General features: G+C 59.0%; 49 protein-coding genes (1 of these 49 running past the window's edge). 33 read left to right on the top strand and 16 right to left on the bottom strand.

Annotation, left to right across the window (positions count from 1 at the left end):
* On the top strand, positions 1-439 hold the 3' portion of the coding sequence (locus GR183_RS19985; protein ID WP_160777433.1) for a maleate cis-trans isomerase family protein. It extends 314 nt beyond the left edge of the window; the window shows 439 of its 753 coding nt (coding positions 315-753); its start codon lies off the left edge, out of view; it ends in the stop codon at positions 437-439.
* A gap of 15 nt (positions 440-454) precedes the next feature.
* On the opposite strand, the gene speB is transcribed toward GR183_RS19985, so the two are convergent.
* From speB to rfbC, 5 genes are all read right to left on the bottom strand, one after another.
* Positions 455-1,405 carry an agmatinase gene (gene speB, locus GR183_RS19980; protein WP_160777432.1) on the bottom strand — a complete coding sequence of 317 codons (951 nt, stop codon included), beginning with the start codon at positions 1,403-1,405 and terminating at the stop codon, positions 455-457.
* Positions 1,406-1,492: 87 nt separating this feature from the next.
* The gene (gene rfbA / locus GR183_RS19975) at positions 1,493-2,371 is read right to left on the bottom strand and encodes a glucose-1-phosphate thymidylyltransferase RfbA (protein ID WP_160777431.1); all 879 of its coding nucleotides are present in this window, start codon (positions 2,369-2,371) and stop codon (positions 1,493-1,495) included.
* A 25-nt stretch (positions 2,372-2,396) separates the two neighbouring features.
* On the bottom strand, positions 2,397-3,293 hold the full coding sequence (rfbD, locus tag GR183_RS19970; RefSeq protein ID WP_160777430.1) for a dTDP-4-dehydrorhamnose reductase: 897 nt from the start codon (positions 3,291-3,293) through the stop codon (positions 2,397-2,399).
* Positions 3,294-3,295: 2 nt separating this feature from the next.
* Positions 3,296-4,378: a dTDP-glucose 4,6-dehydratase gene (rfbB, locus tag GR183_RS19965; protein ID WP_160777429.1), complete on the bottom strand. Its 1,083-nt coding sequence runs from the start codon at positions 4,376-4,378 to the stop codon at positions 3,296-3,298.
* Positions 4,375-4,953 carry a dTDP-4-dehydrorhamnose 3,5-epimerase gene (gene rfbC / locus GR183_RS19960; protein WP_160777428.1) on the bottom strand — a complete coding sequence of 193 codons (579 nt, stop codon included), beginning with the start codon at positions 4,951-4,953 and terminating at the stop codon, positions 4,375-4,377. The genes rfbB and rfbC overlap by 4 nt, the downstream gene beginning before the upstream one ends.
* A 752-nt stretch (positions 4,954-5,705) precedes the next feature.
* Between rfbC and GR183_RS19955 the strand changes: the two genes are divergently transcribed.
* From GR183_RS19955 to GR183_RS19925, 7 genes are all read left to right on the top strand, one after another.
* A complete protein-coding gene (locus GR183_RS19955) occupies positions 5,706-8,057 on the top strand; it encodes a glycosyltransferase family 2 protein (protein WP_160777427.1) in 2,352 nt (783 codons plus the stop codon).
* Positions 8,054-9,199: a hypothetical protein gene (locus GR183_RS19950; RefSeq protein ID WP_160777426.1), complete on the top strand. Its 1,146-nt coding sequence runs from the start codon at positions 8,054-8,056 to the stop codon at positions 9,197-9,199. The genes GR183_RS19955 and GR183_RS19950 overlap by 4 nt, the downstream gene beginning before the upstream one ends.
* Positions 9,200-9,269: 70 nt before the next feature.
* The gene (locus tag GR183_RS19945) at positions 9,270-10,262 is read left to right on the top strand and encodes a glycosyltransferase family 2 protein (RefSeq protein WP_160777425.1); all 993 of its coding nucleotides are present in this window, start codon (positions 9,270-9,272) and stop codon (positions 10,260-10,262) included.
* Between the two features lie 41 nt (positions 10,263-10,303).
* The gene (locus GR183_RS19940; protein ID WP_160777424.1) at positions 10,304-10,993 is read left to right on the top strand and encodes an acylneuraminate cytidylyltransferase family protein; all 690 of its coding nucleotides are present in this window, start codon (positions 10,304-10,306) and stop codon (positions 10,991-10,993) included.
* Positions 10,990-11,967: a phosphoglycerate dehydrogenase gene (locus tag GR183_RS19935; RefSeq protein WP_160777423.1), complete on the top strand. Its 978-nt coding sequence runs from the start codon at positions 10,990-10,992 to the stop codon at positions 11,965-11,967. Before GR183_RS19940 ends, GR183_RS19935 begins: the two co-directional genes overlap by 4 nt.
* A 26-nt stretch (positions 11,968-11,993) precedes the next feature.
* On the top strand, positions 11,994-16,199 hold the full coding sequence (locus tag GR183_RS19930) for a glycosyltransferase (protein ID WP_160777422.1): 4,206 nt from the start codon (positions 11,994-11,996) through the stop codon (positions 16,197-16,199).
* Positions 16,196-17,008, top strand: coding sequence for a sulfotransferase domain-containing protein (locus GR183_RS19925; RefSeq protein WP_160777421.1), 813 nt, complete (start codon positions 16,196-16,198; stop codon positions 17,006-17,008). The genes GR183_RS19930 and GR183_RS19925 overlap by 4 nt, the downstream gene beginning before the upstream one ends.
* Before the next feature lie 145 nt (positions 17,009-17,153).
* Here GR183_RS19925 and GR183_RS19920 read toward each other — a convergent pair whose 3' ends face one another.
* From GR183_RS19920 to GR183_RS19890, 7 genes are all read right to left on the bottom strand, one after another.
* A complete protein-coding gene (locus GR183_RS19920; RefSeq protein WP_160777420.1) occupies positions 17,154-18,134 on the bottom strand; it encodes a capsular polysaccharide export protein, LipB/KpsS family in 981 nt (326 codons plus the stop codon).
* A 371-nt stretch (positions 18,135-18,505) separates the two neighbouring features.
* Positions 18,506-19,894: a KpsE/RkpR family capsule polysaccharide export protein gene (locus GR183_RS19915; RefSeq protein ID WP_160777419.1), complete on the bottom strand. Its 1,389-nt coding sequence runs from the start codon at positions 19,892-19,894 to the stop codon at positions 18,506-18,508.
* Positions 19,839-20,507, bottom strand: coding sequence for an ABC transporter ATP-binding protein (locus GR183_RS19910; RefSeq protein WP_160777418.1), 669 nt, complete (start codon positions 20,505-20,507; stop codon positions 19,839-19,841). The genes GR183_RS19915 and GR183_RS19910 overlap by 56 nt, the downstream gene beginning before the upstream one ends.
* Complete coding sequence (locus GR183_RS19905) at positions 20,507-21,280, bottom strand: ABC transporter permease (RefSeq protein WP_160777417.1); 774 nt, start codon at positions 21,278-21,280, stop codon at positions 20,507-20,509. Before GR183_RS19905 ends, GR183_RS19910 begins: the two co-directional genes overlap by 1 nt.
* Positions 21,281-21,391: 111 nt before the next feature.
* Positions 21,392-21,709 (bottom strand): hypothetical protein, encoded by a 318-nt coding sequence (locus GR183_RS19900; protein ID WP_160777416.1) that lies wholly within the window; start codon positions 21,707-21,709, stop codon positions 21,392-21,394.
* Between the two features lie 51 nt (positions 21,710-21,760).
* Positions 21,761-22,456 carry a L,D-transpeptidase gene (locus tag GR183_RS19895; protein WP_160777497.1) on the bottom strand — a complete coding sequence of 232 codons (696 nt, stop codon included), beginning with the start codon at positions 22,454-22,456 and terminating at the stop codon, positions 21,761-21,763.
* Between the two features lie 11 nt (positions 22,457-22,467).
* Positions 22,468-23,430: an ABC transporter substrate-binding protein gene (locus GR183_RS19890; RefSeq protein ID WP_160777415.1), complete on the bottom strand. Its 963-nt coding sequence runs from the start codon at positions 23,428-23,430 to the stop codon at positions 22,468-22,470.
* A gap of 300 nt (positions 23,431-23,730) precedes the next feature.
* On the opposite strand from GR183_RS19890, the gene GR183_RS19885 reads away from it, so the two are divergent.
* From GR183_RS19885 to GR183_RS19875, 3 genes are all read left to right on the top strand, one after another.
* Positions 23,731-25,317, top strand: a complete 1,587-nt coding sequence (locus tag GR183_RS19885; protein WP_160777414.1) for an ABC transporter substrate-binding protein — start codon at positions 23,731-23,733, stop codon at positions 25,315-25,317.
* Positions 25,318-25,332: 15 nt separating this feature from the next.
* A complete protein-coding gene (locus GR183_RS19880) occupies positions 25,333-27,795 on the top strand; it encodes an adenylate/guanylate cyclase domain-containing protein (RefSeq protein ID WP_160777413.1) in 2,463 nt (820 codons plus the stop codon).
* 187 nt (positions 27,796-27,982) lie between these two features.
* A complete protein-coding gene (locus tag GR183_RS19875) occupies positions 27,983-28,279 on the top strand; it encodes a PilZ domain-containing protein (protein ID WP_160777412.1) in 297 nt (98 codons plus the stop codon).
* A gap of 54 nt (positions 28,280-28,333) precedes the next feature.
* Here GR183_RS19875 and GR183_RS19870 read toward each other — a convergent pair whose 3' ends face one another.
* Positions 28,334-29,455, bottom strand: coding sequence for a 5-methyltetrahydropteroyltriglutamate--homocysteine S-methyltransferase (locus GR183_RS19870; RefSeq protein WP_160777411.1), 1,122 nt, complete (start codon positions 29,453-29,455; stop codon positions 28,334-28,336).
* Between the two features lie 182 nt (positions 29,456-29,637).
* Here GR183_RS19870 and GR183_RS19865 point away from each other — a divergent pair, with 182 nt between their 5' ends.
* The 8 genes from GR183_RS19865 (at position 29,638) to GR183_RS19830 (ending at position 41,420) form a co-directional block, all read left to right on the top strand.
* Positions 29,638-30,684 carry an aromatic ring-hydroxylating dioxygenase subunit alpha gene (locus GR183_RS19865; protein ID WP_160777410.1) on the top strand — a complete coding sequence of 349 codons (1,047 nt, stop codon included), beginning with the start codon at positions 29,638-29,640 and terminating at the stop codon, positions 30,682-30,684.
* Positions 30,685-30,693: 9 nt separating this feature from the next.
* Positions 30,694-31,437 (top strand): GntR family transcriptional regulator, encoded by a 744-nt coding sequence (locus GR183_RS19860; protein ID WP_160777409.1) that lies wholly within the window; start codon positions 30,694-30,696, stop codon positions 31,435-31,437.
* Between the two features lie 24 nt (positions 31,438-31,461).
* Positions 31,462-32,433, top strand: a complete 972-nt coding sequence (locus GR183_RS19855; RefSeq protein ID WP_160777408.1) for a PDR/VanB family oxidoreductase — start codon at positions 31,462-31,464, stop codon at positions 32,431-32,433.
* Between the two features lie 44 nt (positions 32,434-32,477).
* Entirely contained in the window at positions 32,478-33,509 is a 1,032-nt protein-coding gene (locus GR183_RS19850; protein WP_160777407.1) for a TRAP transporter substrate-binding protein, read from the top strand.
* A gap of 127 nt (positions 33,510-33,636) precedes the next feature.
* Positions 33,637-36,816 carry a reductive dehalogenase gene (locus GR183_RS19845; protein WP_244313817.1) on the top strand — a complete coding sequence of 1,060 codons (3,180 nt, stop codon included), beginning with the start codon at positions 33,637-33,639 and terminating at the stop codon, positions 36,814-36,816.
* Positions 36,817-37,236: 420 nt separating this feature from the next.
* Complete coding sequence (locus GR183_RS19840; protein WP_160777405.1) at positions 37,237-38,646, top strand: mannose-1-phosphate guanylyltransferase/mannose-6-phosphate isomerase; 1,410 nt, start codon at positions 37,237-37,239, stop codon at positions 38,644-38,646.
* A 74-nt stretch (positions 38,647-38,720) separates the two neighbouring features.
* Positions 38,721-40,220, top strand: a complete 1,500-nt coding sequence (locus tag GR183_RS19835) for a phosphomannomutase/phosphoglucomutase (protein WP_160777404.1) — start codon at positions 38,721-38,723, stop codon at positions 40,218-40,220.
* A 6-nt stretch (positions 40,221-40,226) separates the two neighbouring features.
* Positions 40,227-41,420: an AGE family epimerase/isomerase gene (locus tag GR183_RS19830; protein WP_160777403.1), complete on the top strand. Its 1,194-nt coding sequence runs from the start codon at positions 40,227-40,229 to the stop codon at positions 41,418-41,420.
* Positions 41,421-41,568: 148 nt separating this feature from the next.
* Here the strand turns inward: GR183_RS19830 and galE are convergent, their stop codons facing one another.
* The 3 genes from galE to GR183_RS19815 all read right to left on the bottom strand — a co-directional run bounded on the left by galE (position 41,569) and on the right by GR183_RS19815 (position 44,824).
* The gene (galE, locus tag GR183_RS19825) at positions 41,569-42,561 is read right to left on the bottom strand and encodes a UDP-glucose 4-epimerase GalE (protein ID WP_160777402.1); all 993 of its coding nucleotides are present in this window, start codon (positions 42,559-42,561) and stop codon (positions 41,569-41,571) included.
* Between the two features lie 39 nt (positions 42,562-42,600).
* Complete coding sequence (gene glmU / locus GR183_RS19820) at positions 42,601-43,977, bottom strand: bifunctional UDP-N-acetylglucosamine diphosphorylase/glucosamine-1-phosphate N-acetyltransferase GlmU (protein ID WP_160777401.1); 1,377 nt, start codon at positions 43,975-43,977, stop codon at positions 42,601-42,603.
* Between the two features lie 289 nt (positions 43,978-44,266).
* Positions 44,267-44,824: a hypothetical protein gene (locus GR183_RS19815; RefSeq protein WP_160777400.1), complete on the bottom strand. Its 558-nt coding sequence runs from the start codon at positions 44,822-44,824 to the stop codon at positions 44,267-44,269.
* Between the two features lie 645 nt (positions 44,825-45,469).
* On the opposite strand from GR183_RS19815, the gene GR183_RS19810 reads away from it, so the two are divergent.
* The 14 genes from GR183_RS19810 to GR183_RS19745 all read left to right on the top strand — a co-directional run bounded on the left by GR183_RS19810 (position 45,470) and on the right by GR183_RS19745 (position 57,644).
* Positions 45,470-45,733, top strand: coding sequence for a DUF1488 family protein (locus GR183_RS19810; RefSeq protein WP_160777399.1), 264 nt, complete (start codon positions 45,470-45,472; stop codon positions 45,731-45,733).
* A 16-nt stretch (positions 45,734-45,749) separates the two neighbouring features.
* A complete protein-coding gene (locus tag GR183_RS19805) occupies positions 45,750-46,559 on the top strand; it encodes a transglutaminase-like domain-containing protein (RefSeq protein ID WP_160777398.1) in 810 nt (269 codons plus the stop codon).
* The gene (locus GR183_RS19800) at positions 46,552-46,689 is read left to right on the top strand and encodes a toxin-antitoxin system HicB family antitoxin (RefSeq protein ID WP_312846861.1); all 138 of its coding nucleotides are present in this window, start codon (positions 46,552-46,554) and stop codon (positions 46,687-46,689) included. Before GR183_RS19805 ends, GR183_RS19800 begins: the two co-directional genes overlap by 8 nt.
* Before the next feature lie 114 nt (positions 46,690-46,803).
* Positions 46,804-46,941, top strand: coding sequence for a hypothetical protein (locus GR183_RS19795; RefSeq protein ID WP_160777396.1), 138 nt, complete (start codon positions 46,804-46,806; stop codon positions 46,939-46,941).
* Positions 46,938-47,534 (top strand): alpha/beta fold hydrolase, encoded by a 597-nt coding sequence (locus GR183_RS19790; RefSeq protein ID WP_160777395.1) that lies wholly within the window; start codon positions 46,938-46,940, stop codon positions 47,532-47,534. The genes GR183_RS19795 and GR183_RS19790 overlap by 4 nt, the downstream gene beginning before the upstream one ends.
* Positions 47,535-47,536: 2 nt before the next feature.
* Positions 47,537-47,800, top strand: a complete 264-nt coding sequence (locus tag GR183_RS19785; protein ID WP_160777394.1) for an alpha/beta fold hydrolase — start codon at positions 47,537-47,539, stop codon at positions 47,798-47,800.
* Positions 47,801-48,056: 256 nt separating this feature from the next.
* Complete coding sequence (locus GR183_RS19780; protein WP_160777393.1) at positions 48,057-49,205, top strand: iron-containing alcohol dehydrogenase; 1,149 nt, start codon at positions 48,057-48,059, stop codon at positions 49,203-49,205.
* Between the two features lie 208 nt (positions 49,206-49,413).
* Entirely contained in the window at positions 49,414-50,334 is a 921-nt protein-coding gene (locus GR183_RS19775) for a LysR substrate-binding domain-containing protein (RefSeq protein WP_160777392.1), read from the top strand.
* Positions 50,335-50,360: 26 nt separating this feature from the next.
* Positions 50,361-51,203, top strand: a complete 843-nt coding sequence (locus GR183_RS19770) for a GNAT family N-acetyltransferase (protein ID WP_202396204.1) — start codon at positions 50,361-50,363, stop codon at positions 51,201-51,203.
* Positions 51,204-51,216: 13 nt separating this feature from the next.
* Positions 51,217-52,404, top strand: a complete 1,188-nt coding sequence (locus GR183_RS19765; protein WP_160777390.1) for an amidase — start codon at positions 51,217-51,219, stop codon at positions 52,402-52,404.
* A gap of 107 nt (positions 52,405-52,511) precedes the next feature.
* On the top strand, positions 52,512-53,771 hold the full coding sequence (locus GR183_RS19760) for a sarcosine oxidase subunit beta family protein (RefSeq protein ID WP_160777389.1): 1,260 nt from the start codon (positions 52,512-52,514) through the stop codon (positions 53,769-53,771).
* 24 nt (positions 53,772-53,795) lie between these two features.
* Positions 53,796-54,086: a sarcosine oxidase subunit delta gene (locus GR183_RS19755; protein WP_160777388.1), complete on the top strand. Its 291-nt coding sequence runs from the start codon at positions 53,796-53,798 to the stop codon at positions 54,084-54,086.
* Entirely contained in the window at positions 54,083-57,055 is a 2,973-nt protein-coding gene (locus GR183_RS19750) for a sarcosine oxidase subunit alpha family protein (RefSeq protein ID WP_160777387.1), read from the top strand. Before GR183_RS19755 ends, GR183_RS19750 begins: the two co-directional genes overlap by 4 nt.
* Positions 57,048-57,644: a sarcosine oxidase subunit gamma gene (locus GR183_RS19745; protein WP_160777386.1), complete on the top strand. Its 597-nt coding sequence runs from the start codon at positions 57,048-57,050 to the stop codon at positions 57,642-57,644. Before GR183_RS19750 ends, GR183_RS19745 begins: the two co-directional genes overlap by 8 nt.
* The last annotated feature ends 27 nt before the right edge of the window (positions 57,645-57,671 follow it).

Genomic DNA, 57,671 nt, shown 5'->3' with positions numbered 1-57,671 from the left:
CCGGCCGGGTGCTGCGGTGAGCGACCCGGTGACGGCGGTGCGTGACGCCTGCCGCGCGCTCTCCATCACGCGGCTTGGTTTCGTCACGCCCTATGTGGCGGAGGTTTCCGCCGCGATCCGCGCGAAACTGGAGGTGGAGGGAGTGTCTATCGCCGGCTTCGGCTCTTTCGAGCAGAGCGAGGAGGGGATCGTGGCGCGCATCAAGCCGCCCTCCACGCTGCGGGCGATCCTGGCAGTTGCCGAACTGGAGCCCTGCGACGCGGTGTTCGTATCCTGCACGAACCTGCGCGTCGCCGGCATCCTCGAGGAAGCGGAGGCACTTACGGGAAAGCCCGTGATCTCATCCAATCAGGCGCTTGCCTGGCACATGCTGCGCAAGGCGGGGATCGCGGACGCGCGGGACGGCTTCGGCGAATTGTTCCGCCGGCAGCTTCGGTAAGGCGCGAGAGACGCTTCAGCGGTAATGCAGGATGCGGCCGATGACGTTCATCAGAAGCTGGGCGGCGAGCGTCGTCGTCGAGCCGGTCGGGTCGTAATCGGGCGCGACCTCCACAAGGTCCAGCCCGACGATCTTGCCGCGTTTCGCAAGCCCGTCCAGGAACTCCAGCATCTCGTAATAGTAAAAGCCGCCGTGGCTCGGCGTGCCGGTGCCGGGCGCGATCGACGGATCGAAACCATCGATATCGATGGTCACGTAGTAGCGCGCGCCTTCGGGAACGCGCGCAAGCGTGCCATCGACACCCAACTTGCGGAACTGGCGCACCGACAGGATATCGGAGCCGTAGCGCCGCGCATCGTCGTAACCCTCCTTCGCGGTCGACGAGACATTGCGGATACCGAGTTGCGTGAGGCCAGTGACATAAGGCTTTTCCGCAGCGCGGCGCATCGGATTGCCATGGCCGTAGCGCACGCCGTGACGCTCATCCACGAAATCGAGATGAGCATCGATCTGCACGATGTGGATCGGCTCCACGCCGTCAAAGGCGTTGATGCAGGGAATGTTGACCGAATGATCGCCGCCGAGCACGACGGGCAGTGCATTTGCCGCCAGGATCTTGCGCACGCCATACTCGATGTTGGCGTGGCTTTTCATCGTGTCGGTGTGGACGATGTCGGCATCGCCAAGGTCGACGATGCGTGTCGTTTCCGCCGGCAGATAGGTGACGTCGTCCTCATGGTCGTAGGCGCCGGCATGACCGAAGGAAAAGAGTGTCGATGCTTCGCGGATGCCGCGCGGGCCGAAGCGCGCACCGGACCGCCACTGCGTGCCAAGGTCGAACGGCGCGCCGAGCACCGCGACATCGGCATCGATCTTGTCCCAATCCTCGACGTAAGGATTCTTGCCGAAGGTGCAGATGCCGACGAAGGGAAGGTTCAGACGTCCGCTTTCATGCTGATGTGCCATGCGCGGTCTCCGTTCGCGAAACGAAAGTGATTGAAATCCAAGCCTACCAACAGGGAGGCCGGTCAAGGGAGAAAAGATTTCAAATCGCTAATGATCCAGGGATTCCCGGGCAAGCATCAGCAGATACTGTCCGTATCCGTTCTTTCCAAGGGTTTCCCCCATTCGCTCAAGATCATCCTGCGAAACCCAACCATTCAGGAAGGCGATCTCTTCGGGCACGGCGATGCGATATCCCTGCCGTTTTTCGACGGTCTGAACGAATGACGCGGCTTCCACGAGGCTGTCGTGAGTGCCGGTGTCGAACCATGCATAGCCGCGACCGAGCAGTTCGACGTTCAGGCCGCCGCATTCGAGGTATCGGGCGTTGATGTCGGAGATTTCCAGTTCGCCGCGCGAACTGGGGCGGATTTCCCGAGCGATGTCGACCACGTCGCGATCGTAAAAATAGATTCCCGTGACCGCCCAGGGCGATCTCGGTTTTCGCGGCTTTTCCTCAATCGAGACGGGGCGTCCGGCCTCATCCATTTCCACGATACCGAAACGCTGCGGGTCGACGACCTTGTAGCCGAATATGGTCGCGCCTTCGCTGCGCGAGGCCGCTGCCTTCAACTTATCCGTCAGGCCGTGGCCGTAGAAGATATTGTCGCCGAGCACCATGGCGCAGGCATCGCCCGCGATGAAGTTCCGGCCGATCAAAAACGCCTGGGCCAAGCCTGCCGGGCTTGGTTGCTCGGCATAGGCAAGGTGGATGCCCCATTGGCTGCCGTCGCCCAGGAGATGGCGGAACGCTTGTGAATCCTGCGGTGTGGTGATGACGAGAATATCGCGGATACCCGCCAGCATGAGCGTGCTCAGCGGATAATAGATCATCGGCTTATCGTAGACGGGCAGAAGCTGTTTGGAGACCGAATAGGTGATGGGATAAAGCCGCGTGCCGGACCCGCCCGCGAGGATGATGCCTTTCATTCGCACGCCCCTTCACCTTTGCGATCTATGACGTGTTCCGGTCTCGGGAGAATGTGTCGAGCATTCCGGCGAGCGACGATCTCCAGGGCCGCGCGCGAAGGCCATAGGCGGCCTCGATCTTCGAGCATTCGAGAGCGGAGTTTTGCGGCCGGGGAGCCTTTGCCGGAAAATCCGTTGTAGCAATCGCCTCCAACCGGGGCGCCTTCATGCCGAAGGCATTCGACAGTCGAAAGATTTCCCGCGCGAATTCGTACCAACTCGTTTGCCCCGCGCCTGCATAGTGGAAGAGACCGAACCCATCCTGGGGAGGGTTTCCGTCTACATGGCGGCGGCAAATGGACAATATCGCGGCGGCAAGGTCGCCCGTATATGTCGGGCAGCCGGTCTGGTCGGAGACGATGCGCAGGACATCGCGCTCCTTTCCAAGGCGTAGCATCGTCTTGACGAAATTCCCGCCGTGAAGCCCGTAAAGCCAGGATGTGCGGAGGATCACGTGGCGCGCGCAAGTCGATTGCACCGCCGTTTCGCCGGCAAGCTTGCTTTCGCCATAGACGTTGATCGGGGACGTTTCGTCCGTTTCGGCGTAGGGCAATGATTTCGAACCATCGAAAACATAGTCCGTGGAAATGTGAACGAGCGTTGCGCCGGTTTTTTCGGCGGCTTCGGCGAGATTGGCGGGGCCATCGCTGTTAACCGCGAATGCGGTTTGCCGGTCGGCTTCGGCGTCATCGACGGCGGTATAGGCGGCAGCGTTTATGATGACCCTGGGACGAACCGCAGAGACGGCGTCAAGAACGGCTTCCCGTTCGCTCACGTCAAGTTCGTGATGGGCGAGGGCAGTCAGTTCAAGAGCGCTATCTCCAGCTTGCCGGGCGATCTCCACGCCCAACTGCCCGCCGGCTCCGGTGAGCAAGATATCCATCGTCAGCGGCCCGCGGCGGCTTCGCGCGGCATTGTTCCGGCGGAAAGTCCCAAACGCGCGCCCGAATAACGGCCGGAGCGGATCGACTTCCACCAGTCGCGGTTATCGAGATACCAGGTAACCGTCTTCTCAAGCCCTTCCTCAAAACTATGGCGGGGGCTCCATCCAAGCTTCGCGCCAATCCTGGAGATATCCATCGCGTAGCGAGCGTCATGGCCCGGACGATCGGCTACGAAGGCGATCAGTTCGCGGCGTGGGCGGGCAGTCGGAATGGATTGGTCGAGCAGTTCGCAAATCTCGCGAACCACATCGATGTTGGTGCGTTCGGCTTCGCCGCCGATATTATAAACCTCGCCCGGCTGTCCCTTGTTGAGGACCTGCCACAAGGCATCCGCATGATCCTCGACGAACAGCCAGTCACGCACGTTTTCGCCCTTGCCATAGACGGGCAGCGGCTTTCCCTCCAGCCCGTTCAGGACCATGAGGGGAATGAGCTTTTCCGGAAACTGACGCGGGCCGTAGTTGTTGGAGCAGTTGGTGATAAGCGTCGGCAGGCCATAGGTGTGGTGCCAGGCACGGACCAGATGATCCGCTGCCGCTTTGGAGGCCGAATAGGGCGAGTTTGGAGCATAAGGCGTGGTTTCGCGGAATGCGCCGTCAGGCCCGAGAGAACCGTAGACCTCATCCGTCGAGACGTGATGAAAGCGGAATGCGCCCTTGCGTGACGCCGGCAATCCGCTCCAGTAGTGGCGTGCGGCTTCAAGCAGGCAGCTGGTGCCGACGATATTGGTATCGACGAAGGCTTTCGGGCCGTCGATAGAGCGGTCCACATGGCTTTCGGCGGCCAGATGGATCACGGCATCCGGCATCTCGGCCTCGAAGAGATCCGCCATCGCCTCGCCGTCGCGGATATCGGCATGAACGAACAAATGACGGGGATGATTCATCACCGGGGCGAGGGACGAAAGGTTTGCGGCATAGGTCAGGCTGTCCACGGTGACGACGTCGACACCTTCCTCAAGAACCAGCTTGAGTACGAGCGCGGATCCGATGAAGCCTGCCCCGCCGGTGACGATGACCTTCATGGGGCTTCGGCTCCTTCGTAGCGAAAGACCCCGGGCAGATCTTTCAGCCGTGGTTGGCGGCGGTCCTTTTCGGAAACCATCGCGGTGTGCTCGTCGATCCTCCAGTCGATGCCGAGATCGGGGTCGTTCCATAGGACGCCTTTGTCGTGCTCGGGCGAAAAATAGTCGGACACCTTGTAGAGAACCTCCGTATCCGGCTCCAGCGTCAAAAGCCCGTGCGCAAAGCCGATTGGCACAAGGATCTGGTTCCAATCCTTGGCCGAGATAACGGCGGAGACGTGACGGCCGAATGTGGGCGAGCCGACGCGAAGGTCTACGGCGACATCGAGGATCGATCCGCGCACGACCCGCACGAGCTTGGCCTGGGAAAAGGGCGGTATCTGGAAATGGAGGCCGCGAATGGTGCCTTTTTCCGATGAAAAGGCGTGGTTGTCCTGCACGAAATCGATATCGATACCGCAATCGTGAAGCGCGCGCTTGTTGTAGGTTTCGGAAAAGAAACCTCGATCGTCACCGTGCCTCGCGGGCCGGACGATCTTCACGGAAGGTATTTCCAGCGAAAGTAGATCGAGCATATGCACGCTCTTTTCGGATCGCTTCACAGGCCGGGTTCGCTCGGCAAATCCAAAGTGCCGGCACGGTCTTTTATCGATGCATGGATTATGAAATACAAGGTAAAAACCAAATATATATTTATATTACTATAATATTTCGAAAGTTGAAATTTCAAGCGATGACCAATTCCAAAATAATATTTTCATCAAGCTTCGAAGCGGGGGATTTGCGCGATGCTTCAAGACCGGGTGCATCGTTATCGTGGCGCCGGACGAACCAAGGCTGAAAGACTGCCCTTGCGGCAGTTATAGGCAGGTCTGCGAGCGGATAACCATCCCTGCAAAAAGCGGGGACGTATAAGCGGACCCTTTCGGGTATTGAGATAGCAAAAGGTTGTGAATTGCCATTCGCGAACGGGCGGCCGCACGATGAACGCCGGGGTGCGATATGCTAGGGAAGAATGGCCTTTGGGGGTGTCGTCAATTGTTCCGTGGATTTCCCGCGACCGCGAAGGGGCTTCTCCTTTCAGGGAAGGGGTGTCGCCTTCAATTGGGGCCGGATAAAAATTCCGTCTCCTTCGTTCGTAAAGATTGTAAGCAGGGTCTGTGCGGCTGAGTATCCCGACACATGTGGCGTCGAACGCCGAAAGCCAACAGATATAGGGTAATTTTTGATCGAAGTTCAGAACGCGATGTTGTCTCGATACAAGAAAGTAATATTCGTCCTTCCGGAGATTGCCTCAGTCGAGAACATCGAAGACGATTTCTACAGAATGCTGTACTTTGCCGGCGCGGCGGATGGGCCCGACACGGGCTACGTTCTGTTTTCCGACGTATTCCGGGAGATTCCAGAGCTCGATTGCTCTTCATATCTGGACCGACAGGTCATCCAGGTGCGACGGAAGCTGGAAAAGCGAGTTCACATATTCAAGACGGGCCAGATAGCCGAAACGGTTAAGGGTTTCGGTGGCGAAAAGGTGCTCTGGTTCTGGGATGAGAAGTCCAGGCTCGACGAGTACCGAAGCCTGGCAACCGAACGCGACACACTGTCCGTTCGGGCCGATCATCGTGCGGTGCAGCACGCCGCCAGCCTGTGCCTGAAATTTTCATCCAATGACGGAAAAGGGACGGCGGAGCAGCTGAAGCTTTCGAGGGAGCGTTTCGAGAAGCTCCGCGCTTCGATCGATACCGACGACATCTACATATTCGGCACCGGGGCATCCCTGAGCTCGGTCGATTTCGACCTGTTGGAAGAAGGCGAGTTCATCGCCACCAACAGCATGATCAGGAACCGCGAGGTGCTCGAGAAGATGGCGCCGCGCATAATCGTCGCCTCGGATCCGATTTTTCACGCAGGACCGTCCACCTATGCCGCCAGGTTTCGGCAGGATCTGATCGATGCGATGCGCACCTACGGCTCCTGTTACGTATTCCCCATGCGAGACTATGGCGCGTATCTCACGTATCTGCCGGAGGATCTCCACGAAAAGCTCATCCCCGTGCCGATCAGCAATTCGCACGGGATGAACCTTCGCTTTCCGGAAGACTTCTGCGTTGGCGCCACTTCGAACGTGATGACGTTGTTTCTGCTGCCGCTCGCGGCTTCGCTTGGAAAGCGGATCACGCTTGCCGGCTTCGATGGCCGCCCGATTGGAAACAACGAATATTTCTGGTCCCATTCAAAGGACTTCCAGTACGATGCGGAGATGGACGAAATACAGGATGCCCATCCTGCGTTTTTCAGCATCGACTATGACGAATACTACGAGGTGCATTGCCAAACCCTGAAGGCATACCTCCGCGAAATCGAGAATGCCGGCATCGAGGTTTCGAGCATTGCCGATTCCTTCATTCCGGCGATCAAGGGGCGCTATGTCGCGCGCGCTGGCGAGGTGGCACCCTCATCCGCAAGGCCGCTGGTGAGCATCATAATGCCGGCCTTCAACGTTGAAGAGGGTGTCCGGTCCACGATCGAGACGATACGCTCTCAATCGCTGAAGGACTTCGAGATTATTTGCATCGACGATGGTTCGACAGACCGTACCCTTGAGATCATCAGGGAATTGTCGAGGAAGGATGCAAGAATAAAGGTTGTCGAGGGGCCGCGTCAGGGGGTGTCGGGCGCCCGCAATGCCGGACTGGAGCGGGCCAGAGGCAAGTATATCTGCTTTGCGGATGCCGACGACCCCATGCCGGCGGAATCCCTGTCCGTCCGGGTCGCCGGTCTCGAGCAGGCCGAGGTCGGCAGCATCTGCTTCGGCCGAACCGAAATCATCGGCGACGACGGCCGGGAACTGGGTATCCAGTTCGGCGCACGCTCCGAGATCGGTTTCGAGGGGATGTTCGACAGCCGCTTTCACCTGAATTCCGTGATCGGCCCCGCCCACATCATGAAGATGGAGCGTTTTCCGGCCGGTGTGCAATATGGCGAAGACTGGCTCTATCTGGCCAGGCTGATGCGGCATGGCGTCAAGGCGGTGCCTGTCGAGCAGGTCGTTGCGGCCTATCGCTGGCATTTCAACTCGGCGACGGGCTCGGCGTTCAGGCGGCACTCGATGGGTCTTCTGGAGGTTCTCGACATGCTCGGCAAGGACGAGCCGTCGAATATCCACCTGCCCTTGAAGTACCGCGTCGGGATCTCCAGCGAGCGTATCTCGGCCGAGAAGCTGCGGCGCCTATGCCTTCTGGCGGTCTACGAAGCGTTCAAGGGGAGGGAGGTGCCGGACCCGAGGCTGGTGGATCAGATCCGGCTTTATTCCAGCCGCGTGACGAAGGTCGAGTTTTCGGTTCGCAGCCTCGAGGCGATCGCGGCTCGCGTATTCCTTCTGCCGGTCGGCACGCGCGAATTGAATTCGGCGATACATGGCCGGCGAGAAGCCTTGATGCGCGTGCAGGATGAACTCTCATCAACCGCCATTTTGGCGACCTTCAGGACCGAAATCTTCAGGCTGCTGGGGCTCGAGATGAAGGCAAACGCACAAAGCAGGGCCAACAGAACAAAAAAAACGCTTGGGAAGACAATGCATCGCTGCTTGTTGCATTTACATCGTGCGACGCGCGACAAGCCGCTCGTATCCGGAATATCGAACGAACTCGCGCGGCTTTATGACCGCCATTTGGCATGAACTCCATCCAACCGACAGATACGGGTTCCGGACCGTGGGAACCGGGCGCGGAGGCCGGCAACCAGCCGTTCCGCAACCTGTCGGTCGTGGTGCCGATAGGATTTGTCTATCGTCCTGCGGGAATTTTGAGACGGCTGCGGCGGCTGATCGATTCGAGGCTGTTTGACGGGGCGGAGCTCATAGTGTCGGTCGCGGTGAGGAACAGGTTCGGAGATCGGCTGTTCAGCTCGTTGGCCCGGCGAATTTCCAAAGCCTGCCGCGTCATCTTCGTGGAAGAAAGCGGAGCCGAAATCTCCATCGCGCGGCTCAGACACGAGGGGGCCAGAGCCGCTTCGCGAGACCTGCTCCTGTTTTACGATGTCGACCTGATCTGTTCTCAATCTGTCGTTGAAAAAGCGATCACGTATCTGAAAGGGAACCGCAACCCGTTCGTCATAATTCCCTCAATCTATACCAGAAAAAAGGCACTATCGGCCGGAGTGTCGGCGGGCGACGGGCCTGTGGATCAAGTTTGGAAGGGGCTTCTCGCAAAGCGCAGATACGATTTGATCTATCATGTCGCCATGTACACTTCGACGATATTGATAGAGCGAAGCAAATATTTTCAATCGGGCGGGTTCGATCCAAATTTTTCTTCTCATGGACTTGAAGACCTGGAATATATATGCCGGCTTTGCATTCGGGAAAAAGTGTTTGAGTTGAGTGATGTTGAAGAATTTCTCAAAGACGGAAAGGCTGTCTCTCCATTATTTACCGAAGGTTTTCGAAAATATTTAAATATTATTACAATTCCGGTTTGGCTTGAGGGTATTTTTACTGTTCATTTGTGGCATTCTCGCCCGAAACGGACGCGTTATTTCAAGGAAAGAAAGCGGAATTACGGTATTTTCTCTTCTAACATAAAGGAAGAGTATTATAAAAACTTATCAAGAGAAGAAAAATATCAATTTAAACGAGAATATCTTGAATCATATTATGAATCTCCGCTAGCGGAAATAGAAAAAATTCTCAATTCCTACGGGGAAAAACTTGCAAATCAGGGAGTATTATTTCTTGACAATCCGGCAGATTTATATCGAAACCGAATTGAGAGATTTGTCATTGACGTATTGCGCCGATTGGACAAGAAAGTCTCTGATTGAGTCCTGTCAATAGTCAGGTGACCGCATCGTTGCGTCAGGTCTTGAAGCGAAAGTGGCAGACATTTCAGAAATGAGCCAACCCCCTAAAGTTTCAGTCATAATTCGTAGCCTCAACGAGGAATTGCACATCGGCAAGCTGCTGATCGGGCTGGAGCAGCAGGATTTTCGCGACTTCGAAGTGATTCTGGTGGATTCCGGGTCGAGCGACCGGACGGTCGAAATCGCCGAGAAATTCGGTGTCAGGATCGTGGAGATCGCAAAATCCGAATTTTCCTTCGGCCGTTCGCTCAACCTGGGCTGCGCTGCTGCCCGAGGCGAGATTTTGCTCGCCGCAAGCGCTCATGTCTATCCAACGCGCCGGGACTGGATCTCCAGGATCATCGAACCGTTTTCCGATCCGCATGTTGTGCTGAGCTATGGACGGCAGGTCGGCAACGATGCGACCAAATTTTCCGAGCACCAGATATTCAAGGCGTGGTTCGGCGAGGAATCCACGAACAGGCAGCGCTCTCACTTTTGCAACAACGCCAACTGTGCGGTCCGGCGGTCCGCCTGGCTCCAGCACAGGTATGACGAGACCCTGACGGGCCTTGAAGATCTCGCGTGGGCCAAGGAAATGCAGAAGACAGGCGGCCGGCTTGCATATGTTGCGGACGCCGAAATCGTTCATGTGCATGACGAAACGTATGCCGGCATTCGCAACCGATATCGCCGCGAGGCGATAGCGATGAAGCATATAGAGCCGACGATCCGTTTTGGCGCAGGCGAACTCGTCACCGCCTCAGTGAGAAATATTGCCTCCGACGCGATTGAGGCCTTCCGGCAGGGCCGGCTTTCGCGAGAAGCGGCAAGCATCCTGCTTTTCCGGCTCAACCAATTCTGGGGAACATATGTCGGTCACCGCCAGGGCGGTGAAGTGAGCGAAGCCCTGAAGGAGCGGTTTTACTACCCCGCAGCACAATCGAATTCCTCGAAAGAGGCATCCGATGACGGTGCCGGGGAAGACCGCGCACTCGAAATCGACTATGCGGCACTGCTTGGCGCCCAGGGCGGCTCGAAGTAGGTGGCCAAGTCAAGATCAGACAAACATGTGAGGAACAATCGATGGTTCATCGCCTCGTGGCGCTAATGCCTATGCGGCACTCTTCCGAACGGGTGAAGGGCAAGAACTTCCGCCCATTCGGCGACGGGCGACCACTATATCAGCACGTTCTGGACGTTTTGAAGCAGTGCGAGCTGATCGACAAGGTGGTCATCGATACCGATTCGCAGGTCATTCGGGATCAATGCGCCGAGCACTATCCGGATGTGGTGCTTCTGGAGCGGCCGGAACACCTGCGTGCGGGCGAGACGCCCATGAATGAGGTTCTCCTGCATGATATTGCGCAGGTGCCGTCGGAGTTCTATCTCCAGACGCATTCGACGAACCCTTTGATAACCGCGCAAACGGTGAATAAGGCGATCGAGACCTTCTTCCGCAATTACCCGACGTATGACAGCCTGTTTTCGGTAACCCGATACCAGACCAGGCTGTGGGATCAGCTTGCAAGGCCGATCAACCACAATCCGGATATACTGCTGCGCACGCAGGACCTGCCGCCGCTCTACGAAGAAAATTCCTGCATCTACATCTTCAGCGGCAAGACGCTGGAGGAGAAGAAGAACCGCCTGTCTTCGCGGCCTTACATGTATGAAATGTCGCCCTGGGAGGCGATCGACATAGACGAGGAAATCAATTTCCGTATCGCAGAAGTTGTCTACCGGGAACGCGCCGAAGGACGCCTCGCCGAATGAGCAAGGTTCTGGTTACCTGCGGTCATCTGATACGGCATTTCGCCAGGTTTGCCTCGGTATTCGAAGCGCATGGCGTGTCTGTCACCATTCCCGAAATCAAGGGACAGCAGCTCGCCGCCGAGGAGATGCTCGTCGCGATCCGGGGCCACTCGGTGGTCATCGCGGGCGACGACTTTATCGACCGTGCGACGCTTGAGGCCGGCAAGGCCGATGGCCTGAAGGCGGTGGTGAAGTGGGGAATCGGCACCGACAGCATCGACAAGGCAGCGGCAAAGGAACTCGGCATCCCGGTCTACAACACACCGGGGGTTTTTTCCGACGAGGTCGCGGATCTCGCCATGGGGTATGTGATCGCCCTGGCGCGTGATTTCCTGCGCATTCACGAGTCGGTCAAGGCAGGTGGCTGGCTCAAGGTGGAAGGAACCACGCTTAGCGGCAAGACCGCGGGCGTCATCGGGCTTGGCGGTATCGGCCGCGCGGTCTGCCGCCGCCTGAATGCCTGTGGGATGCGCGTGATCGGCTCGGATCCGGCGAAGATCGGCGATGACGATATGCAGGACGCATGCGCGACACAGGTGAGCCTTCCGGAGCTCCTCGAACGGTCGCATTTTATCGTCGTTACCTGCGCCTTGACCGAGAGCAGCCATCATCTTCTGAATGCAGATGCGTTCGGAGCGATGAAGGAGGGCGTGAGGCTCGTAAACGTAGCGCGAGGGCCGATCATCGATGAAGCCGCGCTCGTTCCGGCGCTGCGCAGCGGACGCGTATCTTCCGCCGCACTCGATGTTTTCGAGGATGAGCCGCTTTCGCCGGGCAATCCGCTTCGCGAATTCGAAAACGTCATCTTTGGCTCACACAACGGCTCCAACACGGCGGATGCGGTTCACAAGGTGAATTCCCTGACCGTCAATCTTGCGCTGGATATTCTGGGACTAAGTGGGCAAACGCCACGAATTGAGCCGCTGGTCAGTTGAATAACAAGTATAAATAGAGAAAATTTATGTACCCGAGCGTTTCCATTGTAGTGCCGTGTTATAATTCTGAGCAGTATTTGGAAAGTACGTTTGAAAGTATCTTAAGGCAAACATATGAAAACATTGAAATAATCGCAGTCAACGATGGTTCGACGGACGCTACCGCTGGTATTATAAGTAAATATGCGCGTAAAGATAAAAGAATAAAAGTTGTAAATCATCGAGCGAATTCAGGTTTATCCGCTGCGCGCAACTCGGGCGTTAGGGCTGCAAGCAGCGAGTTCATCTGCTTTCTGGATTCTGATGATTTGTTGATGGCTGACTCGATAGAAGATCGCGTCACGCATTTGCATCGATCGGCCGAAGATGTGGCAGGCGTGTACGCTGGAAGCGTTACGATTGGCGAGAGCGTACTCGAAGCGCCGTCTTCATCGGAATTCAGCGGCAGTGTAGTGGATTTTCTATCTTCCTCCGGCCAATGTCCGTTTAACGCAAATCAACCAATGCTGAAAAGGACAATATTCAATAAAATTGGTGGGTTTGATGAATCCCTGAAGCAAGCCGAAGATTTTGATCTGTGGCTACGGATACTTCGGGCCGGCTACATGTTCTTGCCTACGAAACGGAAAACGATAACGTATCGGGCGAGAGCAAACAGCATGATTCGCAATGGTCCGGAAAAGCACCTGGACGTCAGTTTGCAGTTGATCAAAAGCAGCTATGAAGACTGGACGTCGGTTCCCCGGACGTATCCAAGATCAAGCGCTTGGCAAAAACTTCATTATCAGATCAAGTCGGTAAACAGAATTCTTGAATTCAACGGCATGCTGGCTGCGACCGAAGCCGAGGTGAGTGAGGTCGTCGATAATCTCAGACGGCAGCTTCCGGATATTACTACATTCATCAGCAAGCATCGCGATATTGGCAAGGGCCTGTGGCGCGGGGTCGAGCGATATTATGCGGGAAGTCTCGTCCGCGAGTCTCAGAATTGGCGTGCGTTGTCGGAAAAGATCGCGGCGATAGAAACGGCCGTCAGAATGCCATGCGCGGAGAGCTTCGGGAGCTTGGAGGCGCCTGGAAAGAAATGCAAGGTCAATGAGGATGTTTTCGAACGTCTGATCGGTAGACTTACTTGGGACTACAACCGCCAGAGACAAGTGCGCGTAGCGTTTTTCCCACATAAAGATTATCACGTGTGGACGTATGCACTAATAAAGGAAGAACTGGAGCGTAGAAATATCAGTTCGATACTTGTTGATTTTTCTGCGTATTATCGTGACGAACGTGTTCGTTCAAAGGCGAAAGAGCTCGGCCTGGAATTGGTTTCATTCAGCAATTTCGTGCTGTCGGAGATACGCCCTGAAATTGCAGTCTGTTTCAATGACTGGGACCCGATACTGAGAAGCGTTTTGCTTGCCGCGAATGAGGCGAATATTTCGACGGTGGGTATTGTCGAAGGTATTCAAGATTATTGGGATGAAGACGTCGGCCGGGAAAGGCATGCTTACCGGACTGTGTCCAATGTTATTCTGCCTGGCAAATTCGACGCAAAATATTTCAAGGATAGCGAGCAGACGATTTTTATTGGCGGGATACCGCGCATCGAGGCCTTGGCTAACGAGGGCTCCGGAAAAAAAGCGGGTGATGTTCGTAAAAAATGTCTGATCAATTCTAATTTTTCTTATGGGGTTCTTGTCGAGCATCGCGATGATTGGCTGGAGTCTGCTGTAGATGCAGTGAAACGAGCAGGATTTGAACCGATTGTTTCGCGTCATCCTGCCGATCTCGGAAAAAGCTGTAGTGAATTCGTATCCGATAAGAGTTTTTATGAGCTATTGGATGAAGTAGACGTCACCGTACAAAAATTTGCCTCGGGCATTCTTGAGGCCTTGGCAAAAAATGTACCGGTAATTTATTATAATCCACATTCGGAGAAAGTAGATAAATTTAAAGATCCAAAAGAAGCTTATTTATATTGTGAAGACCAAGAAAGATTAACGGAAATATTGAGAAAGAGAGAATATTTCTGCAGCCAAGAAAAATCTCGGGAGTTTTTGTCAGAGCATTGTAATTTGGGAGCTGCAGATTCCGCAATTAATATTGCCGATGCGCTGGAGAATATTTTACAAAACAGGAATAAACCTGTTGATGGCGATAGATTTGATTCTTGTATTCGTCAAATTGACCTGGAGACGAATTGCTTTTCGCGATTGCCCAATCTTGAAAAATACCGAGCCACTTATGCACGGAGGTCGCCGGCGGCGGGCAGGAGTGACAGCCCTTTCACTTCCGTGAAGGAGACGAACTGGAACGGTGACCGACAAGCCAATACGAAGCAGCCGGAGGGAGCAGGGGAACTGCTCGGGAATATTCCAAATACTGACGTAAAGCCTGCGGGGAATTCAGGTAAAGAGGTTCCCGGTAGCGTGAATGATTCCATGGATGCAAAGAAGAAGGACGATACTCAAGCGATGAGCGGCACGAAGGTGGGAACTTTCGAGCGACGGTTCCCGACTTTTTCATTGATTGTCGATACTGTTTATTTCGGGTGTTTGTGGCTCTCCAAACGTATTCTTGGTTGGGGCGGGGTCTGGCTCTTAACCCTTGCCGGGCTCGTCGCCGGCTATTTCATGTATCCGGAATTGCGCTCTCCCTGGCTTGCGGTTGCGGTATCCGTCTTTGCCGGGTGGAGCGTGCTGTTCCTGACCGTGGCGCATGGCCAATATCTCGGGAACCGTAACCGGCGGGAAAGGCGCGTTGCCATTAACGACCTCCGTGGAACGGTGAAGAAGCAGCAGCGGGATATCGATCGCCTTTCGCGGGCGTTGGAAGCGGCCAAGACGGAAATCGCGCATTTGGCCAAAGGGGATGATGCCAGGAAAGTTGCTGCGGATTTGGGGCGGCAAATCGAGCTTTCTAGGTCGGATGCCGAGGAATTCGCCAGGAAACGGATCGATGCCGCCGTTGATGAGTTGAAAAGGCGGATCGCGGATATCGAAGGGCGCCACCTCGAAGGCGATATGGAAAAGATCGCGGCGGAGTTGCGTGAGCGGATTGAAGGTGCGGAAGAGCGATTCGCGGAAACTGCTGAGGATCTGCGTGAGCGGATGTCAGCCTCCAGTGCGCAAGGCATCGAATCCGTAAGAATGCTGAACGATGCTTTCGAGCGGCTCGATGCCGTGGTGAAACGCGAAGTGGAATATCTGAATCGTGCAATTCAGCTCGGTTCCGGCAATGGAGGTGGAGAAAAATCGGCCGATCCGGCTCTCGGGCCGGATGGATGGGTGAAGCGTGCGATCGATAAAGCCGACGCGGACCTGAACAAGGTGACCAAACGCTTCGACGCGCAGATTGCTGCGGTGGCCAAGGACATCAAGAGTAATGCCGATGTTCAAAACAAGAGATTCTCTCTCCTGTCCGGGGCCAATTCCGCCGGCGCGAACGGGCATTTGAGATATCTGAACGATACCGATATCAAGCGGATTCTGGAGTTCTGGATTCCGACCTTCGGGCTTCCGCGAAACCGGAAGGCGCTCAGCTACATTGCCAACAAGATCTGCAATGTCGAACAGATCTGCGATGGACGCCTTGCTACTACCATCCAGGCTGCGATGCTGCGTACGCTTGCGTTGCGCTCCCTAGGCAAGGAAACCATCGAAGTTCTGGAAATAGGTACACTGTTCGGGATCGGTGCTGCGGCCCTTTACAAGACAGCCGATTTCGGGACGCGTGTTTCCCTCACGCTGATAGACCCGCTAGATGGCTATTACAACGCTGGCGCAGATTCTGCCACAGGCATGCCAGTGAACCGGGATGTGCTTGAGGGCAATCTGTCGGCGCTTTCAATTCCCGAAAGCGACTACAGGATCATCCAGCACTATAGCGATAGCGAAGAAGCCTTAGGGATGGCCGGCGACAGATTGTACGACTTCGTCCTTATCGACGGCGATCACAGCCTTGCGGGTGTGACGAGAGACTTCGAGCTTTACGGGGATATGGTGAGGCCTGGCGGCTTGCTCGTATTCGACGACTACGACACGACCGACTGGCCGGCAATCAAGCCTTTCGTGGACGATGTCGTGCGCGCGGACGGACGCTGGCAGTGGATCGGCGGCGAGTGGCGGACCGGTATTCTTCGACGTGTTTCTTCCTCTCAGGACCTGGCAGCCGAGTCCAGGATTGCCGATGGTTCTCCTGCCGAGCGGGCCGGGAACTCCGGAGAGGCGAAATGAAAGCGGCAGCGCCGGCCTCTTCCGGTCATGGGGCAAAGGCAGCGGAGTCTATCTCAGTTCCCGATCATGCAAGCGTGCCGAACTGTATCGTTTTCTTTGGGCACCACAAATGCGCGTCCCGCCTGTTCAGAAGCGAAATTTTCAAGCGCATTGCGAAAAAACTCGATGCGCGCGTAAGAAGCTACAAGATCAAGGAAGCTCCATTCAGGTTTGGTTTGAATTTGGATGACCTGGACCTTCAGAATATCGACCTTGCGAATATAGGCCGCGACGGTCGCGATGTCGTACTGTTCTCGAATTCCACCGAGAGATCCCTCGACCGGATCAAGTCTGAAACCGACAATTGGAAGGGGGTCAGAATAATCCGCGATCCGCGGCAGGTGCTGGTGTCGGATTATTTTCATCATAGGGAAGGCCATGTTACAGAATTCAATGGTTGGATCTGGGAGCAACTGAAGCGGGATAGGCCTGTTTTGCTCAGTGCTTCCAAGGAAGACGGCATCCTGCACGAACTCGACAACATAAGCCGAGCGGTCATTGAGGATCAGGTGCTTGGAAATTTTGACGATGAACGGATCCTGACCATCAAGCTTGAAGATTTCTCGCGCGATCCGCAGGAATATCTGCAGCGTATTTTTGAATTTCTCGGGATTGCGGAAGTGGAGGGTATCGATCTTTCCAGGACCTTCGCCAACCCGGAAAGTGGGCCGTGGCAGGAGCATTTCACGGACAGAATTCGCGAAGTCTTCAAGGCGCGTTATGGCCAGGCGCTGATCGACCTTGGCTATGAGACCGACCTGAATTGGTGAGCCGCGGAGAAGTTTGAGAGCATATCTATACCAGAGCAAGTTGCTGCTTCGGGAACCCGGCGAGTGCGGCTTTACGCAAACGACGTTGCAATCGGCATGGTGGCCGGTCGCACGCCCACCCCGAACATGATCCGGAAGTTGAAGGTCAAGCCGGTGATTGGCGGCTTAGTCGGTGGACCGTCTCCCAGAACGTCGTGGGTTCGCCAGACGGAGTGCAATATAGCGGATATTCAATGAGCGCAGAGTGGGCAAGTGCCTCAAGCGTCGCCCTTCCACGGCGCGTGGGTGGGCTTTGATCGTCTTCCGTCAAACCCCACCCTGCATAAAAAGGCATGCCGAATGTGTGCACCGGCTTTCCCCATAGGAGGGCCTCAAAGCCAAGCTGGGACGTGACCGTGTAGATCGCGTCCGCTTCCGCGATGAGGCGAGCCGGATGAACGGCTTCTGCGAAAAGGCGGACTCTGGGCGAAATTTTCGCGACGTCTGCGTCAAAGTAGCCGGCCTTCCTGCCCGCCATGACATCCGGATGAGTTTTTACGAGGATTGTATGGCCGGGATAATCGCGGATCGCACTTTTCAGCATTCGTTCGAATGAACTCCCATCGCCTGCGCCGAAGCGGATTGAATGGTCGTTGAGCGTCTGATCGACGACGAGGACGAAATTCTCGGGAAGCGATCCGGCATAATCGGGCTGAAAGTTATACTTCGAGACCCGTGAATTCCGCCATGCACGAATGATTTCAACAGCTTGCGCAGACTGTTCAGGGGCAAGCGGGGAACTCAAGAGCCGCTCCAGACGGGATGGCCTATGGCAATCGTAGTAAATCCCGACATCGTCCACGACAAGCGAAAGCGGCGGGTCGACATGACCAAGGTTCCATGATCGCAGGAACCCGTCCTCCAACCGCCATACGGCCTGTCCGGCTCGCATACCAATGCGCTCCGCGCGAAGGCCACTCGCCTTGCGCCCCCAGCCAATTCGTACGGCATTTTTTGCACGTAGCGGAGCGAAGTCCCTGACGACAGGCCCGCCCAGAAAGGCCTCGAGCAGCTTTTTCTGACGCCAGAGCCCGCGGTCGGCTACAGAAACGGCGAACACATTGGATTGACTAACCGGAAGGGGCATAAATTCTTCTTGGTGGGTTTTGTGGGCGGACCTTGAACACGTCTAAGCACATCGAACCCTGACCGCTTCCAGAGTGCTTTCCACGAAAACGGAACCGCTTTCGTGATTAGAGTTCGCTACAGATTCAATATCTTGAGCATTTCCTTATCGCGAAATCCTGTTCGGATCATGCGGGATATGCTCTAGAGCATGTCCCCCAAAAGTGGGAACCGGTTTTGGGGCAAGGACATGCACAATATCAAATAGATAGAGCGCGTCCGGTGATTCCGATTAAACAAGACGCGCTCTAGCTGGCAGATTCCCCGACGGCGACATATGCCCGCGTACTCCTCCGGTTGGAGAGGCGGTAATATGCCCGACCGTCGGGACCGTTATCTCCGATCCCTGAAATTGTAGAATGTGAGGACGCACACCAGCCAAACTCCAAACAGCAAGAGAAATACCGTCAGCGAGGAGAGCAGGCGATAAGGATATTGCGCGTCTTCCGAAAGGGACGGATGCAGCGAAACTGCGAGATAAATTTGCTTGGAATCCGCTTCCGCCCGGGCATTTTCAAGACCGGCAAGTGCCGCAGTATAAGCCTTTTGCGCAAACTCGCGTTCCACTTCCAGCTCTTCGTAACTTGCCAGTCGGTTGGAAATCGAACGCCTGGCGACATCCGATGTGCCGTTTCCGGCACCTAACCTTTGCCGTTCCGAACTGATCTGTTCTTCCAGGCTCAGTATCTGGCGTTCAAGAATCCGGATCTGCGGAGACTGTGGGTCCAGATATTGTTTGAGGGTCTTGAGTTCCGCCTGGTTCTTCGTGAGTTCCTGTTCAAGGGATGCGATCAGCTCGACCGTGATCCTGGCATTTTCCAGTGGGCTTATTTCCTGAGTTTCTTCCCGGTACTGGAGGAGTTCCTTGCGGTAGATTTTCAGCCGCGCCTCGGCGCGTGCCACTTCCTGTTTGGCGAAACGAATAGACTCGCGATGCGCCTTGTCGGCGAGCCGGTTTACCAGCCGTTCGCTGATTTCGACCAGGGCGTCGGCAATGGCGGTCGCGTCTTCAGGTGCGAACGCGCGCGTTTCGATGGTTATCAGGCCTGAAGTTGCGTCGTAATTAACGTCAACCATCGTATTCCAGTATTCGACCTTGTCTTCGATCGGAAGGTCTTCGCCCATGGCGAAATACCAGTCCGAATTCGACCGATTGAAGATTGCCTCCAGGTCCAGCGTCTTGGAAATATCCTCAACCACAGCCTGGCTTTGCAGATAATCGCTGATGATATAGCTATCCGATGTCGTTGAAGCGCCGCCGCCCTGGACCACAAGCCCGAGTAGTTCCGTCGCTCCGGCATTTTCGATTGTGCGTACGGCGAAAGCGGTGCGGCTATGGTACTGATCCGCCGCAATGAAGACCATGTAGACCGTTACCACGATCGCTGGAAGCAACACGCCGAAAACGAAACCCAGGACCATCCAGCGATGCCGGAGCGGGATTTTGACCTGGCCTTCTTCAGCCGCCGATCTCGCTCGAACCAGTTGCATCGGATCGAGGCCGGCGTGCCTGAGGCGCGCTGACACCGCATTGCCTGCAACCACAGCCAGTTTTCTCGACGCGTTCGCTTTCCCGGCAATTTCCGAACTTCGGCGGTTCCCATTTTCCGCGAGGCCGGAAACCTTTCCCACGTTTGAGGCTTCAGGTTCGTTTATAGCCATAGACTCAAATCCTGGTCCTCTCCGCCATATTTGACTGATGAATTTGCAAGGCTTCTTCAATGTCCTCGTAAAAGGTCAATTTTCCGTCTTCGAGCAAAATGCCGGAATTGCAAAATTGGCGAAGCGTACCCGCGGAATGGGAAACCATGACGATATCTGATTCTTTCAGTCTTTCATGGAACACCATTGAGCATTTTTTCTTGAAATTCGTATCGCCCACCGCCGTGACTTCATCAATGAGGTAATAGTCAAACGCGATGCCCATGCTCACGCCGAAAGCCAGTCGAGCCTTCATGCCGGACGAATATGATCCGACAGGCCTGCGGAAGTGCTGGCCAAGTTCGGCGAAATCCTCCACATAAGAAACAAGTGCTTCCGTATCCTTGCCATAGATGCGGGCAACAAACCTTACATTCTGTTCTCCCGTGAGAGCGGTATGGAAGCTTCCCGCGAACCCGAGCGGCCAGGACACGCTGGCGGTCTTGATGATTTGTCCGCGATCGGGAGCGGCTATTCCAGCTATGAGCCGCAAAAGCGTCGATTTTCCAGCGCCGTTGCGGCCGATGAGCCCAACACTGCGCCCGCGCGGGATGGTGAAGGATACATCCCGGACGACGTGGTGGGTCTTGCCTTTGAACTTGAACGATTTCGAAACCTGCTCGAGGCGTATCATCACGCTTCCCTGACTTTCGCACCGAACACTGCCAAGAGGCTCAAGCCGGCCACAACGAAGCTGGCCGACAAGGCCAGGACATAGGATATATCGATGTAATGTGCCCGGTAGGTTGGATAGAATCCTTGGCGAAATAGGGAAACGATATGGGCGATAGGGTTCCAGAGTAAGTATTCGCGGTAAGGGTGTGGAATGGAATCCGGTAAAAAGAAAATACCGGAAATGAAAAAAAGAGGTCGACTGACGATTTGAAAGATTTTCTCATATAGACCGCTGAAATGAAAAAGAACGCAATTTGTAATGCCAATGCCCATGCCAAGGCTTATCGCAAGAAAAAAGGCGGCAAGCACCGGAGCCGGGCTTATTGAAGAAAAATGTTCGATCAAAAGGAAAATTCCGGAAAATATCGCCACGCAAACAACGAACTGCGTGACGATTTGCAGCGTTGTGCGCGCAAGTATCGTGTCGAGCGGCGAGACCACCGGATAGGTTAGCAGTGCTTTATTTACCTGGACCGACTTGCTGACCTGGTCCGCCATGGTCCGGTATATCCAGAATGCAAGATAGCCCGTCGCATAAAACAGCATGAAACTTCGCCCCAGCGGGGGCGTGCGGGCGATCGCGGAAAAAATCAAGGATAACGTGGCGATAAAGGCTACAGGCTCTATGATGGCCCAGGCGTAACCGCCAATCCTCGTACCATAGCGGGTGGTAATCTCGCGGATGACGAGCGCGGCAATGATTCGGAAACGTTGTCGTAAAGCGGCAATCATACGGCTTCTGTATCAAATGCGAGTAACATTCGCCCTTGATACACATTTCCTCCGGCCGGAAAAAGAGCGCGGCCGCAACAATCAAGCCCTAATTTCCGGCGCTTAGAACCCTCAGGCCCGTTCCAGCGAAGTCACGACGCCATCTTCGCCGATGGCGCAGGTCGCCTGTTGTCCGTCCATGGAAAGGTCGACAAGGTAGCCGCCGTCGTCGCCCTGCCTTGAAGAGACGGGCAATATCTTGTCACTGGAAACTGCGAAGCGGGTGGCGGCTTCCGAAGCGCAGGTGAGCTGCAATGCAGCCGGCGCGGTTGCTTCCGACGTGCGAACAACCGGGCTTGTCGGTGAGGAACTGCTGGTGGAGCAGCCGGCAAGGGCAAACGGAATTCCAATCGCCATGAAGAAGGCGGAACGGGGCTTGAACGAGTTCATCTGGCCAGGATCCTTCGCTGGTTGATTGGTTTGTTTTATGGAAATCCGGTGTCAAACCCCGCGGTAGAGGGCTGCTCCCTGCATCAGCACGATCACCTTCGCGCCGATCTCGACGCGGCTGTAGAGGTCGGTCACGTCGTCGTTGTTCATGCGAATGCAGCCCGACGAGATATTGAGGCCGATCGACCAGGGCTGGTTCGTACCGTGGATGCGGTAGATCGTATCCTGATTGCCCTCGTAGAGATAAAGCGCCCTGGCACCCAGCGGATTTTCCGGGCCGCCGGGCATGCCGTCCTTGTACTGGGCGGCCTTGGGATCGCGCTCGACCATTTCGGCCGGCGGCGTCCACGTCGGCCATTCCTGCATGCGTCCGACCTTGACGATGCCGGCCCAGCCGAAGCCTTCCTTCCCGACGCCGATGCCGTATCGGATCGCCTGGAAATTCGGCAGCACGAAATAGAGGAAGTGCTTGTCGCCATCGATGATGATGGTGCCGGGTTTTTCCGCCGTCTTGAAATCCACGATCCTGCGCTGAAATTCCTCAGGCGTTTGTCCATGCGCGCGGTAATATTTGACCGCCTGGCGCGGATCATAGGTGACCCATGTGCGGGTCGCCGGATCGAAGATTTGCGTTTCCAGCGCCTGTGCGAGCGCCGCACAAGCACAAAAGATGACGAGCAACGCCGCGATGGCGGGCCGAAACGGCACGTTCCGCCGGATGGAAGGGCTGTTCAGCCTCGACGCGATACCTAAAGCACTCACTTCATCCACTCCCCGATACGATCGCCGTTTGCCTCGATCCACGATTTCGCGACGTCCTGAGGTGACTTGCCCTCGACCACGACCGCGTAGCTCATGGCGGTGGTATCCGAAGGGTCAAACGATATCCGGTTCAGGAATTCGGCGACCTGAGGCATGTCCTTTTCCAGGCGTGTTGCATAGCCAATGTGAAAGTGCGAGCGGTCCCAGGCGGTGTCCGCCGTGGATTTCTCCAGCCATTGCGGATCGTCCGCGCGCTTGACGATCGTCCAGTGCGAGGCGTCGTAGGGCGGTTCCTCCAGCGTCACGATGTCATGAAGCTCGAAGACGTGATGCGGTCCGTAGCAATAGAAAACGATCGGCTGGCTGATTGCGACCGCGGCATCGACCGCAGCCATTGCCACGTCTTCCGGCATTTCCAGCAGGTTCATGGTCTTGTCGTAGCCGTAACTGTGCGCCCGGATCCTTTCGATCTCGGTCGAGGACCACGTCTTCGCACCGATCCAGATTTCGCCCTTGCCGTCGCCGTCGCTGTCGAACTGCTCGGCGATTTCCGGCCTTGTGAGGTCGCTGACGGCCTTGATGCCCGTCGAAGCCGCCGTTCCTCGCGTGACGCAGATATTCTGCGTTGCGTCCACGCCGATCTGGCTGAGGCGCAATGGGCCTTCATCCTTGCTCATCCGCTCGACCATCTGCGAAAGGTTGGGCAGCCAGATTTCCGGGTGAACGTCGATATCGCCGCTGCCGATTTCACCCAGGATCGTCAGCGTTCCGCGCTCCTGAAGGTCCGTTTCGACGCCAAGCCGATCCTTGACCGACATTGCGATGATGTTGGCGGTAACCTGTGCGGAGGGCCATGCCGGAACGCCGATAACCAGTTTGTCGGCTTGCGCGGACGAGGAAAACGCCAGAAGGCAAGAAATTATCGCTGCCTGTACTGTCACGCTGAAAGTTGCTTTCATCGCTTCCGGGGCCTTTTCTAACGTTGGCTGGAAAATGATCGCGGATGAATATCGGAATAACGCTGCGGCAGATATTAGCGGGTGTATTTTGAATTATTAATGCGGATCATGGCGAAAATAGTCATAGATTGTTCACGCTGCGGTGGCTTGCCCGACAAGTGGTACTCTTATCGAAAATCATAAGAAGGTGGTCGACTGAGTGCTACGGCATGTGCCGGTTCCAAAAAAGAAACCCAAAAACAGGTGACGACAGTGGGGGAGGTTCATTCAACGGTCGCGAACGAGTGGAGGTCGATTGGCATGGCCATTGCGGCCCTGCTCCTGATGTTCTTCATCACGCCTGCCGCCAACGCCGTGGAAAACGACGCGCAAATCCTGCGTCTGGGCATCGACGCCGCCGACCTTGGCACGGGCGATCCACACCGCGCGGCTTCGCGAAACGACCGGGCGGTCGTGGACATGATCTTCAACGGCCTTTTGCGCTACAAACCCGGCGAGGCGCCGCAAATCGAGCCGGATATCGCAACCTCCATTCCGGTTCCGAAGATCGCCGACGGCAAGCAGGTCTGGCGTTTCGAATTGCGCCGGGATGTCATGTGCCATCCCGGTCCGCGTACGGAAGGCTACCAACTCACCGCCGATGACGTCGTGTTTTCGCTCATGCGCGCCGCCGATCCCGATGTCTCGTCCTATGCGGGTGACTATGAAGGGATGACGGCAAGCAAGGTCGATGACTTTACGGTCGACATCGCCTTCGATACTCCGCTCTCTTCCATACTGTTTTTTCCGAAAGTTGCCGACTACGCCGGCGGCTTCATCGTCTGCAAGAAAGCGGTCGAATCCCTTGGCGACGAGGATTTCGGGGCCCATCCCGTCGGAACCGGGCCGTTCGTGTTCAAAGATCGGGTCGCGGGCGAGCGCATACGCCTTGCCGCGAACGAGGCTTACTTTCGCGGTCGGCCCCAGCTTGACGGCGTGGAGGTCCGTTATCTCCCCGATTTCGAGAAACGCGACGCGCTTTTGCGGGACGAAGAACTTGACGTGATCTTCGGCTCCGAGAAGCCGGAATGGTTCGACGCGATCTCGGGCGATGAGTCCATCAACGTCGACGTATTCGGTGTCGGGCAGGTGATCACCATGCATTTCAATACCGCCCGGCCTCCGCTTGACGATATCCGCGTGCGCAAGGCGCTGGCCTACGCGGTGGACCGTGATGTCTTCCGTTCGCTCTTCGCGCAAGGCGTTGTCGAGAACGTCTATTCGCCGGTGCCGGCGGAATTCCTGCCCGGCGGGCTCTCGCGCGAAGAGGCGGCCCGCCTGCAGCTCGACTACCCTTACGATCCGGCAAAAGCGCGGGAACTGCTTGCTGAAGCCGGATATGAAGACGGCTTCAAGCTGAAGCTCGTGACGTCTGAACGCGGCCACTACCTCTCCAACTACGAAAGTCTGCGCGATCAATTGGCGAAGGTCGGCATCGAGATCGAACTGGAGGTCGTGGAGCACCGCGAGATGCACAGGCGCATCCGGGAGGATGAGAACGCCATCGTGATCTATGTGGCATGGCGTCCGAATGCGGATGTGTTCCTCACGAGGTTCTTCCATTCGGATTCCACGGTGGTGACCGGCAAAAGCCCCGATACGAATTTTTCGCATTACGACGGGATCGACAAGCTGATCGAAATCGCGCGCAGCGCCCGCGATCCGGCCGATCAGGTCCGCATCTGGAAGCAGGCGCAGGTCAAACTCCTGTCCGATGCCGCAGCGCTCCCGCTTCACTACGTGAACCTTGTCTATGCGCGGCGCAAGAATGTCGACTACGGCCATCCGCTGACGGCAGCGATGGCGCTTTATCCGCAGTTCACCGAAACGACCCGGTTCAAGGACTGACAGCGCGAGGGGCCCATGAAAATCTCCAGCAAGATTTTATGGGCCACCTTGCCTCTGCTGCTTGCCGCCTTTGCCGCAGCCAGCGGCATCACCTATTTCCTCTCCCGCGAGGCGCTGCGTGAAATCGCCGAACAATGGCTGGAGACCCGGGGGCAGGAAGCCCTGCAGGCAGCGCAAAACCAGGCCGAATTCCTGAAAGCCTATTCGCTCGATACGGTAGAAGCCAGCGTCCGCCAGGCCCAAAGCGACGCAGCGGCGATCATGGCGACGATCGAGATCGGCCAGGAAGGTTTCGTCCTGGTTATCGACGGGAGCGGGCGTATCGCCCATGCGCCCGATCCGGGGCTGGTCGGCGCGGATGTGGGAAAGGAGCCCTGGTTTGCGGAAATGACGTCGGGGCAGGACGGGCAAATCAGCTACCGTTTCGGCGGGCAGAAGTATCTGGGCAGCGTCCACTATTTCGAGCCCTGGCAGTGGTATGTCGTCGCGACCGATCCGGAAAGCGAGGTCTATGGCGCGGTAAACCGGCTCGGCACCTATGTCCTGATACTCGGTCTGGCGGGGTCCGTACTGATCGCCATCGTCCTGATGACGCTGACCCGGCGCCTGACCGCGCCGCTTGCCGAACTGGTGCAGGGGGCGGAGCGTGTCGGCCGGGGTGAGCTGGACACTACGATCCCCGTTCGCACCCAGGATGAAGTCGGTATGCTGGCACGCTCCTTCAACGATATGACGGATGAGCTGCGCGTGCTTTACGGCCGGTTGGAAGAGCGACTCACCACCGTGGTGTCGAATGCCCCGATCATCCTTTTCGCGCTCGATGGGAATGGGGCAATAACGCTTCTGGAGGGAAAGGGCCTCGATACGCTCGGGCTCGATCCGGAAGGGGCGATCGGTCGTCCATTGTCGGGCGTATTCGCAAGCTCGCCCGAAATCCTGTCAGCGGCGGAAACCGCGCGGCGCGGCGAGACGGCAAGCTCGGTCGCCGCGTTGCACGATCAGATCTTCGAGGTCTGGTGCGCGCCTCATGCCGGTTCATCGGGCGATGCGAGCGGCGTGATCGGCGTTGCGACCGATGTGACAGAGCGGGTGCTGGCGCAAGAGAAACTGCGGCGGCAGGCGGACTATCTGACGGCTCTCAACGAAACGACGCTCGGCATCATCAGCCGGCTCGACCTTGACGAACTGTTGCAGGCGATCGTCACGCGCGCGGGCGAAATGCTGGATGCCGCCCATGGGTACATCTATCTGGCCGATGAGGCCGACGCAGCCATCCGCCGGAGGATCGGCGTTGGCGTCTACGCGGAATCGGTTGGCTACGAACTGCAGCCGGGGCAGGGGGTGGCCGGTAAGGTCTGGATGTCGGGCGATCCGGTCGTGGTCAATGATTATGCCAACTGGCCGGACCGGGTTCCCAATCCGCGGCACGACGGTTTCATTCGCGCGGTGATCGGAGTGCCGCTGAAGTCCGGTACGCAGGTGATCGGCGTGCTCGGCATGGCCTACGACGAGAGGTCGGAGCGCAATTTCGGCGAAGAGGAAGCCTCGGTCCTGTCCCGTTTTGCGGAACTGGCCTCCATCTCGCTGGACAATGCCCGCCTTTATGCCTCTGCCCAGGCGGCGTTACGCAAGGCGGAAGAGGCGAATGAACGCGTTCTGGAGCAGAACCGGATGCTTGAATCGCTTTCCACGAAACTATCCAAATACCTTTCGCCGCAGGTCTATTCCTCGATCTTCACCGGCAGCCAGAGTGTAGAGATCTCCGCCAAGCGCAAGAAGCTGACGGTTTTCTTCTCCGATATCGCGGGCTTCACGGAAACGGCCGACAAGATGGAATCGGAGGATCTGACCCAGCTTCTGAACCATTATCTCACGGAGATGTCGCGGATTGCGCTGGCCCATGGCGCGACGATCGACAAATACGTGGGCGACGCCATCGTGATTTTCTTCGGCGATCCTGAAACGCGCGGCGTACGCGAGGATGCTCTTGCCTGCGTGAAAATGGCGATCGCCATGCGAAAACGCATGCGCGAACTGGCCGGGCTCTGGCGCGCCTCGGGTATAGAGAACCCGCTGCGCTGCCGGATCGGGATCAACACCGGCTATTGCACGGTCGGCAATTTCGGCAGTGAAGACCGGATGGACTACACCATTATCGGCGGCGGCGTGAACCTTGCCTCTCGTCTCGAGACCAGCGCCGAACCGGGCGAAATCCTGATCTCCTACGAGACTTTCGCGCACGTGAAGAATGAAATTCACTGCGAGGAACGCGGGCACATAACGGTCAAGGGGCTCGCCTATCCGGTCATGACGTATCGCGTGGTCGATAGCTACGAAGCGCTCGGGACGTCGGGGCGGCAATTGCGCGAGGAAATGCCGAACATGCGGCTCGATCTCGATGCGGGTTTGATGTCGCCAGATCAGCGTGCCCAGGCAACGGCAATCCTCAAAAAAGCGCTGGACGAGTTGTCAAACTGATCCTTCCGGCTACGTCGGCGCGAAACGGAATTCGGACGTCGGCGCTGTTCCTTGTTCCGGTCTATTTCGTTTGTATTCGAATTGCTTTTTCAAGGGGGGGTCTTTGAAATTTTCAATTTAACCTCACGTAGAGAAATTATTGTAACTGTAAATAATATTGGTTTTTTAATCATAGAGGTGCAAGGCCATGGCCGAAGGAGCGAATGCCGGGCTCGAGTCTCGCAAGATTCCCCGTGCCGATTGCGAAATTTCGGGCAGGATCATTGACGGTGACCGGGAAATCGAATGCGTGATCGAAAATCTGAGCGTTACCGGTTGCGGAATCCGCACCGACGGGCCGCTTGAAATTTCGGGAACGTTTTCGCTGTCGATCCCCCAGTCCGATACGCAGCTTTACTCCGTCATAGTCTGGTCGGACGGATGCAGATACGGGCTGAGGTTCCTGCATCCGAAGTCCCAGCACCGGATCGAATTCGTCGAATAAGAAACAAGGGCGCAAGATGGCTGCGCCCTTGCCGGTTCGTATCAACTTCGGCGATCAGGCGGCTACCCCGCCCCAGATCGCTTCCGCCGTCCTGACGACGAGTTCCAGCTTGCGACGCTGGTCGTCATAGGTGACGAGGTTGCCTTCCTCCGTTGAGGCGAAGCCGCATTGCGGCGCTATGCCGAGCTGGTCGATATCGGCGTATTTCGAGGCCTCCTCGAAGTGCCGCTTCAGGTCGTCCAGATCTTCAAGATCGCCGGTCTTCGTGGTGATGAAGCCCGGCAACACGCGTTGCTTGCCCTTGGAGAGAAGGCGCAAGGGCTCAAGCCCCCCGGAGCGGTCCGTGTCGTATTCCATGAAGAAGATGTCGACGCCCGTCTTGTTGAAGACGGCGTCCGCCGCCGGGTCGTAGCCGCCTTCCGCGGCATAGGTCGAGCGAAAGTTGCCGCGGCACATGTGCATTCCGATCAGCATGTCGTCCGGCCTGTCCTTGATCGCCTCATGCATCATCCAGGCGTAGCGGTCGATCAGCCAGTCGGGGTCGAAGCCCTGCTCCTTCTTGTCCGCGCGGTGCTTGGGGTCGCAGAGATAGGCGAAGAAGATGTCGTCCATCTGCAGGTAACGGCAGCCAGCGTCATAAAAGGTCTGCACCGCCTTCTTGTATGTTGCGGCGATGTCGGCGGTCAGCACCTCGACGTCCTTGTATTCCGCCGGGGCGATGTCGGCCGGCAGCGTGCGGAAGTGGCATACGCTCGGGCCAGGTATCGAGATCTTTGGCGTTACCTTCGTCACGCCCGCAAGGAACCTGAAATGCTCCACATGCGGATGGTCGGCGGGAAAGTCGAGCTTGCCCTTGATCGTCGGGTAGATCGGGCGCAGTTTCTGCCCGTGGAATTGAACGCCTTCCTCGCGCTCCTCCAGTTCGTAACCGGTCAGTGCGCCAAGAAAATCGTAATGCCACCAGGAGCGGCGGTATTCGCCGTCGGTAACGGCCAGCAGGCCTATGTCCTCCTGCATTTTCACGACGTCGCGGATGGCGTCGTCCTCGATGGCGCGAAGCTCTTCCGCCGACATTTGCTTGTCTTCGAAGCGCTTCTTGCGCGCGGCCTTCACGCTTTCCGGCCGCAGCAGGCTGCCGACATGGTCTGCACGATAGGGCGGCTTTGGAACGGTCATGTCTCTCTCCTCCCGATTGATTTGATTGTGTATCGCAGGCAAGCGCCGGGCAGGACGACTCCTTGCGCCATTTGGGCGGCAGTTTCGCCGATCTGGCGAAGCCTTGCAATTGGGTGGTACAAATTGTATACAGTCCGTATCTTGCCAAGGCAATCGGCTGGGGAAATTCGGGAGGGCCGATCATGGAAGAGCACAGCTTCCCCTTGAACGCATGGTATGCTGCTGCCTGGGATGTCGAGGTCGGGCGCAGCCTTCTGGCGCGAAAAATTTGCGGAAAACCGGTCGTTATGTATCGAAGGCAGGATGGGGCGGCCGTCGCGCTGGCCGATGCCTGCTGGCATCGTCTGCTCCCGCTTTCAAAGGGCGAGCTTCACGGTGACAACGTCATTTGTGGATATCACGGCCTGGAGTTCGATGATACGGGCCGGTGTGTATACATGCCGTCGCAGGACACCATCAATCCATCCGCATGCGTGACCAGCTTTCCGGTCGTCGAGCGGCATCGCTTCATCTGGATCTGGCCGGGCGATCCCGCTCTCGCCGATCCGGACCTCGTGCCGGACCTGCATTGGAACGACGATCCGAAGTGGGCGGCGGACGGCAAGGTCATTCACGTCATGTGCAACTACCGGCTGGTCATCGACAACCTGATGGACCTGACGCATGAAACCTATGTGCACGGCTCTTCCATCGGTAACCGAGCCGTGGCCGAAGCGCCGTTTACGGTAAGCCATGGCGAGGGACGCGCGACCGTCACGCGCTGGATGGCGGACATCGATCCTCCCCCGTTCTGGCGGGCGCAGCTTGGCAAACCCGGCAATGTCGATCGCTGGCAGATCATCAATTTCGAGGCGCCGGCAACGATCGCGATCGATGTGGGCGTGGCGCCGGTGGGAACGGGCGCGCCGGACGGCGACCGCTCGCAAGGGGTGAACGGTTTCGTTCTCAACACCATTACGCCGGAAACGGAGTCTACCTGCCATTACTTCTGGGCATTCGCGCGCAATTATCGCCTGAGCGAGCAGGCGCGCACGCATGAGCTCAGGGAAGGGGTGGCAACGATCTTCCGCGAAGACGAACTGATCCTTGAAGCCCAGCAGAAGGCAATCGAGGAAAATCCCGACCATATCTTCTACAACCTCAATATCGATGCGGGCTCCATGTGGGCGCGCAAACTCATCGACAAGATGATCCTTGAGGAAAATTCCGCAAAGGCCGCGGCCGAATAGGAGAGGACGATGGCGCAGCGCAAGGCGAGCGAAAAGGCGTCCTCGCAGACGCTGAAGGCCGTGCTCGGGATCCGCGAGCTGGTCTTTTCCGGCGAGGTATCGCCGGGCGAACGCCTGTCGGAGGTCAACCTTTCGGCGCGCCTCGGCCTGTCGCGTACGCCTATCCGCGCCGGGCTTGCGCGCCTGGAACAGGAAGGCATCCTGGAGCTCATACCCTCCGGCGGCTATACCGTGCGCTCCTTCAGCGAGGCGGATATCGTCGACGCCATCGAACTTCGCGGCGTGCTTGAGGGTACGGCGGCGCGCCTTGCCGCGGAACGCGGAATATCGCCGTCGCGGCTTGTATCGATGAAGGCGATACTTGCGGAGATCGACAAGGTTGTGAGCGGACCCGGCGATGCATTCGATTTTCCGCGCTATGCGGAAATGAACGCGGAGTTCCACGATCTCCTGAAGGTGCTTTCCGGCAGTGAAATCGTCGCCCGCGAAATCGACAGGGTCATGCGCCTTCCGTTTGCGGGCCCGAGCGCCTTCCTGAATGCGCAGCCTGATATTCCCGCCTTCCGCACTTCGCTCGTCGTGGGCCAAGCTCAACACAGGGCGATCGCCCACGCGATCGAGATGCGCGAAGGCGCGCGTGCGGAAGCGGTTGCGAGAGAGCATTCGCGCCTTGCCCGGCAGAACCTCGACTTCGTCATGGACGATCACAAGCTGATGGCGCGGGTTCCGGGCCTCATGCTTGTTTCGGGATAAGAGGCAAAAAGGAGGAACGCGGCGATGAAGGGCAGGCAGGAGTGGCGCGGTGCCGTCGTCACGCGCGCCCAGTCGATAGCGGACGGGATAAGGCTGATCGAATTCGCGGTTGAAGGCGGGCTGCCGCCCTTTGAGCCAGGCTCGCATGTCTCCGTCGAGGTCATGATCGAGGGCGCTCCCGCCATCCGCTCCTACACATGCGTTTCAAGTGATGCCGGCCATATCCGGCTTGCGGTAAAGCGGCATGAAAACAGCCGCGGCGGGTCGCGCTTCATGTGGACCCTTGTAGAGGGCGCCAGGCTGCGCATCACGTTGCCGGAAAACCGCTTTGCGCTGTCGTGGCGCGCCTCGTCCTATCTGCTGCTGGCAGGCGGCATCGGGATTACGCCGATCTACGGCATGGCCAAGGCCTTGAGCGTACGGGCAAGGCCGGTTCGTCTCGCCTATGCGGCTTCCACGCGCGGCGAACTCGCGTTTGCCGGTGAGCTTTCGGAACTGATGGGCACCGACGCCGAGTTCTTCGTATCCGAAGAAGGGCGGCGTATCGACCTTGCAGCCGAATTCGCCGAACTGCCGCCGGATGGCGAGGCCTATATCTGCGGTCCGCTCGGCATGCTGAATGCCGCGAAGGCCGCCTGGGCTGCGACCGGCAGGCCGTCGAGCCGTCTGCGCTTTGAGGTTTTCGGCGATTCGGGCGAGAGGCCGGAGGTGCCTTTCAGTGTCGAAATCGCGGGAATCGGCAAGCGTGTGGATGTCGCCTCCGACCAGTCTCTGCTTGATGCGCTCAATGCCGCGGGTGTGGATATGATCTGGGACTGCCTTCGCGGAGAATGCGGACTTTGCGCGGTAGATATTGTCGAGCTTAACGGAGAGCTTGACCATCGCGACGTATTCTTCTCCGATGAGGAGAAGCGCGAACAACGCAGGATGTGCACCTGTGTCTCGCGCCTTGCAGGTGGGAGCGCGATAATCGACACCGGCTACAGGAAATCCTGACCGGCAAGGTTACGAACGAAAAAGACCCGATGGGAGGAAAAGCCATGAAGAAACTGACACTCATGCTTGCGGCTGCTGCCGCCGGCATTGCCATTTCGGCAAATGCCTATGCGCAGGACGTGACCCTGCGCCTGCACCAGATGCTGCCGCCGCAGGCGACCATTCCCGCCAAGGCGCTTGAGCCCTGGGCGGCAAAGGTGATGGAAGAATCGAACGGCCGCATCAAGGTCGAGCATTATCCGTCCATGCAGCTCGGCGGCAAGCCGCCGTCGCTTTACGATCAGGCGCGCGATGGCGTCGTCGATCTCATCTGGACGGTGATCGGCTACACGCCGGGCCGCTTCCCTTCCACGGAAGTCTTCGAGCTTCCCTTCATGGTCACGAACGCGGAGGCGACTTCCAAGGCGTTCCACGAATACTGCGAGGAGCACTGCCAGGACGAGTTCCAGGGTGTGAAGGTGATTGCCTGGCACACCCATGGCCCGGGCCTCATTCACTCCAAGCAGCCGGTCCAGAAGCTTGAGGACCTGAACGGGCTCAAGCTGCGCGGCGCAACGCGCGTCATCAACCAGATGCTTGAGGAACTTGGTGCAACGCCAGTCGGCATGCCGGTTCCCGCCGTACCGGAATCGCTCTCAAAGGGCGTTATCGACGGTGCGACAATCCCCTGGGAGGTGACGGTGCCGCTCAAAATCTCCGAGCTTGTCGACAATCATACGGGATTTGCCGGCGAGCACGGGCTTTATGCAGCCACTTTCGTCTTCGCCATGAACCAGTCGTCCTACGACAATCTCCCGGACGACCTGAAGAAGGTGATCGACGACAACTCGGGCATCGAGACCGCGGGCCTGTTCGGCAAGGCGATGGACGAGGGCGACGTTACCGGCCTGGAGATCGCCAAGAAAGCCGGCGACAACATCTACATGCTCGACGGTGAGGAGAGGCAGCGCTGGGTTGACACCGCGACGCCGCTGATCGATGCCTGGGCGGCGGAAATGGACAAGGCCGGCAAGGACGGCAAGGCGCTGGTCGATCAGGCGCGTTCGCTGATCGACAAATACAGCGGCGGTTCGTAGGTATCTGATTTGCAGAAATTACGAGGCGGCGGAGGAAACTTCGCCGCCTTCATTCTTTGTTGAGCGGCTGATCGCGAGCGGCAAAATGGGATTTCGATTTTTTTCAGACAAGCACAGGCCGGTGCATATGGGTCCGTTCCCAATGGAGCGCCTGCGCCGACACGAAACGCCTGCCGATCTTGGCAAGGTGCCGCCATTCGAACCCGTTTCGTTCGAGCGCGCTGACGCGCCGTCCTCGATCGTCAACGCCATGCGCGACTATCAGGCGATGCTGGACGCGATCCGCGACGGGCTGGTCAACAAGGTGAGGGCCGAGTGTCCCGATGACCCTCAGGAGCGTTCCGATCACCTGAAGGCGTTCGGATACTTCTCGGATGCGTCGATGGTCGGCGTTTGTGAATTGGCTGCCGATGCCCTTCTTGACGAACCTTGTTACAACGCGAACGTCGGGAAACTGGCGCAGGATCTGCGCACCAGGCAGACCAAGACGCTCGCGTCCGGCATCGACATGATCATGGCGGACCTGAAGGAGTCCATGGAAGCGCCGCCGACGACTATCGCCGGGCAGACGCATGCGATCGTGTTCCTCTACGAATTTCCGCGCGATCCGAAAGCCGATGAACCGGGTGCGGACTGGATCATGGATGCGCAGGAAGCGCGCGCATGCCTGCGGGCGTCCGAAACGGCGGTCGTCATCGCCAATTATTTGCGGCTTCTCGGATACGAGTCCCGCGCGCACACCGGCACGTCGTCGGATGTCGATCTCAATCGTCTTGCCGTTGCCGCCGGCCTTGCTTCCGCGGAAGCAGGCGAAGTCGTAAATCCCTATATCGGAAGCCGGTTCGGCATCGCCGCCGTAACCACGCAATTCGAGCTTGCGGCGGACAAGCCGCTGGCAAGCCTTGCCGAACAGCCATGGTTCACGACCAAAGGTCCCGCATGGTGGATGGGCAAGGGTTTTGCCAGGAACGCCTTCAATCGGGAGGCTTTCTCAACCCGCCGCTATATCGACGGGCAGCATCCCTTCGAGAAGCTCAGGCGGGTGGAAAAGCCCACCACCTTCATCGACGAGCAACGCGTCGCCCGCGTGCCGAAGCGCACCGACATGTTCGCACGCGCGCAATTCGGCGATATGGGAAAGGCCGTTCAGGAAGGTGCCAAGAACGGGCATTACGCGCGAAAATCCGCCCCCTCCATGGCGCAGAGGAGAGCGCTTGGCGCATTCGTTCTCCTGCAGGACGGCGATCCCGAGCCTGATGTGGCGCGCGACGGGCGCGACCCGGTTCGTGATGCGGAGCGGATAAAGGCTGCAAGCTATTTTCTCGGTGTTGACGCCGTCGGCATCTCTCGCTGTCCGGATTGGGCCTGGTATTCGCACGATGCCGTGGGAGAGCCGATAGATCCGCCGCACGACCAGGCGATCTCCATGATCATCGATCAGGGCTACGAGACGATGGAGGGCGCTTCGGGCGACGATTGGATATCGGTCGCCCAGTCCATGCGGGCCTATCTGCGGTTTTCCCTGCTTGGCGGAGTGATCGCGAAGCAGATCCGCAACCTCGGCTACAAGGCGAAGGCGCATACGGTACTCGATGGCGAAGTGCTGCAGCCGCCGCTTCTGCTTCTTTCCGGGCTTGGCGAGGTCAGCCGTATCGGCGAAGTGATCCTGAACCCCTATCTCGGCCCGCGCCTGAAGTCGGGCGTGGTGACGACGGACCTTCCGCTTGCCCATGACAAGCCGATCGACTTCGGCATGCAGGCCTTTTGCGAGGCCTGCAACAAATGCGCGCGCGAATGCCCGTCAGGCGCGATCACGGCCGGCCCGAAGCTGATGTTCAACGGCTATGAGATATGGAAGTCAGACAGCCAGAAATGCGCGACCTACCGCATCACTACGCAAGGTGGGGCGATGTGCGGGCGCTGCATGAAAACCTGCCCGTGGAACCTGGAAGGTCTGTTTGCGGAACGCCCGTTCCGCTGGGCGGCGATGAACATTCCCGCTGCTGCTCCCTATCTCGCGAAGCTTGACGATATGGTCGGCAATGGCGGCCTGAACGCGATCAAGAAGTGGTGGTGGGACATAGAGATTTCGGACGACGGCGGTTACCGTCCGGCGAAAGCGTCCGTCAACGCGCGCGACCTGCAGCGCGACCTCGTTCTGAAATATGAAGACCAGACGCTCGCCGTTTATCCGGCAAATCTCGCCCCGCACCCCTGGCCGTTTCCCTTTCCCATGGACCGGGAAAAAGGGATCGAGGCTTATCAGGCATTGATAACGGCTGAAGAATACAAGGCACGGCTTGAGCGCGGCGAAACGGATGGTCTGGCGCATGAATACCGCATCGAAGGCGATGCGCCCGTCATCCGCGTGAAGGTGGCGAAAGCCGAGCATATGACCGATGACGTCGCCAAATACGATCTGGTTTCGATTGATGGCTCGCCGTTGCCGGAATGGGCGGCGGGAGCCCATATCGACATCGTCGTCGCGCCGGAGTTCCTGCGGCAGTATTCGCTGTCTGGAGACCCGGCGGACCGCACGAAATATCAGATCGGCGTCTTGCGCGAGGACGCCGGCAAGGGCGGGTCGAAGCTCTTGCATCGCATATTCGCCGAGGGGCGAAAGATATTCATCTCAAAGCCGATCAATCATTTCCCGCTCGACGAGACGGCGGCGAAAACTTTCCTGATGGGCGGCGGTATCGGCATTACGCCGATGATCGCCATGGCGCACCGGCTGCACGCGCTGGGCGCCGACTTCGAGCTGCACTATTCGGCTAAGTCTCGGAATACGGCGGGCTATCTTGATGACCTTGCAGGCTTTCCCTGGGCAGACAGGGTAACGCTGCACCTTTCCGACGAGGGGACGAGAGCCGATCTTGCTGCGGTCCTGGAAGGTTATCAGAAGGGCTGGCACGTCTATACCTGCGGGCCCGACCGCTACATGAATTCCGTTATAGAGGCCGCCGAACATGCCGGCTTCCCCGAAGAAGCACGGCATCTTGAATATTTCTCCGTGCCGGAACAGCCGGATTACGAGAACCACCCGTTCGTTCTGCGCCTCGCCAGGTCGGATGTCGACATCGAGGTGCCCGCGGACGTCACTGGCGCCGACGCTTTGGTGGAAAGGGGCTTTCCGGTCGACATCAAATGCTCCGACGGGCTTTGCGGCGTCTGCCAGTGTGGTGTTCTTTCCGGCGATGTGGAACATCGCGATTTCGTTCTGTCGAAAAAGCAGCGCGAGACGACGATGATCCTTTGCCAGTCGCGCGCAGCTGAATCCGGCGGTGTCATTACCATCGATCTTTGATCCGAAGTCCTGAAGCACCAGCTGGATGAGAGCGAAGCGCCTAGGGTCAGGACCTATTAAATTGACGGAAATGGCACCTGAAACGGCAAAGAGATGCTAGGAGAAGGGCGCGGGGCGGGTTGACTACCCGGCCAAGCGCTTCGACAAGGCAGGTCGAAGCCGTTTCGGTGTCTGTACAGATATGGCCGATTTGGCCGGCTACTTTGTCGAAAAGCCTTGAAAACCAGACGGTTTCCTGCGTCTTTGCTCCTCGTATCCAACCAAATTGGCTCATACCATTTTCCTCAATTTAATAGGTCCTGACCCTAGGCCCGCTGTATTTTGGCTTTCGGCGCACGAGTTTGTATAAGCTTCTGAGGATCACCTGGTGATTCATTTAGTGCTACGAACCATTCTGCCCTCGAACCGGAGCAAGCAGACTTGAGCGCCATCATCCCTTGCATCCTGTCCGGTGGCGCTGGCTCGCGTTTGTGGCCCTTGTCGCGCCAGACAATGCCCAAGCAGTTCCTGCGCATTTTCGGGGGCGAAAGCCTGTTTCAGAAAACGGTCGAGCGCGTGTCCGGGGAAGCGTTTTCCGCGCCGCTCGTGATCGCCAACGAGGCGCATCGCTTCATGGCCGGCGAACAGTTGGGCGAAGCGGGTGTTGAGCCGAGGGCGATCGTCCTGGAACCGTTCGGGCGCAATACGGCGGCACCTGCTGCGCTTGCGGCGCTTGTGGCCAGTGAAGTGGCCAAGGACGCGCTGGTCGTGCTTCTGCCTTCGGACCACCTCATCCGGGATACGGATGCTTTTTTAAAGGCGGTAGAGACCGCGCGCCCGGCGGCGGAGGCAGGCCGGATCGTCACGTTCGGCATCACGCCGGACAGGGCACACACGGGTTATGGATATATCCGCCTGGGTGCGGGTGCGGGCGGTGTATTCGACGTCGCGGCATTCGTCGAGAAGCCGGATGAGGCGCGGGCGGGAGCCTTTCTGGCGTCCGGAGACCACGTCTGGAATTCCGGCATTTTTCTGTTTTCGGCGCGCACGATGTTGCATGCTTTCGGCGAGCATGCGCCCGGCGTTCTCGAAGCGGTATGCAAGGCTTATGAAAGCGGGCGCGTAGACCTCGACTTCTTGCGATTGGATGCGGATGCCTTCGCAAAGGCCGACAACATATCGATCGACTATGCGATCATGGAACGGGCCGGCAATATCGCCTGCGTGCCGATGGATCCGCAATGGAGCGATCTTGGCGCATGGTCCGCCGTCTGGGAAATCCTGGACAAGGACGACGCCGGAAACAGCGCACTGGGCGAAGCGCTCTTCGTCGATGCAAGCGACAATCTGGTCGTTTCCGACGACGCGGTCGTCGCGATGTTGGGGCTGAAGGACGTCATGGTCGTTTCCACCAAGGACGCCGTCCTGGTCGCTGCGAAGGACAAGGCGGAAGACGTCAAGGCGATCGTACAGCGGCTCGACAGTGACAAACGTCGTGAAACGCAACGTCACCGCCGTGTCTACCGACCGTGGGGCTGGCGCGAGGAAATCGCGACCGATGCGCGATACCATGTTCAGGAAATAGAAATTAAGCCTGGCAAGAGTCTCTCCTTGCAAAGTCATGTTCACCGCGCGGAACATTGGGTCGTGGTTTCCGGTACGCTGGAAATCGAGATCGAAGGCGTCAAACGGTTTCTTTCGGAAAACCAGTCGGCCTTCGTTCCGATCGGAGCGCACCACAGGCTCGCCAATCCCGGCCTCATTCCCGCACGCCTGATCGAGGTCCAGTCTGGCGCGCATATCAGCGAAGAGGACATTACCCGGCACGATGGTGGAGAGGGCGCTTCGTAAAATCTCCAATTTGAGTGCCTAATTGCCGAAGAATACGAGTTCCCTTCCATCCTTCCTCAACCGTGGGAAAGTTCATGTTTCCGCAGCCCGTAGCCAAGCTTTCCCCCAACACCTATGCCTATGAATCAACGCCACTGGTGAAGCCGACGGGCTTTCGCGAGTACGATGCGCGCTGGCTTTTCGAAAAGGAAATCAACCTGATGGGGATGCAGGCGCTGGGCCTCGGCGTCGGTACCTTGATGCATGAACGCGGCGTGCGGCCGGATATCGTCGTTGGCCATGATTTCAGAAGCTATTCCGGCGCGATCAAGATGGCCGTCGTCAACGGGCTGATGGTGGCGGGCATCCAGGTGCATGACATCGGGCTTGCGCTGTCGCCGATGGCTTATTTCGCCCAGTTCGCGCTGGACTTACCGGCGGTTGCCATGATCACCGCCTCGCATAACGACAACGGCTGGACCGGCGTGAAAATGGGTATCGAACGGCCATTGACCTTCGGCCCGGACGAGATGGGCCGGCTGAAGGAGATCGTCCTCAACAGCGAATACGTAACGCGCGACGGCGGTGGATACCGCTACGTCGAGAATTTCCGCGAGGTCTACATGAAGGACCTGACGGACCGGCCGAAGCTCAAGCGCCCGATCAAGGTTGTAGCGGCCTGCGGCAACGGGACGGCGGGCGCGTTCGCGCCGAAGGTGTTGGAGGCGCTGGGCGCGGAGGTCATCCCGCTAGACTGCGAACTCGATCACACCTTCCCGCGCTACAACCCGAACCCTGAAGACCTTAGGATGTTGCACGCGCTGCGTGACAAGGTGCTGGAGACTGGCGCGGAGGTCGGCCTCGGCTTCGACGGCGACGGAGACCGTTGTGGCGTCGTCGACAACGAGGGTGAGGAGATTTTCGCCGACAAGGTAGGCGTCATGCTAGCGCGTGACATCTCCGCACTTCATCCGGGCTGCACCTTCGTTGCCGACGTAAAGTCGACGGGCCTTTTCAAAACCGATCCGGTGCTTGCCGAAAACGGGGCAACGACCGACTACTGGAAGACCGGCCACTCCTATATCAAGCGGCGCGTGACGGAGCTTGACGCCATCGTCGGGTTCGAGAAATCCGGCCACTATTTCTTCAACCGGCCGATCGGGCGCGGCTATGACGACGGCCTTGTCTCGGCGATAGCGGTGCTCGACATGCTCGACCGCAACCCGGACAGGACGATGGCCGATCTTCGCCGTGCCCTGCCCAAGACCTGGGGCTCGCCGACAATGTCGCCGCATTGCGACGACGAGATCAAATACGACGTGATCGAGCGCGTCGTCGCACGTTTCGAGGCAATGCAGGCAAACGGCGAAACGGTCGCCAGCCACAAAATTGCGGAACTCGTGACTGTGAACGGCGTTCGTGTCGTCGCGGACGACGGGACATGGGGCCTGGTGCGCGCTTCCTCCAACAAGCCGGAACTGGTGGTCGTTGTGGAAAGCCCGGTTTCCGAGGCAAGGCTCAAGGAAATGTTCAAGGCGGTCGACGCTGTTTTGCGCGAAAATCCGGAAGTCGGCGAATACAACCAGACGCTTTGAGGAATGATGGGCGAGGCTTGCGAAGACGAGGCGCAGGCGCTGCGGAAGGCGGCGGACCGGCTGGCAAAATGGACATGCGAGGAGGCGCTGCCGGTCTGGACCGAAGCCGGATTCGACGGCAAAACGGCAAGGTTTCTGGAGGCTTTGGAACCTGAAACCGGCGCTCCTGCGGATAGGCCGATCCGAGCCCGGGTGCCGCCGCGCCAGATCTATTCGGTGATTGCCGGAGGAAGCCTCGGTTGGAGCGGAAACTGGTGGGAAGTCGCCAATTCGGCGCTTGATCGCTATTTCGCCGACTTCTTTGACGCCGGACCTCTGGCGGTCAAGTCGGTCAATGCGTCCGGAGAGCCGGTCGACGATGGCATCGACATCTACGACCAGGCCTTCGCGTTGTTCGCGCTTGCGACTGCGGCAGAGGCAATTCCTTCAAGACGCGACGAGATGTCGACGCGCGCAGCAGCCGTCCTGCAGGCGTTGCGGGACGGACTGTCGCATCCCCTGGCCGGTTTCGAGGAGGCGAACCCGCGCGTCCTTCCGCTACGTTCCAATCCGCACATGCATCTCTTCGAGGCAGCGCTCGCCTGGGAAGCGCTGGAACCGGAAGGGCCCTGGAGGGAGCTTGCGGACGAGATCGCAAACTTGGCGCTGTTGAAATTTGTCGCTGCGGAAACAGGGGCTCTCCGGGAATTCTTCGACGGAGACTTCAATCCCGCGCCGGGCGACGACGGACGGCGGGTCGAGCCCGGCCATCAATTCGAGTGGGCATGGCTGCTTGCCCGCTGGGGGCGTTCGCGCGAAAACGAAAAAGCTCTAGCGTCTTCAAGGCGCTTGTTCGAGATCGGCGAGCGTCACGGCATCGATAAAAAGCGCGGCGTCTGCGTGATGGCGATCGACGACGATTTCAACGTCGTCGACCCGGTCGCGCGGCTCTGGGGCCAGACGGAATGGCTGAAAGCCGCACTTTTGCTGGGCGAAATGTCTTCCGGGGCTGAGAGAAAGCGGTATCTGGCTTCTGCCGTTAGGGCAGTGGAGGCGCTAGAGCGGTTTTTCGACGTGCCGGTGAGGGGGCTTTACCGCGACAGGATGCTGGCGGACGGCAGTTTCATTTCCGAACCCGCACCTGCAAGTTCGCTCTATCACGTCGTTTGCGCAATCGTAGAGCTTTGTAATTACTGCAAGAATCCGGACGCGTGCCGATGAAAATTCCCAAGGCGGCGAATTGATGGAATTCAGGTGATTTCCAGGGTGATTTCCAGGGTGATTTTAATTCCGGAGAAATCCGGCACGAATTCAACTTCCGGTCTTCGATGCGAGGAGCGTAACTCGACGCCGGGGCGCGGGGATAAGTTCACTCCGCCCGGTTGCGCTTCGACAACTTATCCTCCCATGCCAGAGCATGGGTTACGATCTCCTCCAGATCGTCATGATTGGGCTTCCAGCCGAGCTCGGAACGGATCAGCGACGGATCGGCGACGACTTTCGGGCTGTCGCCGGGGCGCCGGCCTTCCATGTCGACCTTGAAGTCCTTGCCCGAGACGCGCCTGACCGTATCGACAACCTCAAGCACGGAGAAACCGCGCCCGTAGCCGCAGTTCATGGTGAGGCTTTCCCCACCGTCCTTGAGACGGTCAAGCGCAAGCTTGTGGGCGGCGACGAGATCGCTCACGTGAATGTAGTCGCGGACGCCGGTACCGTCGGGCGTGTCATAGTCCGTGCCGAAGACGGAAAGGCTGTCACGTTTGCCGAGTGCGGCTTCGCCGGCGACCTTTATGAGATGGGTCGCGCCTGCCGTCGACTGGCCGGTGCGCCCTTCCGGATCGGCGCCGGCAACATTGAAGTACCGCAGAGCGGTGTAACGGAAAGGATGCGCCGCTGCCGTGTCGCGCAGCATCAGCTCGGTCATGAGCTTCGACGTGCCATAGGGCGACAAGGGCGCAAGCGGCGCGTTCTCGCCCACCGGAACGGTTTTCGGGTCGCCGTAAACGGCGGCGGTCGATGAGAAGATGAACTTGTCGACGCCGGCTGCGGTGCAGGCCTCGATCAGATTGCGGGAGGCGCAGGTGTTGTTGCGATAATATTTAAGCGGATCGGCGACGGATTCCGGCACGACGACGGAGCCGGCGAAATGGATTACCGCATCGACGGAATATTCCTTCAGGACGCGGCCGATCAGGGCCATGTCGCCGATATCGCCACGCACGAGCGATACGTCGCCCGGAAGCGCCCAGTCGAAACCGGTCACCAGATTATCAACGACGACGACCGCTTCGCCAGCATCCTTCAACGCCCAGACCATGTGGCTGCCGATGTATCCGGCGCCGCCGGTGACGAGAACGGTCATGATGTAACCCTTAAATGAAGAATCGAGACGAACGAACGATTAACCCTTCTGGCGGGCTTTCTTTTCTCTGGCAAGACGGTCGCGGATTTTTGCGGCCCGGCCCGGTTTCTCGCTCTGGCGGGATCGGCCAAGGGCGAGGGCGTCGGCGGCGACATCCTCGGTGATGACGCTGCCGGCGGCGGTATAGGCCCCGTCGCCGATGGAAACGGGGGCGACGAGCGTGGCGTTGGAGCCGATGAAGGCGCCCGCGCCAATGTCGGTATGGTGCTTCAGGAAGCCGTCGTAATTGCAGGTGATGGTTCCGGCACCCACGTTCGCCTTCGCACCGACCCGTGCATCGCCGATATAGCTGAGGTGATTGACCTTCGCGCCGGCCTCAATCGAGGCGTTCTTGATCTCGACGAAATTGCCGATATGCGCCGTCTCGCCGATGCGCGCGCCGGGGCGCAGACGCGCGTAGGGGCCGACGGTGGCGCCGGCCGCGACATGCGCGCCCTCCAGGTGACTGAAAGCGCGAATGCGCGCGCCGGCCTCGACCGCCACGCCCGGCGCAAAGACGACGTTGGGTTCCACCGTCACATCGGGCTCAAGGCGGGTGTCATGGGAAAAGAACACCGTTTCAGGGGCAATCAGGCTGACGCCGGAAGCCATTACCCGCTCGCGCGCAAGGTTCTGGAAGACGGCTTCGACGGCGGCAAGCTGCCCGCGCGTGTTGATGCCCTGAACTTCCCACTCGGGCGCCGTTTCGGTTTCAAGACGCAAGCCCCGCGCGTGGGCGATCCCGATCGCGTCGGTAAGGTAGAATTCGCCCTTGGCGTTTTCATTGCCGATCGCGCTCACGAGATCGGAGAATTGCGTGCCACGGAACGCCATAATGCCGGAATTGCAGAGGGTTATCGCCTTTTCCGGATTCGATGCGTCACGCTCTTCGCGTATCGCGACAAGGCGCTCGCCTTCCTTGATCAGGCGGCCATAGCCGAAGGGGTCGGCAGCCTCGAAGCCGAGGACGACGACATCCGCGCCATCTTCAAGGCGGGCTTTCACGCGCTGGATGGTCTCGGGCGATACGAGCGGCGCATCGCCAAGCAGGACGAGGATGTGATCCGGCGCATCGCGATAAGCCGCCTCGGCGGCACGCACGGCATGGGCGGTGCCAAGGCGCTCTTCCTGAATATGGCAGCTGGCGGAGGGCGAGATGCCCTCGACGAGCTTTTCAAGGTCTTCCATGCCGGGGCCGATGACGACGGCCGCGCGCCCGACATCCGCCGCCTGAACCGCCTTCAGCACATGGCCGACGAGCGGCAGCCCGCCGACCTCATGCATGACCTTGGGCCTGTCGGACTTCATGCGGGTGCCGAGACCGGCGGCAAGGACGATGGCCAAAGTCGAGGGTACTGGCGAGGAGGACGCGGACATGAAGGAACCCCAGAGCAGGAAAACGCTTTGCGTTTCTTGGCTGGGCGACGGTGCGGCGTCAAGTGGGGAGGGGAAGGAGGGCTGCTTTGAAGTAGCAGTTATGACATGGCAACTTTCACCGATAGCCGCTATGCCACATTTAATTCGGTAAATTGAGCAAAGCTGATGTATTCCGCCGCTTCAAGCCCGCTGAGGTACGCATTACCTTTGCCCCCAGGCGGGCTATCTACGGTGTAGCCAAGCATGTCTGCGCGTCGTGGTTGCCAAGCATTCCTTGATTTATCTGAAGTCACAGAGCGGTATGGGCAGTTCGTCGATTGAACCAGGCACTAATCCGCTTTCGCCATTTGGAATGTGGGGGTCTGACTGGAAACTGCAGTTGATATGCCTTGCGCTGCTTTGAATTATGGGAATTCGTCAGCATCATCCGGGTCATTGAATCGGATGCATTCATCCCCTTCATTATCTGTCCGCCAATCGTCGCAGGCACACCGGTGAATACATGATAGACTGTCCAGGTTCCGTCGCCTTCGATACGTCGTCCATACTCGTTGTACATAGAGTCGCGGTTGGACGCCCCGCCGTCGTCATCCCATCTATCCAGCCCAAATTTTGGGGACTTGGATTCATTATTTGTCTTTTGACGCGGCATTTTATGCGCTGAAATATTCAAAGTGCTTTCAGTAAAATCGCTGAAAATTGTGGATTGAGCCGAAAACGGCGACCATTTGTTTAGCTCAATATGCCCCGTCCTATTGTGGAAAATTCGTTGATTCACTCTGCCTGATCCACTGCATGGCGGCCATAAGAGTGGGGCGACGATCAAGTTTTCGTTTTTTGCTGGCATGATGAAACCCTCATAGTAGCTACAGAGTGAAATAAATTCGAGACACGTGTTGGTGGTGACGGGGCATCCAACTGCATTCGCTTGTGCCAACCTGCGTCAACACGGACCATGACGAGTAGGTGTTTCTTAGAGATATTTTTGGGCGTTGCCCCTCAAGTAGAAGTTCAAAATTAACATAAATACCCATTGGCAAAATAAAAATATATTTTAATTGAGGTTTTATAAAGGCTGACTAAAAATATATGCGATAGCTATAAGAAAAAAATCAATTAAAAATAATTCTATCTAAAAAATATATATATCAAAAAATAAAAATCAATATGAAACACACCATAGGTGCTGCAAATTTCCTTTTCCCGAAAATAAAGGTGCTTTCATAGCGGAATACGATCTGTCAGGCCCCAGTTTGTCCCACCCGCGCAAATTTTGCACCGGGTTCAAAGTTGGTATCCGGCATATCGGGATACCCCCCGGTGTTTCAGCGTCACCGTGAGAATATGGAAGACAAAAAAGGCGGGCGCGCTATGTGAACTTATCTGAGATGACTTTTTCTCCTCAGAGAAGGTGGCAATGGCGAAACAGCCATAACAGGCGTCCCAAGAGACAGTAAGCAACCGGCTCCGCAAAGCCAGAGAGCGACAACAAATGTTGAAATTTACGAATTTAGGCCGCAGCTACGATCCGGTGCTTCGGCGCATCAACTTCACAGGTTTCGATGGTGAACTGGAAGTTCCGTTTACCGTTGACGTGGATGTCTTGACTTCCTTACCGGCAGAAAAGTACGGAGATAAGGCAGCATATTTAATCGCCTTTGACGCAGACAGAAGTTCGATTAATGACGTTGCCCGGGAAATTTATTATAATAGCAGCAAGAAAATATACTTACTCACTCCTGTAGATTTCCAATAAGGCCTGCCCTGGATCCATGCTAATAAGATATGGCTACGAAATTACACTGACGTGTCCGCAGCCAACTCCGATGGTATGCCTTCTCTCGGTGCATGAAGACCGCGAGGCGGACATTCGCGTACCCGAAAAGTTGTACTTCACGCCTGATATTCCAAGCACGACCTACCATGACATGTTCGGCAACCTCTGCCGGCGCTTTGTGGCTCCGGCAGGCGATCTGACGCTTTGGGGCGACGCGACAATTGAGGACGACGAAAAGCCTGACCCGGAAGATTGGGGAGCTGCCGAAATCCCGGTTGCCGACCTTCCGGACGATTGTTTGGTCTACCTGATGGGCAGCCGGTATTGCGAGACCGACCGGTTAAGCCAGATTGCGTGGGACATGTTCGGAACGGCGCCTCCGGGATGGGGACGTGTTCAGACGGTCTGCGACTTCGTTCATGGCCACATCCATTTCGACTACATGCAGGCCAGGGCAACGCGAACCGCATTTGAAGCGTTCAACGAACGTGTTGGCGTCTGTCGCGACTTCGCCCATCTTGCGGTGGCGCTGTGCCGCTGCCTGAACATTCCGGCGCGCTATGTAAACGGCCACCTCGGCGATATCGGCGTGCCCGTGGTCGACCCCATGGATTTCTCAGCCTGGATGGAGGTCTATCTGGGCGGCAAATGGTACACGTTCGATCCGCGCAACAATGCACGGCGCATTGGCCGGATCGTGATCGCACGTGGCCGGGACGCCACAGACATCCCTCTCATCAACTCATTCGGCCCGCACGTTCTGAAGTCCTTCCGCGTATGGACTTACGAGGTGGCGAGTGTTTGAAGACTGTCGCGAACTTGGGCGTGCGCCGAACATGCCCATCAGCGATTCGTTCAATGTTCGGATTTCTCCGGAGGAGCATAAGAGGGTCGCGATGGCAGCGGCCGAAGACGGGCAATCGCTGAACAGTTAAATTTCTGGGGCGATAATGCGACGTCTTGCCAGACTGGAGAGGCGGGCGATCCATGGGAAATCGCCCGAGCGGATAATCAACGCCGTCAAGCCTGCAAAAGCGATGGCATGAATCATGAGAGTCGATAGACGCAAGGCCGATACGGCAAGCGGCCTTGCCCGCTCGTTCCCGGTCGCCGTACCCTGTCAGAACCGTGGCGAAGGCACGGGCCTTCACCGCCGCCACGGACGCTTCGGGGGAGGGGTTCGATGATCTGGGGCAAAGACGTCCTCAACGACCATCGCCGGGACGTTCGCACGAACGACGGCGTACGCCTGAGCGTAATCGACATAGGCCACGGCCAGCCGCTCCTTATATTGCCGGCATGGTCCAACGCCGCGATCGAATACTGGCGCCAGATCGACGATTTCGCGCGGGACCATCGGGTTATCGCGGTCGATATGCGCGGTCATGGGGCGTCCGAAAAATGCGGGCATGGCTATCGCGTGAGCCGTCTCGCAGCCGATCTCGACGGGTTGTTGAGGGAACTGGACGTCACCGACGCCATTGTCATGGGTCACTCCATGGGATGCTCGGTGATCTGGGCGTATATCGACCTCTTCGGACCGGGGAAGCTGGCGAGGCTCATCCTTGTCGACCAGGCCGCGACGCAACTCATCCAGCCGTGGTGGTCGCAGCAGGAACGGCTCGATTATGGTTGCCGCAACACCATCGGGGACATCTTCGATTTATGCGCGGACCTGACGGGTTCGGCAGGAGAACAAAAGACGCGCGAACTGTTTCTGGGCTTTTCACGTCGAGTTTCCCCATTGAGGAGGCCGAGGCGATCGTGCAGGAGGTGTTGAAGATGCCGCGTCGCCACGCCGCTGCGCTGATGCTCGACCATGCGCCGCGCGACTGGCGAGACGTCATATCCCGGATCGCAATCCCCACGCTGGTCGTCGGCGCGCAAAAGAGCGTATTTCCAGCGGAATCGCAGGCATGGATCGCAGGCCGGATACCGGGTGCCGCCCTTGAAATCTTCGATGAGGACGACGGCGGATCGCATTTCATGTGCATGGAGAACGCCGAGCGCTTCAATGCGGTCGTGAGAGGTTTTCTCGCAAAGTGACGCACGGCCGCTCCGCCAGTTGCGCCGTACTCCGGTTCATGGCCTGGCATCGCGGGCTTTCCCCCAACAGTTTTTCGCATGGGGCAATCGACTTTTTGCATTTCGGCCCCGAGGCTAATGCGGCTTAGCATCCCCCTTGTGACGCCGCTTGCCTTCAAGGCGAGGGCGGCGCCGATAACCAGTGCGCGGGGTCGACCGCGCCGGAACCAGAGGGGGCAAGGCCTGTGCGCAACCGGGGGCTTTGTCTTGACGCCAGATGTCGAGCTTTTCCTTGAACGCCGTGCCGAGCATCGTCTCCGGCGCAGGCAAGGCCGAAGATCTCGGCCGGATACTGCATGACCTGCGGCTTGGAACCTGCAGCGTCTTTCTTGTCGCCGATCCGGGGTTGACGCACCTTGGCATGACGAAACGCATCGCCGACATCATGAAGGGCGCCGGACACCGGGTCGTCACCTTCAGCGATATCAAGAGCGACCCGAGCGAGGCACAGGTGCGCGCGGCTGTCGACAAGGCGCGCGAAAAGGGAGCGGAGGCCGTCGTCTGCCTCGGCGGGGGATCGGCGCTCGACGCGGGCAAGCTGATCGCCTCGCTGATCGGCGCGCAAGGCGACGTGTCGGATTATCGCCTCGGCGCGAGCCCGCTTCCGGTCGCGCGGGTGCCGCTCGTCTGCGTGCCGACGACCGCTGGTACGGGATCGGAAGCGACGTCGGTTTCCATCGTCTCGGGCGATGACGGGGCGAAATACTGGTTCTGGGCACCCTCGCTGAAGCCCGATTCCGTTGTGCTGGACCCGGAGTTGACGACGGGCTTGCCGGCGCATCTGACGGCCGCATGCGGGATCGACGCGATCGTGCATGCCATGGAAGCGGCGACGAACGCCAACGCGTTCGAGACCAACAACCGGGTCTGCCTCGATGCGATCAACCTCGGCGCGCGGCACCTGCCGGTCGCCGTATCCGAGCCGAACAACATCGAGGCGCGTGCCGGAATGCTGCTCGCCGCGACATATGCCGGCATCGGCATCGACAACGCGGGCACGGGGATTGCCCATAACGTCGCCCATGCGCTTGGCAGCCTCGTGCCGATCCACCACGGGCGGGCAGTGGCTGTCGCCATGTGCGCAACGCTCTGCTGGTCGATGGAAAAGGACAAGCTGCGCTACACGGAAGTGGCCCGCGCCTTCGGCTGCGAGCGAACCGGTGAGCTGCCGATGTCCTTCGCCGCTTTCGTGCGCAGGCTCGGCATTACGCTGAACCTCGAAGAAGAGCTTCCCTTCCTTGCCCCTAGCCGGCTGGCCGAGCAGATGGCGCGGCCCGAGAACGCGGCGATGCGCGCCTCAAGCTACCGGGAAGCGAGCGACGACGATCTTCTGCTCCTGGCGGAACGCACGCTCGCCTTCCGCTGATATGACGGTGGGTTTCAGGAAGGCAGCGGGCGAAGGGTGGGCAGGCGCGAAGATAACGGCCATCGAGAATTCTCATCACGCGCTTTAGGTCACGGGCTCAGGGGCGAGCTTGGACACGCATCGCGGATCGCGCTTCTCATTTCGAAAGCCAAGGCTTAGTCTTTTTCCTTGAGGGATTCCCAATTCGCTGCATGGAACCGCTTTTTCGATGTCGACGACCATCGACCGCCGCAGACTGCCGCTCAACTCGCTGCGCGCCTTCGAGGCGGCCGCGAGACACATGAGCTTTACCCGCGCCGCCGAAACTCTCGGCGTGACACAAAGCGCGGTAAGCCGGCACGTGCTGAACCTAGAGGAGGTCGTCGGGGTCGCGCTGTTCGACAGGCGCGGCTCCATGCTGGCGCTGACCGACGCGGGCCAGGACCTGCTTTCCCATGTGACGCCCGCCTTCGACCGGCTGATCAAGGCGCTTGACGGGATACAGGGGCAGGACCGGGGAGGGATGCTGCGCATCGCGCTGCCGCCGTCATTCGCCTTCAGGTGGGCAAGCCCGATCATCGAGGCGTGCAGGAGCGAGGGCAACATTCGCATCGAGATCGAAACCCCATACGAGATGGTGGACCTCGACCATACGAACCACGATGTCGCAGTCGTCTTCTCGCGCCCCAAGGCGACGAGCGAGGTGATGGACCTTTTGTGGATGGAGGAACTGACGCTGATCTGCCGGCCCGACCAGGTGGAAGGCAGGGGCGAGCCGGACCTGAACGAAATGCTCAGGCGTCACGCCGTCGTCCACGTGCGAAACGCTGGCGGGCGGCATTCGGCCTGGCGGCACTTCCTGCGCGAAATGGGGGCGGACATCAACCTCAGCGACGGGCTCGTGTTCGACACGGCGCATCTGGCGCTCGAATTCGTCATGCGCGAAGGCGGGCTGATCGTCGCCGACCGGCATCTTGCGCATGACGACATCGAGGCGGGCAGGCTGGCCGCGCCTTTCGAGGTCACGTCGGAATCGGGCTTCGGGTATTTCATGCTGCTCCGCCCCGAGGACATGCAGCGCGAGGCGGTGCAGTTCTTCCGAAGGCGCATGGTGGAGCGCTTTGCGGGTGCCGCGCGGGAAACGGCTTGAAAGGAAACACAATGGGAGGAGGCGCCATGACGATTGAATACCGGCGAATGACGCGCGCCGATCTCAACCTTGCAATCGACTGGGCAGCCGAGGAAGGCTGGAACCCCGGGCGCGACGACGGAGATCCGTTTTTCGCCGCCGACCGCGACGGGTTCCACATGGCAACCGTCGGCGGGGAACCGGCGGCGGTGATTTCCGCCGTGCGCTACGGGAAGGGCTACGCCTTCGTCGGCTTTTACATCGCCCAGCCGGAGCACCGTGGCAAGGGCATCGGCTGGGGCCTGTGGCAATACGCGATGGAAACGCTGAAAGGACGCACCATCGGCCTCGACGGCGTGGTGGATCAGCAGGAAAACTACGCGAAATCCGGCTTCGAGCTTGCCCACCGCAACATACGAATGAGCGGGATTTCCATCACCGATACGCCGATGGACCCGAGACTTTCCATGATCGGGCGCGGGCTCTACCCGAGCGTGAAGGCCTATGACAAGCCGTTCTTCCCCGACGACCGCAGCCCGTTCCTCGCTGCGTGGCTGACGCCCGAGGAAAACCGGCGCGGCTTCGCGCTGGTGGAGGATGGCGAGGTTAAGGGCTACGGCGTGATCCGCGCCTGCCTCGACGGCTTCAAGATCGGTCCGCTGTTCGCCGATACGGAAGCCGGTGCAGATACGCTTTTCCGCGCGCTTGCCGGGATGGTGCGGGGTCAGGAGGTGATCCTCGATATCCCCGAGACGAACAATGCGGCGCAAGCGCTTGCCGAGCGCTACGAACTGTCGCCCGTTTTCGAGACGGCGCGCATGTATCGAGGCCGGAGGCCCGACCTGCCGCTGAAAAGAACCTTCGGTATCACGACCTTCGAACTTGGATAAAACAGGGAATTCCATGCTGCCGCATCTCGACCGTTACCGCGCGTTCCTGCCTTACCCTTCGGCCGATGTGCCGGCATCCGCCGAAGGACCGCTGAAAGGCCTGCGGCTTGCGGTGAAGGACCTCTTCGACGTCGCGGGCTATCCGACCGGCTGCGGCAACCCCCTGATGCTGGCGGCAAGCGGGATCAAGACGACGCATGCGCCCGCCGTCGCCAGGCTTTTGTCGGCCGGCGCCGACTTCTGCGGCAAGACGCATACGGACGAGCTTGCATGGTCGCTTTATGGCGTGAACGCGCATTTCGGAACGCCGGTAAACCCCGCCGCACCCGAGCATATCCCCGGCGGCTCCTCATCCGGATCGGCGGCGGCCGTTGCCGGACATCTGGCGGATATCGCGCTTGGAACCGATACCGGCGGATCTGTGCGCGCGCCTGCAAGCTTCTGCGGCATCTGGGGCATTCGCCCGACGCACGGGCGCCTGCCGCTCGACGGCTGCATGGCTCTTGCGCCGAGCTGGGATACCTGCGGCTTCTTTGCGCGCGACGGCGAGACGATGGAGCATGTCGCCAATGTCATGTACGACGTCGACGCGCACCCGCTGAAGGACCCGCGCCTGCTTGTTCCGCAAGACATGCTCGACGGCGTGGAAGCGGAAGGTCGCAGGCTGATCGAGACTGCGATCGAGCACATCGAGCATCGGCGGGGCAAGCTGAAGCGGGTGAACGTCTATCGGGGCGAGCGCGAGGCAATCTACACGGCGTTTCGCGAGATCCAGGCGGTGGAAGTGCTTGGCGTTCACGGAGACTGGGTGGAGCGTTATCACCCGCCGCTTGGCCCCGGCATCGCGGAACGCTTCGATTTCGCGCGCGGTGTCACGAGGGAGGCGCTGAAGCATTCAAAGGAACGGCGCGCAGACCTTGTGCGTCATCTCGAAGAGATCATCGGGTCGGACGGGGTGCTGGTCGCGCCCGTCGTGCACGACGCGCCATTGAGGCGCGACGACGGGCCGGCGAAATTCGATAGCTATCGGCACGACGCCATGAAGCTTCTCTGCGTATCGGGCCATACAGGCCTGCCGCAGGTTGTCTTCCCGCTGGGGCGCGTGCATGGTGCGCCTTTCGGCCTGTCGCTGATCGGGCCAAAGGGAACGGATCTCTCGTTGATCTCCCTGGCGCGCGAAATCTCCGAAATCGTCGCCTGAACGCATTCGTCCGTGTCGGATATGTGAAAGACACGGACGCAAACAGGCCATTGGGTAACGGCGCCCCGCGGGTTACGGTCGGAAATCCGGTATCAGCAGTAGGTGATATGCAGCGCTATTCGATCTTCTCCGTCGTCAGACACGCGCTTTCCGGCCACAAGAACTGGCAACCGGTGTGGCGTAAGCCCGAGCCGAAGCCGGAATATGACGTCATCATCATCGGTGGCGGCGGGCACGGCCTTGCGACCGCCTATTACCTTGCCAAGGAGCACGGGATCAGGAACGTCGCGGTGCTGGAAAAGGGCTGGCTCGGCTCCGGCAACATCGGCCGCAATACCACGATCGTGCGCTCCAACTACATGCTGCCCAAGAACAACCGCTTCTACGAATGGTCGCTGAAGCTCTGGGAAGGCCTGTCGCAAGACCTCAACTACAACGTCATGTTCTCGCAGCGCGGCGTCCTGAACCTCGCCCATTCGCCGGCGCAGATGGACGCATTTGCCAGACGCGGCAACTCACTCAGGATCGAGGGGGCGGACGCGGATCTGCTGGACCGCGACGAGGTGGCGCGCTTCGTGCCGGGCCTAGACGTCTCGGCCTCCACGAGGTTTCCCATCCATGGCGGTCTCTTGCAACGGCGGGCCGGCACGGCGCGCCATGATGCGGTCGCCTGGGGGTTCGCGCGCGGGGCGGATGCGCTCGGCGTCGACATCATCGAGAACTGCGAGGTCACGGGCTTTCAGAAGGACGGCGACCGGGTGATCGGCGTCGAGACAACGCGCGGACCGATCAGGGCGAAGAAGATCGGCGTGGCCGTGGCGGGCAGCACGTCGGAAGTGATGCGTCGGGCGGGCGTGGAGCGTCTTCCCATCGAAAGCCACGTTCTGCAGGCCTTCGTCTCCGAACCGCTGAAACCATTCATCGATTCCGTCGTCACCTTCGGCGCCGGGCACCTCTACATCTCGCAATCCGACAAGGGCGGGCTCGTCTTCGGCGGCAGCCTGGATGGCTACAATTCCTATGCGCAGCGCGGCAACCTGCCTCTGGTGGAAGAGGTGATGAGCGAAGTCGCCACCATGTTCCCGGCGATCAGGCGCATCAAGCTGCTTCGAAGCTGGGGCGGCATCATGGACATGTCGATGGACGGCAGCCCGATTATCACCACCGGGCCGCTGCCGGGCATGTATCTGAACGCCGGATGGTGCTACGGCGGCTTCAAGGCCACGCCCGGATCCGGCTGGTGTTTCGCCTGGACGATCGCCAAGGACGAGCCGCATCCGCTGAACGCCGCCTTCACACTCGACCGTTTCTACCAGGGCGCGGTGATCGACGAGGCCGGACACGGCCCGTTCCCGCGCCTGCACTGATACGACTGCGAAGAGTTTCAACCGATGATTATCCATTGCCCCGCCTGCGGACCGCGAAGCCACCACGAATTCACCTATGGCGGTGACGCGACGATCATACGTCCGGCGCCCGATGAAACGGACATCGCCAAATGGCAGGCCTTCGTCTACGACCGGGCAAACCCGAGGGGCGACCATAAGGAGCTGTGGCATCACGCATTCGGCTGCCGCCACTGGCTGAAAGTGACGCGGAACGTGAGTACGCACGACATTTCCGCCGTCGAACTGCTGGGACCGCATGCAAAAAACGCGCATGCCGGGGAGGCCGGTAAATGAGCGGCTACCGGCTTGGCAAGGGCGGTCTTCTGATCGACCGGGAAAAGGAAATCGCCTTTTGCTTCGATGGGACGATGCATGAAGGCTATGCGGGCGATACGCTTGCTTCCGCGCTTCTGGCCAGCGGGCAGACGCTTTTCGGCAGGTCGTTCAAGTATCACCGTCCGCGCGGGCTCTATTCCGCCGGCCCGGAGGAGCCGAACGCGCTGTTGGAGCTGAGGCCAGGCCCCAACCAGGTGCCGAACACCCGCGCAACCATGGTGGAGCTTCACGAGGGGCTGGAGGCGAACAGCCAGAACCGCTTCCCCTCGCTCGGCTTCGACCTTATGGCCGTCAACGACCGCTTCTCGCGGTTTCTCTCGGCCGGCTTCTACTACAAGACCTTCATGGGTACGGGCCAGCCCGTCTGGCATTTCTTCGAGCATTTCATCCGCCGGGCGGCGGGGCTAGGACGGGCGCGGCATGACGCCGACCCCGACCGCTACGAGAAAACCAACGCCTTCACCGATGTGCTCATCGTGGGCGCTGGGCCGGCCGGGCTGATGGCCGCGAAGGCGGCGGCGGACGCGGGCAAGCGCGTTCTTGTCGTCGATGAAAACGCGCAGGCCGGCGGCAGGCTGTGGGACGAGGGCGGCGAGGTGGATGGTCTGCCGACGCACGAATGGGCGAGGGCGGCGATCGCCGATCTTGAAGCGCGCGGGAACGTCACCCTGCTGCTTCGCACCTGCGTTTACGGCTATTACGACGACAACATCCTGGGTGCGAGCGAACGGGTTTCAGAACACAAGAAGACGCCTGGCGCCTTCGAACCCCGACACCGCCACTGGACGATCCATGCGAAAAAGGTCGTGCTTGCGACCGGTGCCATCGAGCGGCCAATCGCCTTTGCCGGCAATGACGCACCGGGCGTGATGCTTGCCTCCGCCGGGCTTGCCTATGCTGCACGCTACGGCGTTGCGGCGGGGCGCCGGGTCGCCGTCTTCGCGAACAACGACAGCGGCGCGCGAGCCGCGATCGCGCTGAGCGACCTCGGGGTCAACGTCTCGGCTCTTATCGACGCACGGGCAAGCCTGGGCGAAGGGCTGACGGGCGCCCTGTCGGCACGCGGCGTGATGGTCTGGAGCGGTTCGGCGGTCACCGCAACCAAAGGGCGGCGTGCGCTGAAATCCGTGATCGTCTCCGGCTATGACGCCGACCGCGGTGCGCTTGTTGGAGGCCGGGAGACGATCGCATGCGACGCGTTGCTCGTTTCCGGAGGGTGGACGCCGACCGTTCATCTGGCCAGTCAGGCGGGCGGGCCGCCGGTATTCGACGAGACGCTGCAGGCATTCCTGCCGGGAGAGCCGCGCGAGGACTGGATCGCCTGCGGCAATGTGGCGGGTGAACTCGATCTTGCAAGCTGCATCGAGGGCGGGACGCGCGCCGGAGCCGAAGCGGCGGGCGCGGTGTTCCGCGAGGATGCATTGCCGAAGGTGCATGGCGTTTGCGGCCCGGAGACGCCGCTGCCCGTCTGGGAAGTGCCGGCGGCGGGCAAGGGCAAGGTCTTCGTCGACCTGCAAAACGACGTGACGGCGGAGGATGTGCGCCTTTCGGAGCGCGAAGGCTTCCGCTCGGTCGAGCACCTGAAACGCTACACCACGCTCGGCATGGCGGCCGACCAGGGCAAGACGTCCAACGTCAACGGCCTTGCGATCCTCGCCAGGGCGCGCGGACAGTCGATCCGCGAGGTTGGGTCGACGCGCTTCCGCCCGCCTTACCAGCCTGTGCCGATCGGCGCGATCGCGGGCCGCGAGGCGGGCGCCCATCTGATGCCCGTCCGGCGCACACCGATGCACGACTGGCACCTTTCGCATGGCGGAGAGATGATGGAAGCCGGCCTGTGGATGCGCCCGCAAATCTATCGCCGCGAAGGGGAAACGCTGGAAGAGGCCTATGTGCGCGAGGCACGCAACGTGCGCGAAAACGTCGGCATCGTCGACGTTTCCACGCTCGGCAAGATCGACGTGCAGGGACCCGACGCGGCGAAATTCCTCGATCTGATCTACACCAACGCCATCGGCAAGGTGAAGGTGGGCAAGGCGCGCTACGGGCTGATGCTGCGCGAGGACGGCATACTCTTCGACGACGGCACGGCGTGGCGGCTTGGCGAGAACCACTATCTCGTCACCACGACGACGGCGGGTGCGGCGGCCGTCCTTGCCCACATGGAATATTATCTTTCCGCGATCTGGCCGGAGCTGAAGGTGCATGTCGCCTCCGTCTCCGACCAATGGGCGGGAACGGCGGTCGCCGGCCCGAAGGCGCGCGATCTTCTGCAAACAATCGTAGCGGACTGCGATCTGTCCCATGACGCGCTGCCGCAGATGGGCATCGCCGACGGCAGGATCGGTGAAATCGAGGTGAAGATCGCACGGCTGTCGTTTTCCGGCGAATTGGCCTATGAGGTCTATAGCGGGTGGAACGAGGGGCTTGCCGTGTGGACGGCGCTTCATGAGGCGGGGCTTCCATTCGGCCTGATGCCTTACGGCATGGAGGCGATGGGGACGCTCAGGATCGAGAAGGGCCACGTGACGCACGCGGAAATGGACGGGCGCACGACCGCCGCCGACCTTGGCCTTGGCGGGCTTGCGGCGAAGAAGAAACCTTATATCGGCAGCGCGATGCAGGACCGCCCGGCACTGGCCGATCCGGACAGGGAGGCGATGGTGGGTCTTGTCTCGAAGGACGGCGAACCGATCCCCGCCGGCAGCCACCTGGTGACCGACGACGGCAGAAGCCTCGGCCATGTAACGGCCTTCGCCTTTTCGCCGATGAAGGAGACCTATATCGCGCTTGCGCTGTTGAAACAGGGGCGGGAGCGGATCGGCGATACGCTGGAAGCCGCGTTTCCACTGAAGAACAAGAGCATCACCGTGGCGGTGGCGGACCCCTGCTTCTACGACAAGGACGGGAGCAGGCTCAATGTCTGACACCGATATGCCGAGGCTTCTGGAACCGGGCAAGCGCGACGGGCGCGATCCGAACGCGCTTTCCTTTCGCGAGGCGCGCCCGGCAAGCATCTGCGAAGTGGCGAGCTGGCCGGACCGGCTGGAAGCGGTTGCGAACGAGCTTTCCAAATCATGCGGTGTCAATCTGCCGAAAGGACCGGGAGGCTTTACCGCAGGAGGCGGCAAGCGGCTTTGCTGGCTTGCCTTCGGCAGGTTCCTCGTTATTTCGGAAGATGCCACGACGACGGCCGCGCTGAAGGAGCGGATATCGACGGATGACGGTTCGGTCGTCGATCTCGGCCACGCGCGCTATGGCGTGAGGATCGAAGGGGAAAAGGCGGCTGCCGTGCTCAACAAGGCGGTTGCGATCGACCTCGACATTGCCGCCTTTCCGGCTGGCGCTCTCGCCCAGGCGCCGATCCACCACATTCCGGTGCTGATCATGCGGCTGGACGACGCGCGATTCGATGTGTTCGCACCTTCAAGTCTTGCGCAGGCCTTCGTGGACTGGCTGGAAGATGCCGCGCAGGAGTTCGGCTACCATATCGGCGCGCCCGGCGGGCTTTCCTGAGAATCTGTGGGCGCGCGGCAACTGTGA

It is taken from the genome of Stappia sediminis, from assembly GCF_009826895.1.
GTDB lineage: Bacteria > Pseudomonadota > Alphaproteobacteria > Rhizobiales > Stappiaceae > Hongsoonwoonella > Hongsoonwoonella sediminis.
The sequence above is the reverse complement of the archived record's forward strand: the minus strand, read 5'-3'. Positions and strand labels throughout refer to the sequence as shown.

What these genes read in the sequence shown, in the direction of transcription:
- GR183_RS19830 (WP_160777403.1), top strand. Translation starts at nt 40,227, where the DNA reads ATGGGCGAGGCTTGCGAAGACGAGGCGCAGGCGCTGCGGAAGGCGGCG.
- GR183_RS19880 (WP_160777413.1), top strand. Translation starts at nt 25,333, where the DNA reads ATGAAAATCTCCAGCAAGATTTTATGGGCCACCTTGCCTCTGCTGCTT.
- rfbC (WP_160777428.1), bottom strand. Translation starts at nt 4,953, where the DNA reads ATGCTCGATCTACTTTCGCTGGAAATACCTTCCGTGAAGATCGTCCGG.
- speB (WP_160777432.1), bottom strand. Translation starts at nt 1,405, where the DNA reads ATGGCACATCAGCATGAAAGCGGACGTCTGAACCTTCCCTTCGTCGGC.
- GR183_RS19795 (WP_160777396.1), top strand. Translation starts at nt 46,804, where the DNA reads ATGAGAGTCGATAGACGCAAGGCCGATACGGCAAGCGGCCTTGCCCGC.
- GR183_RS19950 (WP_160777426.1), top strand. Translation starts at nt 8,054, where the DNA reads ATGAACTCCATCCAACCGACAGATACGGGTTCCGGACCGTGGGAACCG.
- GR183_RS19745 (WP_160777386.1), top strand. Translation starts at nt 57,048, where the DNA reads ATGTCTGACACCGATATGCCGAGGCTTCTGGAACCGGGCAAGCGCGAC.
- GR183_RS19905 (WP_160777417.1), bottom strand. Translation starts at nt 21,280, where the DNA reads ATGATTGCCGCTTTACGACAACGTTTCCGAATCATTGCCGCGCTCGTC.
- GR183_RS19940 (WP_160777424.1), top strand. Translation starts at nt 10,304, where the DNA reads ATGGTTCATCGCCTCGTGGCGCTAATGCCTATGCGGCACTCTTCCGAA.
- GR183_RS19845 (WP_244313817.1), top strand. Translation starts at nt 33,637, where the DNA reads ATGGGTCCGTTCCCAATGGAGCGCCTGCGCCGACACGAAACGCCTGCC.
- GR183_RS19925 (WP_160777421.1), top strand. Translation starts at nt 16,196, where the DNA reads ATGAAAGCGGCAGCGCCGGCCTCTTCCGGTCATGGGGCAAAGGCAGCG.
- GR183_RS19770 (WP_202396204.1), top strand. Translation starts at nt 50,361, where the DNA reads ATGACGATTGAATACCGGCGAATGACGCGCGCCGATCTCAACCTTGCA.
- GR183_RS19920 (WP_160777420.1), bottom strand. Translation starts at nt 18,134, where the DNA reads ATGCCCCTTCCGGTTAGTCAATCCAATGTGTTCGCCGTTTCTGTAGCC.
- glmU (WP_160777401.1), bottom strand. Translation starts at nt 43,977, where the DNA reads ATGTCCGCGTCCTCCTCGCCAGTACCCTCGACTTTGGCCATCGTCCTT.
- GR183_RS19775 (WP_160777392.1), top strand. Translation starts at nt 49,414, where the DNA reads ATGTCGACGACCATCGACCGCCGCAGACTGCCGCTCAACTCGCTGCGC.
- GR183_RS19910 (WP_160777418.1), bottom strand. Translation starts at nt 20,507, where the DNA reads ATGATACGCCTCGAGCAGGTTTCGAAATCGTTCAAGTTCAAAGGCAAG.
- galE (WP_160777402.1), bottom strand. Translation starts at nt 42,561, where the DNA reads ATGACCGTTCTCGTCACCGGCGGCGCCGGATACATCGGCAGCCACATG.
- GR183_RS19850 (WP_160777407.1), top strand. Translation starts at nt 32,478, where the DNA reads ATGAAGAAACTGACACTCATGCTTGCGGCTGCTGCCGCCGGCATTGCC.
- GR183_RS19890 (WP_160777415.1), bottom strand. Translation starts at nt 23,430, where the DNA reads ATGAAAGCAACTTTCAGCGTGACAGTACAGGCAGCGATAATTTCTTGC.
- rfbA (WP_160777431.1), bottom strand. Translation starts at nt 2,371, where the DNA reads ATGAAAGGCATCATCCTCGCGGGCGGGTCCGGCACGCGGCTTTATCCC.
- GR183_RS19780 (WP_160777393.1), top strand. Translation starts at nt 48,057, where the DNA reads ATGTCGAGCTTTTCCTTGAACGCCGTGCCGAGCATCGTCTCCGGCGCA.
- GR183_RS19750 (WP_160777387.1), top strand. Translation starts at nt 54,083, where the DNA reads ATGAGCGGCTACCGGCTTGGCAAGGGCGGTCTTCTGATCGACCGGGAA.
- GR183_RS19885 (WP_160777414.1), top strand. Translation starts at nt 23,731, where the DNA reads ATGGCCATTGCGGCCCTGCTCCTGATGTTCTTCATCACGCCTGCCGCC.
- GR183_RS19860 (WP_160777409.1), top strand. Translation starts at nt 30,694, where the DNA reads ATGGCGCAGCGCAAGGCGAGCGAAAAGGCGTCCTCGCAGACGCTGAAG.
- GR183_RS19875 (WP_160777412.1), top strand. Translation starts at nt 27,983, where the DNA reads ATGGCCGAAGGAGCGAATGCCGGGCTCGAGTCTCGCAAGATTCCCCGT.
- GR183_RS19815 (WP_160777400.1), bottom strand. Translation starts at nt 44,824, where the DNA reads ATGCCAGCAAAAAACGAAAACTTGATCGTCGCCCCACTCTTATGGCCG.
- GR183_RS19755 (WP_160777388.1), top strand. Translation starts at nt 53,796, where the DNA reads ATGATTATCCATTGCCCCGCCTGCGGACCGCGAAGCCACCACGAATTC.
- GR183_RS19855 (WP_160777408.1), top strand. Translation starts at nt 31,462, where the DNA reads ATGAAGGGCAGGCAGGAGTGGCGCGGTGCCGTCGTCACGCGCGCCCAG.
- GR183_RS19790 (WP_160777395.1), top strand. Translation starts at nt 46,938, where the DNA reads ATGATCTGGGGCAAAGACGTCCTCAACGACCATCGCCGGGACGTTCGC.
- GR183_RS19930 (WP_160777422.1), top strand. Translation starts at nt 11,994, where the DNA reads ATGTACCCGAGCGTTTCCATTGTAGTGCCGTGTTATAATTCTGAGCAG.
- GR183_RS19900 (WP_160777416.1), bottom strand. Translation starts at nt 21,709, where the DNA reads ATGAACTCGTTCAAGCCCCGTTCCGCCTTCTTCATGGCGATTGGAATT.
- GR183_RS19810 (WP_160777399.1), top strand. Translation starts at nt 45,470, where the DNA reads ATGTTGAAATTTACGAATTTAGGCCGCAGCTACGATCCGGTGCTTCGG.
- GR183_RS19760 (WP_160777389.1), top strand. Translation starts at nt 52,512, where the DNA reads ATGCAGCGCTATTCGATCTTCTCCGTCGTCAGACACGCGCTTTCCGGC.
- GR183_RS19805 (WP_160777398.1), top strand. Translation starts at nt 45,750, where the DNA reads ATGCTAATAAGATATGGCTACGAAATTACACTGACGTGTCCGCAGCCA.
- GR183_RS19945 (WP_160777425.1), top strand. Translation starts at nt 9,270, where the DNA reads ATGAGCCAACCCCCTAAAGTTTCAGTCATAATTCGTAGCCTCAACGAG.
- rfbB (WP_160777429.1), bottom strand. Translation starts at nt 4,378, where the DNA reads ATGAAGGTCATCGTCACCGGCGGGGCAGGCTTCATCGGATCCGCGCTC.
- GR183_RS19870 (WP_160777411.1), bottom strand. Translation starts at nt 29,455, where the DNA reads ATGACCGTTCCAAAGCCGCCCTATCGTGCAGACCATGTCGGCAGCCTG.
- GR183_RS19785 (WP_160777394.1), top strand. Translation starts at nt 47,537, where the DNA reads ATGCCGCGTCGCCACGCCGCTGCGCTGATGCTCGACCATGCGCCGCGC.
- GR183_RS19955 (WP_160777427.1), top strand. Translation starts at nt 5,706, where the DNA reads ATGCTGTACTTTGCCGGCGCGGCGGATGGGCCCGACACGGGCTACGTT.
- GR183_RS19835 (WP_160777404.1), top strand. Translation starts at nt 38,721, where the DNA reads ATGTTTCCGCAGCCCGTAGCCAAGCTTTCCCCCAACACCTATGCCTAT.
- GR183_RS19765 (WP_160777390.1), top strand. Translation starts at nt 51,217, where the DNA reads ATGCTGCCGCATCTCGACCGTTACCGCGCGTTCCTGCCTTACCCTTCG.
- rfbD (WP_160777430.1), bottom strand. Translation starts at nt 3,293, where the DNA reads ATGGATATCTTGCTCACCGGAGCCGGCGGGCAGTTGGGCGTGGAGATC.
- GR183_RS19935 (WP_160777423.1), top strand. Translation starts at nt 10,990, where the DNA reads ATGAGCAAGGTTCTGGTTACCTGCGGTCATCTGATACGGCATTTCGCC.
- GR183_RS19865 (WP_160777410.1), top strand. Translation starts at nt 29,638, where the DNA reads ATGGAAGAGCACAGCTTCCCCTTGAACGCATGGTATGCTGCTGCCTGG.